The 57,671-nt window shown below is 62.2% G+C and carries 51 protein-coding genes, 1 tRNA gene and 2 pseudogenes (2 of these 54 only partly in view); 21 read left to right on the forward strand and 33 right to left on the reverse strand.

Going from position 1 to position 57,671, the window contains the following annotated elements; translation table 11 throughout:
* The 4 genes from gltX to NP503_RS18020 all read right to left on the reverse strand — a co-directional run.
* Positions 1-474: the start of a glutamate--tRNA ligase gene (gltX, locus tag NP503_RS18005; protein WP_127272346.1), read on the reverse strand. It extends 900 nt beyond the left edge of the window; only the first 474 of its 1,374 coding nucleotides appear in the window; its start codon is at positions 472-474; its stop codon lies beyond the left edge, outside the window.
* A 334-nt stretch (positions 475-808) separates the two neighbouring features.
* The gene (locus NP503_RS18010; RefSeq protein WP_236382810.1) at positions 809-1,996 is read right to left on the reverse strand and encodes a hypothetical protein; all 1,188 of its coding nucleotides are present in this window, start codon (positions 1,994-1,996) and stop codon (positions 809-811) included.
* Between the two features lie 249 nt (positions 1,997-2,245).
* Positions 2,246-4,051, reverse strand: coding sequence for an ABC transporter ATP-binding protein (locus tag NP503_RS18015; RefSeq protein WP_127272158.1), 1,806 nt, complete (start codon positions 4,049-4,051; stop codon positions 2,246-2,248).
* Positions 4,052-4,428: 377 nt separating this feature from the next.
* A complete protein-coding gene (locus NP503_RS18020) occupies positions 4,429-4,839 on the reverse strand; it encodes a GNAT family N-acetyltransferase (protein WP_127268639.1) in 411 nt (136 codons plus the stop codon).
* Between the two features lie 110 nt (positions 4,840-4,949).
* Between NP503_RS18020 and NP503_RS18025 the strand changes: the two genes are divergently transcribed.
* The 4 genes from NP503_RS18025 (at position 4,950) to NP503_RS18040 (ending at position 6,101) form a co-directional block, all read left to right on the forward strand.
* Positions 4,950-5,020, forward strand: a tRNA-Leu gene (locus NP503_RS18025).
* Between the two features lie 67 nt (positions 5,021-5,087).
* Positions 5,088-5,483, forward strand: coding sequence for a hypothetical protein (locus NP503_RS18030; RefSeq protein WP_127268640.1), 396 nt, complete (start codon positions 5,088-5,090; stop codon positions 5,481-5,483).
* On the forward strand, positions 5,480-5,833 hold the full coding sequence (locus tag NP503_RS18035; protein WP_127268641.1) for a hypothetical protein: 354 nt from the start codon (positions 5,480-5,482) through the stop codon (positions 5,831-5,833). The genes NP503_RS18030 and NP503_RS18035 overlap by 4 nt, the downstream gene beginning before the upstream one ends.
* On the forward strand, positions 5,820-6,101 hold the full coding sequence (locus NP503_RS18040; protein WP_164748895.1) for a DUF2283 domain-containing protein: 282 nt from the start codon (positions 5,820-5,822) through the stop codon (positions 6,099-6,101). Before NP503_RS18035 ends, NP503_RS18040 begins: the two co-directional genes overlap by 14 nt.
* Positions 6,102-6,163: 62 nt before the next feature.
* On the opposite strand, the gene NP503_RS18045 is transcribed toward NP503_RS18040, so the two are convergent.
* Together NP503_RS18045 and NP503_RS18050 are read right to left on the reverse strand one after the other, a co-directional pair.
* Positions 6,164-7,840, reverse strand: a complete 1,677-nt coding sequence (locus NP503_RS18045) for an NAD+ synthase (protein ID WP_127268643.1) — start codon at positions 7,838-7,840, stop codon at positions 6,164-6,166.
* 129 nt (positions 7,841-7,969) lie between these two features.
* Positions 7,970-8,686 carry a DNA-3-methyladenine glycosylase I gene (locus NP503_RS18050; RefSeq protein ID WP_127268644.1) on the reverse strand — a complete coding sequence of 239 codons (717 nt, stop codon included), beginning with the start codon at positions 8,684-8,686 and terminating at the stop codon, positions 7,970-7,972.
* A gap of 92 nt (positions 8,687-8,778) precedes the next feature.
* Between NP503_RS18050 and NP503_RS18055 the strand changes: the two genes are divergently transcribed.
* A complete protein-coding gene (locus tag NP503_RS18055) occupies positions 8,779-9,342 on the forward strand; it encodes a DUF1003 domain-containing protein (protein ID WP_127268645.1) in 564 nt (187 codons plus the stop codon).
* Positions 9,339-9,926, forward strand: a complete 588-nt coding sequence (locus NP503_RS18060) for a DedA family protein (protein WP_127268646.1) — start codon at positions 9,339-9,341, stop codon at positions 9,924-9,926. The genes NP503_RS18055 and NP503_RS18060 overlap by 4 nt, the downstream gene beginning before the upstream one ends.
* Before the next feature lie 3 nt (positions 9,927-9,929).
* On the opposite strand, the gene NP503_RS18065 is transcribed toward NP503_RS18060, so the two are convergent.
* The 4 genes and pseudogenes from NP503_RS18065 to NP503_RS33405 form a co-directional block, all read right to left on the reverse strand.
* Positions 9,930-10,517: a hemerythrin domain-containing protein gene (locus NP503_RS18065; RefSeq protein WP_127268647.1), complete on the reverse strand. Its 588-nt coding sequence runs from the start codon at positions 10,515-10,517 to the stop codon at positions 9,930-9,932.
* A 40-nt stretch (positions 10,518-10,557) separates the two neighbouring features.
* Complete coding sequence (locus NP503_RS18070) at positions 10,558-10,917, reverse strand: diacylglycerol kinase (protein ID WP_023810560.1); 360 nt, start codon at positions 10,915-10,917, stop codon at positions 10,558-10,560.
* A gap of 81 nt (positions 10,918-10,998) precedes the next feature.
* Entirely contained in the window at positions 10,999-11,415 is a 417-nt protein-coding gene (locus NP503_RS18075) for a GFA family protein (RefSeq protein ID WP_027036778.1), read from the reverse strand.
* Positions 11,416-11,963: 548 nt separating this feature from the next.
* Positions 11,964-12,041: pseudogene (locus tag NP503_RS33405) on the reverse strand (hypothetical protein); the annotation flags it as partial.
* A gap of 191 nt (positions 12,042-12,232) precedes the next feature.
* Between NP503_RS33405 and NP503_RS33410 the strand changes: the two are divergent.
* Complete coding sequence (locus NP503_RS33410; RefSeq protein ID WP_363279917.1) at positions 12,233-12,892, forward strand: GGDEF domain-containing protein; 660 nt, start codon at positions 12,233-12,235, stop codon at positions 12,890-12,892.
* Between the two features lie 104 nt (positions 12,893-12,996).
* On the opposite strand, the gene NP503_RS18085 is transcribed toward NP503_RS33410, so the two are convergent.
* The 3 genes from NP503_RS18085 to NP503_RS18095 all read right to left on the reverse strand — a co-directional run bounded on the left by NP503_RS18085 (position 12,997) and on the right by NP503_RS18095 (position 18,363).
* A complete protein-coding gene (locus NP503_RS18085; protein ID WP_127272015.1) occupies positions 12,997-14,370 on the reverse strand; it encodes a class II 3-deoxy-7-phosphoheptulonate synthase in 1,374 nt (457 codons plus the stop codon).
* A gap of 136 nt (positions 14,371-14,506) precedes the next feature.
* Positions 14,507-18,004 (reverse strand): transcription-repair coupling factor, encoded by a 3,498-nt coding sequence (mfd, locus tag NP503_RS18090; protein WP_127272017.1) that lies wholly within the window; start codon positions 18,002-18,004, stop codon positions 14,507-14,509.
* 71 nt (positions 18,005-18,075) lie between these two features.
* Complete coding sequence (locus tag NP503_RS18095) at positions 18,076-18,363, reverse strand: succinate dehydrogenase assembly factor 2 (RefSeq protein WP_027036782.1); 288 nt, start codon at positions 18,361-18,363, stop codon at positions 18,076-18,078.
* Positions 18,364-18,455: 92 nt separating this feature from the next.
* Between NP503_RS18095 and recG the strand changes: the two genes are divergently transcribed.
* On the forward strand, positions 18,456-20,564 hold the full coding sequence (recG, locus tag NP503_RS18100) for an ATP-dependent DNA helicase RecG (RefSeq protein ID WP_127272019.1): 2,109 nt from the start codon (positions 18,456-18,458) through the stop codon (positions 20,562-20,564).
* Here recG and NP503_RS18105 read toward each other — a convergent pair.
* Positions 20,516-21,271 (reverse strand): DUF502 domain-containing protein, encoded by a 756-nt coding sequence (locus NP503_RS18105; RefSeq protein WP_027036784.1) that lies wholly within the window; start codon positions 21,269-21,271, stop codon positions 20,516-20,518. The genes recG and NP503_RS18105 overlap by 49 nt on opposite strands.
* A gap of 286 nt (positions 21,272-21,557) precedes the next feature.
* Between NP503_RS18105 and NP503_RS18110 the strand changes: the two are divergent.
* A pseudogene (locus NP503_RS18110) lies at positions 21,558-21,843 on the forward strand (GIY-YIG nuclease family protein).
* Positions 21,844-21,951: 108 nt separating this feature from the next.
* Here the strand turns inward: NP503_RS18110 and glmS are convergent.
* The 5 genes from glmS to NP503_RS18135 all read right to left on the reverse strand — a co-directional run bounded on the left by glmS (position 21,952) and on the right by NP503_RS18135 (position 26,722).
* Complete coding sequence (gene glmS / locus NP503_RS18115; protein WP_127272024.1) at positions 21,952-23,775, reverse strand: glutamine--fructose-6-phosphate transaminase (isomerizing); 1,824 nt, start codon at positions 23,773-23,775, stop codon at positions 21,952-21,954.
* A gap of 177 nt (positions 23,776-23,952) precedes the next feature.
* Positions 23,953-25,311 carry a bifunctional UDP-N-acetylglucosamine diphosphorylase/glucosamine-1-phosphate N-acetyltransferase GlmU gene (gene glmU, locus NP503_RS18120; RefSeq protein WP_127268353.1) on the reverse strand — a complete coding sequence of 453 codons (1,359 nt, stop codon included), beginning with the start codon at positions 25,309-25,311 and terminating at the stop codon, positions 23,953-23,955.
* Between the two features lie 149 nt (positions 25,312-25,460).
* Entirely contained in the window at positions 25,461-25,628 is a 168-nt protein-coding gene (locus tag NP503_RS18125) for a hypothetical protein (RefSeq protein ID WP_236382807.1), read from the reverse strand.
* Positions 25,621-25,896: a hypothetical protein gene (locus tag NP503_RS18130; protein WP_236382805.1), complete on the reverse strand. Its 276-nt coding sequence runs from the start codon at positions 25,894-25,896 to the stop codon at positions 25,621-25,623. Before NP503_RS18130 ends, NP503_RS18125 begins: the two co-directional genes overlap by 8 nt.
* A gap of 79 nt (positions 25,897-25,975) precedes the next feature.
* Positions 25,976-26,722: a cytochrome c biogenesis CcdA family protein gene (locus NP503_RS18135; RefSeq protein WP_127268355.1), complete on the reverse strand. Its 747-nt coding sequence runs from the start codon at positions 26,720-26,722 to the stop codon at positions 25,976-25,978.
* A gap of 173 nt (positions 26,723-26,895) precedes the next feature.
* Between NP503_RS18135 and NP503_RS18140 the strand changes: the two genes are divergently transcribed.
* The 8 genes from NP503_RS18140 to rpmG all read left to right on the forward strand — a co-directional run bounded on the left by NP503_RS18140 (position 26,896) and on the right by rpmG (position 36,033).
* Entirely contained in the window at positions 26,896-27,273 is a 378-nt protein-coding gene (locus tag NP503_RS18140; RefSeq protein ID WP_127268352.1) for a hypothetical protein, read from the forward strand.
* A gap of 368 nt (positions 27,274-27,641) precedes the next feature.
* Positions 27,642-30,278: a type I DNA topoisomerase gene (topA, locus tag NP503_RS18145; RefSeq protein ID WP_127273649.1), complete on the forward strand. Its 2,637-nt coding sequence runs from the start codon at positions 27,642-27,644 to the stop codon at positions 30,276-30,278.
* A gap of 6 nt (positions 30,279-30,284) precedes the next feature.
* Positions 30,285-32,603, forward strand: a complete 2,319-nt coding sequence (gene rnr, locus NP503_RS18150; protein ID WP_127272297.1) for a ribonuclease R — start codon at positions 30,285-30,287, stop codon at positions 32,601-32,603.
* Between the two features lie 11 nt (positions 32,604-32,614).
* Entirely contained in the window at positions 32,615-33,049 is a 435-nt protein-coding gene (locus NP503_RS18155) for a DUF983 domain-containing protein (RefSeq protein WP_174800363.1), read from the forward strand.
* Positions 33,050-33,135: 86 nt separating this feature from the next.
* Positions 33,136-33,876 carry an NUDIX domain-containing protein gene (locus tag NP503_RS18160; RefSeq protein WP_127271326.1) on the forward strand — a complete coding sequence of 247 codons (741 nt, stop codon included), beginning with the start codon at positions 33,136-33,138 and terminating at the stop codon, positions 33,874-33,876.
* Positions 33,877-33,964: 88 nt separating this feature from the next.
* A complete protein-coding gene (locus tag NP503_RS18165) occupies positions 33,965-35,143 on the forward strand; it encodes an MFS transporter (protein ID WP_023810543.1) in 1,179 nt (392 codons plus the stop codon).
* A 110-nt stretch (positions 35,144-35,253) separates the two neighbouring features.
* A complete protein-coding gene (locus NP503_RS18170; protein WP_127271458.1) occupies positions 35,254-35,712 on the forward strand; it encodes a hypothetical protein in 459 nt (152 codons plus the stop codon).
* 153 nt (positions 35,713-35,865) lie between these two features.
* A complete protein-coding gene (gene rpmG, locus NP503_RS18175; protein WP_006201775.1) occupies positions 35,866-36,033 on the forward strand; it encodes a 50S ribosomal protein L33 in 168 nt (55 codons plus the stop codon).
* Positions 36,034-37,140: 1,107 nt separating this feature from the next.
* Here the strand turns inward: rpmG and NP503_RS18180 are convergent.
* The 9 genes from NP503_RS18180 to NP503_RS18220 form a co-directional block, all read right to left on the reverse strand.
* The gene (locus tag NP503_RS18180; protein WP_127271561.1) at positions 37,141-38,208 is read right to left on the reverse strand and encodes an ABC transporter ATP-binding protein; all 1,068 of its coding nucleotides are present in this window, start codon (positions 38,206-38,208) and stop codon (positions 37,141-37,143) included.
* A gap of 4 nt (positions 38,209-38,212) precedes the next feature.
* Positions 38,213-39,061: a carbohydrate ABC transporter permease gene (locus NP503_RS18185; RefSeq protein ID WP_027036797.1), complete on the reverse strand. Its 849-nt coding sequence runs from the start codon at positions 39,059-39,061 to the stop codon at positions 38,213-38,215.
* Entirely contained in the window at positions 39,061-39,984 is a 924-nt protein-coding gene (locus tag NP503_RS18190) for a carbohydrate ABC transporter permease (protein ID WP_127270752.1), read from the reverse strand. Before NP503_RS18190 ends, NP503_RS18185 begins: the two co-directional genes overlap by 1 nt.
* A gap of 185 nt (positions 39,985-40,169) precedes the next feature.
* Positions 40,170-41,447, reverse strand: coding sequence for a sugar ABC transporter substrate-binding protein (locus tag NP503_RS18195; RefSeq protein ID WP_127270754.1), 1,278 nt, complete (start codon positions 41,445-41,447; stop codon positions 40,170-40,172).
* Positions 41,448-41,476: 29 nt separating this feature from the next.
* A complete protein-coding gene (locus NP503_RS18200; RefSeq protein WP_127272295.1) occupies positions 41,477-42,664 on the reverse strand; it encodes a PLP-dependent transferase in 1,188 nt (395 codons plus the stop codon).
* Positions 42,661-43,395, reverse strand: coding sequence for a FadR/GntR family transcriptional regulator (locus NP503_RS18205; protein ID WP_027036801.1), 735 nt, complete (start codon positions 43,393-43,395; stop codon positions 42,661-42,663). The genes NP503_RS18200 and NP503_RS18205 overlap by 4 nt, the downstream gene beginning before the upstream one ends.
* Positions 43,396-43,534: 139 nt before the next feature.
* Entirely contained in the window at positions 43,535-45,007 is a 1,473-nt protein-coding gene (locus NP503_RS18210; protein WP_127270063.1) for an FAD-dependent monooxygenase, read from the reverse strand.
* 519 nt (positions 45,008-45,526) lie between these two features.
* A complete protein-coding gene (locus NP503_RS18215; RefSeq protein WP_023810534.1) occupies positions 45,527-46,900 on the reverse strand; it encodes a PleD family two-component system response regulator in 1,374 nt (457 codons plus the stop codon).
* 33 nt (positions 46,901-46,933) lie between these two features.
* The gene (locus NP503_RS18220) at positions 46,934-47,305 is read right to left on the reverse strand and encodes a response regulator (protein ID WP_127271107.1); all 372 of its coding nucleotides are present in this window, start codon (positions 47,303-47,305) and stop codon (positions 46,934-46,936) included.
* Between the two features lie 246 nt (positions 47,306-47,551).
* Here NP503_RS18220 and NP503_RS18225 point away from each other — a divergent pair, with 246 nt between their 5' ends.
* Complete coding sequence (locus NP503_RS18225) at positions 47,552-47,851, forward strand: DUF3572 domain-containing protein (protein WP_024503583.1); 300 nt, start codon at positions 47,552-47,554, stop codon at positions 47,849-47,851.
* On the forward strand, positions 47,848-48,501 hold the full coding sequence (locus NP503_RS18230; protein ID WP_127271109.1) for a hypothetical protein: 654 nt from the start codon (positions 47,848-47,850) through the stop codon (positions 48,499-48,501). Before NP503_RS18225 ends, NP503_RS18230 begins: the two co-directional genes overlap by 4 nt.
* A gap of 16 nt (positions 48,502-48,517) precedes the next feature.
* Here NP503_RS18230 and NP503_RS18235 read toward each other — a convergent pair whose 3' ends face one another.
* Positions 48,518-50,041, reverse strand: coding sequence for a hypothetical protein (locus tag NP503_RS18235; RefSeq protein ID WP_127272774.1), 1,524 nt, complete (start codon positions 50,039-50,041; stop codon positions 48,518-48,520).
* 171 nt (positions 50,042-50,212) lie between these two features.
* Complete coding sequence (locus tag NP503_RS18240; RefSeq protein WP_127269141.1) at positions 50,213-50,788, reverse strand: GNAT family N-acetyltransferase; 576 nt, start codon at positions 50,786-50,788, stop codon at positions 50,213-50,215.
* Between the two features lie 65 nt (positions 50,789-50,853).
* On the opposite strand from NP503_RS18240, the gene NP503_RS18245 reads away from it, so the two are divergent.
* The gene (locus NP503_RS18245) at positions 50,854-52,182 is read left to right on the forward strand and encodes a DNA polymerase IV (RefSeq protein ID WP_127269140.1); all 1,329 of its coding nucleotides are present in this window, start codon (positions 50,854-50,856) and stop codon (positions 52,180-52,182) included.
* Here the strand turns inward: NP503_RS18245 and NP503_RS18250 are convergent.
* On the reverse strand, positions 52,179-52,685 hold the full coding sequence (locus NP503_RS18250) for a hypothetical protein (protein ID WP_127269139.1): 507 nt from the start codon (positions 52,683-52,685) through the stop codon (positions 52,179-52,181). The genes NP503_RS18245 and NP503_RS18250 overlap by 4 nt on opposite strands.
* A 197-nt stretch (positions 52,686-52,882) precedes the next feature.
* On the opposite strand from NP503_RS18250, the gene NP503_RS18255 reads away from it, so the two are divergent.
* The gene (locus tag NP503_RS18255) at positions 52,883-53,764 is read left to right on the forward strand and encodes a DMT family transporter (RefSeq protein WP_127269138.1); all 882 of its coding nucleotides are present in this window, start codon (positions 52,883-52,885) and stop codon (positions 53,762-53,764) included.
* An 11-nt stretch (positions 53,765-53,775) separates the two neighbouring features.
* Here NP503_RS18255 and NP503_RS18260 read toward each other — a convergent pair whose 3' ends face one another.
* Together NP503_RS18260 and dnaE are read right to left on the reverse strand one after the other, a co-directional pair.
* Entirely contained in the window at positions 53,776-54,579 is an 804-nt protein-coding gene (locus NP503_RS18260) for a potassium channel family protein (protein ID WP_127270750.1), read from the reverse strand.
* 67 nt (positions 54,580-54,646) lie between these two features.
* On the reverse strand, positions 54,647-57,671 hold the 3' portion of the coding sequence (gene dnaE / locus NP503_RS18265) for a DNA polymerase III subunit alpha (protein WP_127270747.1). The gene runs 503 nt beyond the window's last position; the window shows 3,025 of its 3,528 coding nt (coding positions 504-3,528); its start codon lies beyond the right edge, outside the window; it ends in the stop codon at positions 54,647-54,649.

A 57,671-nucleotide genomic window follows, 5' to 3' on the forward strand; every position in this document is an offset into this window, starting at 1 on the left:
CGGCTGTTGTGGATCGCCTGAGAAATTGGGGAGGAGAAAACGCCAGTGCGGCTGGCGGCCATCGGCCTGGTACTCGGCGATCTGCTCGTGCGTCAGCGTCAGCGCCTCCCGGCCATAGACCGGCGGCAGGCCGCGCGTGCGGCGCACCTTGCGCCTGAGATCGAGTTCCTCCGGCGTTTCATAGCAGGCATAGAGAACGCCTGCCGCCTTCAACCTCTCGACCGCCGCGTCATAGATATCGAAGCGCCGCGACTGGTACTCGGTGGCGTCGGGAAAAATGCCCAACCAATGCAGGTCGTAGAGGATGGCGTCGGAAAACTCCTGCTTCGAGCGCGCAATGTCGGTGTCGTCGAAGCGCTGGATGAATCGGCCCTTGTTGTTCATGGCAAACAGCCAGTTGAACAGAGCCGTGCGCGCATTGCCGATATGAATGCGGCCGGTCGGCGACGGGGCGAAACGAACGGTAACTGTCATGAACGGGGCGTACCGGATGCTTTTGTGGTTGACAAGACGCGCCCCCGCGCTGGCCGGCAGACATAGAACATGGCGGCTGGAATGAAAAGACCGGACGGTGGACGCCTCCGACTGCGCCCAGGCCGGCGGTGCCCATTTGTGCCGGCAGCTTTTCACGATAGGAATTTTTTCTTGACTCGGTGCCCTCAGCTATGGTACATATTTGGCTATGGTGCTGATTTGCGCCAGCGACCCGCCGCACAGGCGGGTTTTTCGTTTGATGCTCCGTCAGCCAACGCGTCGGCGAAGGCTCCGAAGGAACCCATTAACCCAAGTTTGTAGCGCTTGAAGGCGATCAGCGGCCGAAATCATCGGAACTGAGGCGGGTCCAGCGGTCGCCCACCAATCCACCGATAAAGATGTCGCCGGAGCGGACCGCTTCCGTGACCTCGGCGATCCGCGAGCGGACCATTGTTCCCCCGGCATAGCGGAAGAAGACATTCTTGTAGCCAAAGAGTTGAGGTATGAATTTGGTCTGCGTCTGTCCGGTGATGCCCACACAGCCCATCTCCCATGCGGCGGCGACAAGCGCATCCAGCGTCGCGCCCCAGTGCAATCCGGATGCCTGGATCTGCAACAGGTTCGCCACGCCGCCGGCTTGACCATAGAAGGCATAACAACCGAGCATTTTGCCCGTTTCGTCGTAGGTCCCACCGAAATGAAGGGGGCCGTCGGCCCGCTTCTCGGCCGCCAGCGCAAGCAGCCGTGCAAGTTCCCCATCCTTCCAACTCGGCCGAAGAGCGTAACCAGACAGGAGGGTCGGCAGCTTCTCGGCAAATTGAACGGCATCGATCGGCTCACGATGGGTGCGATGCGACGATGAATGGAGGACCGGTGGCTCGAACCTTTTCTTGGCGAGAGCATCGAATGCTCTTGCGCATGGATCGAGTACAAGGCGAGGCAGGCCAGGCCATTTACGGTGCAGTGCGGCGGCGGCCATCGCCGCCGGCCGGAAAACATATGTCCATCCCAGACAATGCACCGGGAGGAGTTGGTACTTCATCGGGCGCGCGAAGGCCAAGGATGTCCGGTTGGCCGAATCGGTCAGCTGCAGATCGAATTCGCCTTGATGCAAGGCACGCAGCAATTGGGGTCCGGCCGAGCCGTCATCGGTGCCGGGGTCGGCCATGAGCGGCCCGATGATCGCCGCATTCAATGGCGCTCCATTGAGCTCGTAGCGGGCTTTCAGAACGCCGAGGAATCCACCCAGACGACCGTGCCGGTTGATCTGGACAAGAGCGTTGCTTTCCCCGGACTGGCCGGCAGGGTCGAGGTAAATCTCTCTCATATACGCGGCCGTTTCCGCGATCGCGCGATCGAGGAGGTGACGCCGGCGCCGGCGAAACTTCGTCAGGAAGAGTGCGGCGACGCGCTCAAGATCTTCGGCAGCCAGCGGCCGAACCGAGCCATGCTGAGATTCCAGCACTGACGGCGCAGCCAACTTCTCCTCGGCATTTGCAGAAAGATGCATCGTGAAGAACATCCGTGGGTTGCCCTCCATCGGATATATATCAACCAATGGTAGAAACAACGTATCTCGGTCAGTATGATGAACAGAGGTCTCAAGACTTACTATCCGGACAGGGCTTCACAGGCAAATCAAGTCGGCCAGCATCGCTGCGCTGATCGGCGGGTTGGCCGCGGCCTTGCGATCGCATGCCCTGCTCCAGCCCGCTGGGCTGACCGTGCCGGACAGAGGCGGCCTCCGGCCGAAGCTGAAGGCCGCCTCAACTCAGCTCACAAGTCCCTTGGTCAGTTCCAATGCCTGGCGCTCGAACAGGCGGCGGTAGATGCCGCCTTTCAGCCGGATCAGTTCATTATGCGAGCCTTCCTCGACGATGTTGCCGCGATCGAAGACCAGCAGCCGGTCCAGCGCCCTCACCGTCGAAAGCCGGTGCGCGATGACCAGCGTCGTGCGGCCGACCATCAGCCGCTCCATCGCCTGCTGGATCAGCACCTCCGACTCCGAATCGAGGCTCGATGTCGCCTCGTCGAGGATCAGGATGCGCGCATCGGCAAGGAAGGCGCGCGCGATCGCCACGCGCTGACGTTCGCCGCCCGACAGCTTCACGCCGCGTTCCCCGACCAGCGTGCCATAGCCCTTCGGCAGGCTGGTGATGAAGTCATGCGCACTCGCCAACTTCGCGGCATGCTCGATCTCCTCCTGCGTCGCACTCGGCCTGGCATAGGCGATGTTTTCGGCCAGCGACCGGTGGAACAGGATCGGCTCCTGCTGAACGATGGCGATCTGCCCGCGCAGCGAGGCTTGCGCCACCTGCGAGATGTCCTGGCCGTCGACCAGGATTTTCCCCGCATTCACATCATAGAGCCGCTGGATAAGCTTGACGAAGGTCGTCTTGCCCGATCCCGAATGGCCGACCAGCCCGACGCGCTCACCCGGCGCGATATCGACCGAAAAGTCGCGGTAAAGCGCCGATCGGTGATGGCCATAGTGAAAGGTCACGTTGTCAAAGCTGATCCGTCCTTCGGTGATCCGGATCGGCTTGGCGCCGGGCCGGTCCTCGATGCCGAGCGGTTCGGACTGGAAATCGACCAGCTCTTCCATATCGTTGATGGAGCGCTGCAGATTGCGGATATGCGTGCCGATATCCCTGAGATAGCCCTGCAGCACGAAGAGCGAGGTCAGCACGAAGGCAACGTCGCCGGCGCTCGCCTGCCCCCACGACCACAGCATCAGCGCCAGGCCGATCACCGCGGCGCGCATGACCAGCAGCAGCACCCCTTGCGTGGTGCCGTTGATGGTGCCGCGCACCCAGGTGCGCCGTGTGCGCGCACGCCATTTGGCGACGACCTTGGCCAGTCGGCGTTCTTCGCGCTCCTCGGCGCCAAAGCCCTTGACCACGGCGTTGCAGCTGACCGCGTCGGCCAGCGAGCCGCCGAGGCGGGTATCCCACGTGTTGGCGAGCCTTGCCGCCGGCGCGACATAGCCAAGCGACAGCAGCGCCGTCACCGTGATGAACAGCACCGAACCGGCAGCAACGACCGCCCCCATCAACGGCCAGAACCAGCCAAGCAGCAATGTCGAGCCGACCAGCATGACGATTGACGGCAGCAGCGCGATGAGGATGGTGTCGTTGAGCAGGTCGAGCGCCCACATGCCGCGCGTCACCTTGCGCACGGTCGAGCCGGCAAAGCTGTTGGCATGCCAGTCGGTGGAAAAGCGCTGGACGCGATGGAAAGCATCGGCGGCGATGTCGGCCATCATCTTCAAAGTCAGCTCGACGATCCCCATGAACGCCAGGTTGCGCAACACGGCGCCGGCCAGCGCGAGCGCCATCAACATCGAGAACGCCGTCATCGCGGCATTCCAGGCAATCGCGTCGGCGCCGGCGCTGCTGGCGACGGCGTCGACCAGCCGGCCGGAATAGAGCGGCGTCAGCACATCGGCCAGCGTCGACAGCAGGAAGCTGCCCATGATGAGCGAGAGCCGCCAAGGCTGGCGCCGCCAATGGGTAAGCGTGAAGCCAAGAACGCTGCGAAAGGCGCTCGCGCGCAAATCGATCTTAAAACGAGCCATGATGTCATTCGGGCACAAACGAGCCCGATCCCAGTAAGTCGAAAATTGAAGAAGCCGCGCAAGGAGCCAATGAGTGCCCGGAAGCGGAGTGGCATATTTGGCGTATCGCCCAAATCGGGCGGCGATCGGCATCGGCATAAGCCTGTGCTCGGTCCGGCATCGGCACGAAGGGGAACCTTCGCGGAGCGCCGGATGAGACCTAGGCTTCGCGGCCTCGCATTACCATGTGAAATACTGCCATTCGGACCTCCCGCAAGACAATTGCGGAGGTGTCCTTATAGAGACGCTCCGATGCATCGCCAAGACGAGTTCACGCCAAAAGTGTATCTGGTCCAACCACTGCGATTATTTTGCAACAACGGAGCAAGCCGCGCGCCTCATTCAGGAATGCGATCCAAGCGCATGTAGCGGCCATCGGTCGATGGCTTGAACCCAAGCTTCTCATAGACGCCGTGTGCGTCGCTGGTCGACAGGCTCCAGTGGAAAACAGTCCTGACTTCAGGATGATCGATAAGGGCCTGGACGAGCCGGCTACCGATGCCTTGCCCGCGATGCCCGGGCCAGATGATGATGTCGGCGAGATAGGCGAACACCGTGCGGTCGGTGATCGCGCGGCCGAAGCCGACTTGCCTGCCGTCGACATAGGCGCCGACGCAAAGCGAATTGGCAAAGGCGCGGCGATGGACTTCATCAGTGCGTCCGGCGCCCCAATAGCTTGCCATCAACAGGTCCGATGTCGCGCGGAAATCGATCCGTGACATGTCGAAGCTGATTTCACAGTCGGGCATGGCTTTACCGTCCAAATGACATTTGTTTCGCGACTATCCCCTTCGAACATGTGACTTGAAAGTGGTCGAGTCGATCCCCATTTCCGCGCTGGACGGGAAACCGTCTATCAGGGTGTAGCGCAGTTGGTAGCGCACTCGTCTAAGAAGCGAGGGGTCGTCGGTTCGAGCCCGACCATCCCCGCCTCTTGCTTGGCAATTCCAATAAGATAAGGTGACTGCCTAAGAACAAAGGGGCGGGGCAAAGTAAAATGGCAAAAGCAGCAAGTGCGACAAGGCCGGCAAAGCCGCCGACAAGGCCGGCAAAGGCGACCAGACTATCGGATGAGATAGAGGGGGCCGTTGAAGTTGCGGCAGCAGACGTTACGCACCTCAATACACCGGAGTTCTACGGCGCCAGCGTCCAGCTTTTTGTCAGTAGCACCGACATCAGCGTTATCTTTGCTAGGCAGGTGCCCGTCATCGCAAAAAATACACATGCAGGGATGATGCTGCCAGCGGCCGTCGTTCATCTAAGCCCCGGAACGGCGAAAGACCTGCAGACAATCCTTGCTCGGCAACTTGCCGAATACGAAGCGGAATGGGGCGAGATTCAGACCGCCTATACACGGCGGATCGCCGCCGAGGGTGCGAGAAAAAAGAAGTGACCGGCTACAAGGTCATCTCGACCGATGCAGTGCCGGGACTGAAGGAAGTCAGACTTTACGAAAGCACCATCGAACATGTTAAGACCGAGCACCCTGAAGTGCCGGTCGAACTGCCTTCTATCGAGATCGCAGTGGGTTCAGCGATCAGCAATCCAACCCATGTCGAAAAAAGTTACGGAAATTCAGTGGTTTTCGTTGATACAGAGAGCACCAATGCCACAGGCGACCCTCTTAGGTTGCCTGTGAAATTGGTAGGTGATGGAACATCAGGTCGTGTTAAAACATTCTACTTCGCAGAGACGACCGGCGACCGAGAGTTGGTGTATCGGAGGCCAGATGAGCAGGATTAGCGCTTTCGAGGTCGTTTATGATGCCGATTCCGACGTGCTCTACATAAGCCGTCGGAGGGACGTTGCCGCTCGCGGCATCGAGGACAAGTCAGGTATCGTTTGGCGCTACGACCGCAGTGGTGAGTTAATCGGCGCTACTGTCGTAGACTTCCATGATCTGTGGGCGTCGCGTGGCGACGAACTTGCATCGGAGCTTTCGGAAAAATTCCATGTCCCTACGCCGCAGGCTCAGGTTGTGGTGAACTTTGCCCTCGAACAACGGGACTGATCCCATGTTATCACTCGCGAAAGCCGAGAAAGAGGGAAGCTGGAGTCAATGAAATCAGACTATCAGCCGCGATCCCTGAACCGGTTGGTGATGGGATAGCGGCGGTCGCGACCAAAATTCTTTTTGGTGATCTTCACGCCCGGCGCGGCCTGCCTTCGCTTGTATTCTGCGATGTAGAGCAGATGCTCGATGCGCGTCACCGTCGCCCGGTCATGGCCGCGCGCGACGATGTCGTCGACACCCATCTCATTTTCCACCAGGCATTCGAGGATGTCGTCCAGCACCGGATAGGGCGGCAGCGAATCCTGGTCGGTCTGGTTCTCGCGCAATTCCGCCGATGGCGCCTTGTCGATGATGTTTTTCGGGATCACCTCGCCCGAGGGCCCGAGCGCGCCCGGCGGCACGTGGCTGTTGCGCCAGCGCGACAGCGCGTAGACCTGCATCTTGTAAAGGTCCTTGATCGGATTGAAGCCGCCATTCATGTCGCCATAGAGCGTGGCGTAGCCAACCGACATCTCGCTCTTGTTGCCCGTGGTGACAACCATCGAGCCGAACTTGTTGGAGATCGCCATCAGGATGGTGCCGCGCGCGCGGCTCTGCAAATTCTCCTCGGTGATGCCTTCCTTGGTGCCTTCGAATATCTGCGTCAGCGCGTGCAGAAACCCTTCGACCGGCTCGAAGATCGGCACGATGTCATAGCGGCAGCCGAGCGCCCGGGCGCAATCCTCGGCATCCTTCAGCGAGTCCTTCGAGGTGTAGCGATAGGGCATCATGACGGCGCGCAGGCGTTCCTCGCCGAGCGCATCGACGGCAAGCGCCGCGCAGATCGCCGAATCGATGCCGCCGGACAGACCAAGCACCACATTCTTGAAGCCGTTCTTGTTGACGTAGTCGCGCAGGCCCAACATGCAGGCGCGATAGTCGGCCTCCTCCCGGTCCGGGATTTTCGACATCGGCCCTTCCGAGCAGACCCAGTGATCCCCTTGTCTTTTCCAGGTGGTGATGTCGACCGCTTCCTCGAACTGGCTCATCTGGAAGGCAAGCGTCTTGTCGGCGCCAATGGCAAACGACGCGCCGTCGAAGATCAACTCGTCCTGCCCGCCAAGCTGGTTGGCATAGATCATCGGCAGCCCGCATTCGATGACCTGGCGGATGACGACCTGGTGGCGGACATCGATCTTGGCGCGATAATAGGGCGAGCCGTTCGGCACCAGCAGGATTTCCGCCCCGCTTTCGGCCAGCGACTCGCAGATATCGACGTCGCCCCAGATGTCCTCGCAGATCGGAACTCCGATGCGCACGCCGCGGAAATTGACCGGCCCCTGGATCTCGGGTCCGGCCTGGAAGACGCGCTTCTCGTCGAACTCGCCGTAGTTCGGCAGATCGAGCTTGTAGCGTTCGGCGATGATCTTGCCGCCATCGGCGAAGACGATCGAATTGTGCGTGCCGCTCTTGCGCTTCAACGGCGTGCCGATGATGACGCCGGGACCGCCATCCGCGGTGTCGGCGGCAAAGTCCTGTGCCGTCTTTTCGCAGGCTTTCAAAAAGGCCGGCTTCAGCACCAGATCCTCCGGCGGGTAGCCGGCGAGGAAAAGCTCGGTATAGAGCACGAGATCGGCGCCTTGGCGTGCGGCATCCGCCCTCGCCTCGCGGGCCTTGGCGAGATTGCCTGATATGTCGCCGACAGTCGGATTGAGCTGGGCGACGGCGATGCGCAGGATGTCGAGCTTCTTGGTCATGCCTGCTGACTTAGCGCGGCAAAATTGCCCGGGCAATGGCGTTCGTTTGGACCAATTCGGACCGATTGACATACGTCAATCGTGTGCGGACCGATCGACGTGCTTCAATCGTGGCGAGACGACCAGGTATCAATCGTCGCCCATATATTCGCGCAACGCTTGCGGCGAATGATTCTCGCCGATCGACATCGCCAAGATGCGTGAAATATGCCGGCGCGGCAGGCCTGTCTGCACCACCCACTGGTTGATCTGTGCCTGGATCTTGTCGAGGTCCCTCTTCGAGGTCGGGCTTTCGGCGATGTCGAGGCCGGCGTCGCGCAACGCCGCGGCCATATCGCCCGAGATGACGAACGCATCCCAACCCAGCCAGCGCAGGAAATACTGGCCCGTATTGCCGCCCAACCGGCTGCCATGCTTGCCGAGCCAGGCCATCAGCCCGACCTGGTCGTCCGCCGGCCAGTTTGCGAGGAATTGGCCGAAGCCGCCATATTCCTTCGACACGCGCTCGACGAAGGCGGCGTTGTCGCGCACGGATCTGATCTTCTGCGGGTTGCGCACGATGCGCTGGTCGGCCGTCAGATCGTGCCAGAAATCATCGGGCTGGAACAGCAGCCGCTTCGGCTCGAAGCGCAGAAACGCCTCCTCGAAGCCCGGCCATTTCTGCTCGATGACGCGCCAGACGAAACCGGCGGCGAAGACGCGTTCGGCCATAACAGAGAGAATGCGGTCATCGGCGATGTCAGCCACGGCGGCATTGTCAGGCGCCGGACCCAGCAGCGACGTCAGTTCCTCTTCGCCGCCCTTGCGTTTTGCGGCGCGTGCGCGAATTTTCTTGAAATCGGCCATTGGTCCCTCGGCAACTGGAATCAATCTAACACTTCCCGTGTGAGCCGGCAGCCTCTACCTCTTACGGCAAGCCAAAGACCCTGGAGATGTCCATGAACAAGACGATCGACGACCTGGCGAACCGCTGGCTCAAGCGGCGGCCGGACGGCCTCAGCCAGCTCGAAAGCCGGGTGCTGCAATCGACGCTCGAACGCACCACCATCTCGCGCGACACCAACAAGACCGTCGCCTTCCACCAGACCTTCGGCGACCGGCTCGCCGACACGATCGCCCGCATCGGTGGGTCATGGTCCTTCATCCTGACCTTCATCGCCTTTCTGATCCTGTGGACATCAGCCAATGTCTGGCTGCTGTCGCGTGACGCCTTCGATCCCTACCCGTTCATCTTCCTCAATCTCGTTCTGTCGATGGTCGCCGCCTTGCAGGCGCCGGTGATCATGATGGCGCAGAACCGCCAGACCGAACGCGACCGCATCGACGCCGCCCACGACTACGAGGTCAACCTGAAAGCCGAGATCGAGATCATGGCGCTGCATGAAAAGCTGGATGAACTGCGCCACGGCCAGATTCTCGGTATGCGCGACGAGATCGTGCAACTGACCGAAATGATCAAGCGGATCGACGAAAGGCTGTCTTCGCAGCAGTCGGCTTCATGACCGACGCGATCCATCATTTCATCGAACAATACGGGCTGCTCGCGGTCTTTATCGGTTGCGTCGCGGAGGGCGAAAGTGCCGCCATTCTTGGCGGTTTCTTCGCCCACCAGCAGGTCTTCGTCCTGTGGCACGCGGTTCTTGCGGCGGCGCTCGGCGCCTTCGTCGGCGATACTTTCTTCTTCATCCTCGGACGAAGCTTCGCCGACCATCCCTATGTCGTCAGATTGCGCAAACGGCCCGGCTTCCGCCGCGCCTTTCGGCTGCTCAACACCCATCCCGACATTTTCGTGCTGTCCAACCGCTATATCTACGGCATGCGCCTCGTCGGCGGCATTGCAGCCGGGCTTTCCAACATCGCTGCGCCGCGCTTCGTCATCCTCAACGCGCTTTCATCGGCGGTCTGGGCGGTGCTGTTCGGCACGATCGGTTATGTCTTTGGACTTGGCGCCGAGCACGTCATCGGCCAGGCGTTGATGCATCACGAACGGTTGCTGATCGGGCTTGGCATCGGCTTGACCGTGGCCGTTCTGGCATGGCTCGTCGCCCGTCACATCGCCAGCAAGGAACGCGCCAGGGAGGGCTGATCGTCAATCCACGCCGAGCGCCTGGTCCCCCCGATCGAGGATAAGCGGGATGATCAGGTCTTCCTCGTCGGCAAGATGCCTTGTCAGCATGGCGATCAGCCGGCTGTTTTCGTCGGCATAGGCGTCGGCGGCGAAGCGCTGTCTGTCTTCGCTCTCCTGAAGCGTCTTGATGAACGCATTGGCCGCCTCGGCATTACGCTCCAGCCCTTCATGGATGGTGTGATGGTCGGCATCGAGTATCTCGAAGCCGTGCTTCAAACGGGGCTCGGCCTTGGCGAAGACCGGGAAATATTGATAATCCTCGACGTTGTGGTGACCGTCGAGGTTGCCTAGAAAATGATTGAGGCGGGGCGCGAACCAGCGCGCGAAATCAGGCGCCGTCAGCCGTCCCTCACGGTAGTCGCCGATGCCGTTGGCCAGCATGCCGCCAAGTTCGCGGAACATGTCGTGCCGCTGCAGCCACATATTGGCGATGCCGTGGATATTGGCATGATCCTGCCAGTTTTCACGCGGATATTTCTCGGCCAGCCAGCGCAGATCATCCGGCAGGCCCACGCGTTCGAGAAGCAGAAAATTGGCGGCCCCGGCCATGACAGTCTCCTTTGGTGACTGGCATATAGGCATCGAAAGGCTAGATCGGTAGCCCGGTGATCCGCTCGATAATGGCAATGCCCCAGACGCCGGCGACGATGAGTACCGAAATCAGCACCGCCAGCGAACCGCAATCCTTGGCCAACTGGATATCGACATTGAACTCGCGGCTGAAAGCGTCGCATGCCGCCTCGATGCCGGTGTTAAGCACTTCGACCATGATCAAGAGCAACACGGCGCCGATCAGCAAGGCATAACCGCGCCACGAGATCGAAACGAACCAGCCGAGCGGCAAGGCAAGCGCCAGCAGCATCAGCTCCTGCTGGAAAGCCTTCTCGCTGGTGGCCAGCTTGCGAAACGCCCGCACCGAATTGAAATAAGCATCGATCAGCCGCTGCATGCCAAACCCCTTTGCGAATCACCGGCACGGGATAATGCAATGGCTGGCCAGATCAATGGAATAAGGTGACTTGTCCAAGATTCATTCAGCAACCGGTATGGACGGTGTCGACTTTTCAAACTGTGGCAGCCCGTCGTCGATCGAATAATAGTCGCCCTTGTCACCGACGAAGATATGGCATTCGCCCTCAAGACCTGTCGGCTTGTCGAACGATCCCGCCATGACCGAAACGTAGTCCTGGTCCCGCGGCTTCCAGAACAGCACCGATCCGCATGCCTTGCAGAACCCACGCCTGGCGAAGGTAGAGGCTTCGTACCAGGTGATACTTTCCGTGCCCTCGATCACGATGTCGGCGTTGGCAACATTGGTCGCGGCATAGAAATGTCCGCTCTGCTTGCGGCATTGCGAGCAATGGCAATAGACGACGCCACGCAGCGCCCCGTTCGTTCTGAAGCGGACGGCTCCGCACAGACACGATCCCTGGTGACCATCACTCACGTCGATCCTCCTTGAAGAAAAGTGCCGGGCATGGCTTAGGATTCCAGCTTTGCCGCGCAAGCACGCAAGCAAATGCGACATGTGCTGGCGTGGAGAATCCGAAATTCGGTTTCATTTTCAAGAGTGCGATGCGCGAATCGCGAATTCAAGCCGCCGCACCGGCGTTGTTTCCAACTGTTGGACGCACGGACTAAGGCTTTTACAGCCCGCAGACAGAGAAAACCCGCTGAACCTCTGCCAGTTAAGGAAACTTTAGCGACGGCGCATTTATGGTCACCTGCAAGCGAAGGCCGTGGGTGGGGACGCATCCCTTCGCAAGTTGTTCGAAGCGTCGGTCGCATTCCCCAGGGCTCGGCGACAAAGGGAAACCGCGAATTCCGCGGAGGATCCGAGGGGAAGAACCAAGATGCAGCCGGCAGCTGTCCCGACCGAACGAAGCACCGACATCGCAGCCACTGTTGTCGCGACAATGCGCCAATTGGGCGTGCTCGGCCTGCCGCGCAATTACGAGATCTTCTATGAGGCCCTGAGCGGCACCAATCGCGAACTCAGCCTGGCCGTCGTTTCGCTGGCCAGCCGGCCGACACAGGATGAACTGGACCAGATCGGGCGCACTTTCTTTGCCCACAACCATGGCCCTGGCATCGTAGAGCATGCCAGAGACGTCATTGCCAGGGAGCTCGAGGAGGTTGCTTCGCTGCTGCGGAGCGAGCGCAGCCACATCGAGAAATACGGCAGGATCCTCGATGAGACATCGAGCGGCCTCAGCGGACGCAGCCTTCTCTCTCAGGATCTCCTGCAGAAGATCGCCAACGCCATGGCGGTTGCCACCAATTCGACGATCGATCACGGCCGGCAGGTGGCCTCGACGCTCAGCGACAAGACGGCCGAACTCGAAAGCGTCAAGTCGAAGCTTGAGGAGTACAAGCGCCTGGCTGACACCGATCCCTTGACGCATATCTGGAATCGGCGCGCCTTCGACAAGGAGATCACCAGGATCTACAACAGCAACAGGGGTATCCTGTTCAACGCCCTGGTTCTTGTCGACATCGACCGCTTCAAGGATATCAACGACCGCTATGGCCACCCGGTCGGCGACAAGATCATCCAGAGCATCGCCGATATTTTCCAGACCAGCATTCGCGGCGACATGTTCGTCGCCCGCACCGGCGGCGAGGAGTTCGCGCTGATCATCGAGGGCGCCAGCGAGGACGCCACCTATGACGTTGCGGAGCGCATTCGCGCCCTGATCGAGCAGACGCCGTTCACCAGCAGCCAGACCGGCACGAATTACGGCACCGTCACCGTCTCGATGGGTATCTGCATGGCGTCCGAAGCCGAAGGACCCGAAGATCTCTACACCAAGGCCGACCGGGCGCTCTATCGCTCCAAGGTCAGCGGCCGCAACCGGGTCACCAAGCACTCGACGATGGCAGGCCGGGCCGGCAAGAGCTGGCTGCTCTACAAGAAGGACTGACAGTCCCTGCCCGCTGGTGCCGGGAACACTGGACTAGCGCAGACATGAAAGGCGCCCGATTTCTCGGACGCCCTTTCGTGGATCTTATTCGGACTGCGCGAAAATCAGCCGTTGACCGCCTGCTTGTGCTGCACCGGGTGGCTCTTCTTCAACAGATCCGAGACCAGGAAGGCCAGTTCGATCGCCTGGTCGGCGTTAAGGCGCGGATCGCAATGGGTGTGGTAGCGGTCCTGCAATTCCTCGGCGGTGATGGCGCGCGCGCCACCGGTGCATTCGGTGACGTTCTTGCCGGTCATTTCGACATGGATGCCGCCCGGATGCGTGCCTTCGGCGCGGTGCACCTCGAAGAAGGTCTGGACCTCCTTGAGAATGCGGTCGAACGGCCGCGTCTTGTAGCCGGCGGCCTCGATCGTGTTGCCGTGCATCGGGTCCGACGACCACACCACGGAGCGGCCTTCCTTCTGCACCGCGCGCACCAGCTTCGGCAGATGGTCGGCGACCTTGTCGGAACCGAAGCGGGCGATCAGCGTCAGCCGGCCGGGCTCGTTCTCGGGATTGAGCAGGTCGATCAGCTCCAGCAAGCCGTCCGGCGTCAGCGAAGGACCGCATTTCAGCCCGAGCGGGTTCTTGATCCCACGGCAATATTCGACATGCGCATGATCGGGCTGGCGGGTGCGGTCGCCGATCCAGATCATGTGGCCTGACGTGGCGTACCAGTCGCCGGAGGTCGAATCGACGCGCGTCAGTGCCTCCTCGTAGCCGAGCAGCAGCGCCTCATGGCTGGTGTAGAAATCCGTCTCGCGCAGCGCGTAGTTGGTTTCCGAAGTGATGCCGACGGCCTTCATGAAGTCCATCGTCTCGGTGATACGGTTGGCAAGAGACTCATATTTCTCGCCCTGCGGACTGTCGGAGACGAAGCCGAGCATCCAGCGGTGCACATTCTCCAGGCTGGCATAGCCGCCTTGCGCGAAGGCGCGCAAAAGGTTGAGCGTCGCCGCCGACTGGCGGTACGCCATTTCCTGGCGAGCGGGATCCGGAATGCGCGACTTCGGGTCGAATTCGATGCCGTTGATGATGTCGCCGCGATAGCTGGGCAGCGTCACCTCGCCCTTGGTCTCGTTGTCGGACGAACGCGGCTTGGCGAACTGGCCGGCAACGCGGCCAACCTTCACCACCGGCTGCGCGCCGGCGAAGGTGAGCACCACGGACATCTGCAGGAAGACGCGGAAGAAGTCGCGGATGTTGTCCGCGCCATGCTCGGCGAAGCTCTCGGCGCAATCGCCGCCCTGCAGGAGGAATGCGTCACCGGCGGCGACAGAAGCGAGCTGCTTCTTCAGCTTGCGCGCCTCACCGGCAAAAACCAGCGGCGGAAAGGTTGCGAGCTGGGCCTCCGTGTTCTTCAGCGCGGCAAGGTCCGGATAGGCAGGAACCTGCTTGATCGGCTTTGCTCTCCACGAATTCGGCGACCATTTCGTCATCGCTGCACCCAACGCTCTTTCCGGCAAGCACCCTCGCCTGCCATTTCCCGCCCCTATATGGGATGGCGGCTCCATACACGAAGCCGATTTCCTATTCTAGACCGGAATTCAAGCGCTGGCGAATGGCCTGGGCCGGCTACGCCGCCTTCTCCACCAGCCGCGCCAACTGGGTCATGACGACCGCCGAGCCCGCCAATCGCTTCTCGGGGGTTGGCCAATCGCGCACGAAGACGACGCTGTGGTCCGGCCGGATCTTGGCCAGCGAGCCCTGCTCGCCGATGAACCGGACGAGCCCGACCGGGTTGGAGAATTCGCGCTTGCGGAAATGGATGACGACGCCCTTCGGCCCGGCGTCGAGCTTCTCGACATTGGCCTTGCGGCAGAGCGCCTTGATGAAGACGATCTTGAGCAGATGCTTGACCTCGTCCGGCAGCGGGCCGAAGCGGTCGATCAGCTCGGCGCCGAAAGCGTCGATTTCCTCGGTGTTTTCGAGATCGCCAAGCCTGCGGTAGAGCGCCAGCCGGAGCTGCAGGTCCGGAACATAGCTTTCCGGGATCATCACCGCCGTGCCGACGGCAATCTGCGGCGACCAGCCGCCATCCTGCACTTCGCCGGAATCCTTCACCTCGGCGACGGCCTCTTCCAGCATCTGCTGGTAGAGCTCGAAGCCGACCTCCTTGATGTGGCCGGACTGCTCTTCGCCAAGAAGATTGCCGGCGCCCCTGATATCGAGGTCGTGGCTGGCGAGCTGGAAGCCGGCGCCCAACGTATCCAGCGATTGCAGCACCTTCAGCCGGCGCTCGGCGGTGTCGGTCAGCTTGCGGTTGGCCGGCAGCGTGAACAGCGCATAGGCGCGCACCTTGGAACGCCCGACGCGGCCGCGCAGCTGATAAAGCTGCGACAGGCCGAACATGTCGGCGCGGTGGATGATCAGCGTGTTGGCGGTGGGGATGTCGAGACCGGATTCGACGATGGTCGTCGACAACAGCACGTCGTACTGGCCGTCATAGAAGGCATTCATGATATCGTCGAGTTCGCCCGGCGGCATCTGGCCATGTGCCACCGCCACCTTCAACTCCGGCACGGATTCCTTCAGGAAATCATGGATTTCCGAAAGATCGCTGATGCGCGGCACCACATAGAAGGAATGGCCGCCGCGATAACGCTCGCGCAGCAGCGTCTCGCGGATGACCAGGGGATCGAACGGCGAGATGAAGGTGCGCACCGCCATGCGGTCGACCGGTGGCGTGGCGATCAGCGACAGCTCGCGCACCCCGGTCAACGCCAGTTGCAGCGTGCGCGGGATCGGTGTCGCCGAGAGCGTCAGCACGTGCACGTCGGTTTTCAAATCCTTCAGCCGCTCCTTGTGCTTGACGCCAAAGTGCTGCTCCTCGTCGATGATCAGCAGGCCAAGGTTCTTGAACGAGATCGCGGAACCAAGCAGCGCGTGCGTACCGATGACAATGTCGACCTGGCCCTCGGCGATGCCTTTCTTGGTCTCGGCCAGTTCCTTGGCGCCGACCAGCCGCGACGCCTGGCCGACACGGATCGGCAGGCCGGAGAAACGCTGCGAAAAGGTCTTGAAATGCTGGCGCGACAACAATGTCGTCGGCACCACAACTGCCACCTGAAAGCCTTCCATCGCCGCGATGAAGGCGGCACGCAGCGCCACTTCGGTCTTGCCGAAGCCGACATCGCCGCAAATCAGCCGGTCCATCGGCTTGCCGGCAGCAAGATCGTCGCGCACCGAATCGATGGCCGTCTGCTGGTCGTCGGTCTCTTCATAGGGGAAGCGGGCCGCGAACTCGCCATAGAGGCCTTCTGCCGGCACCAGTGGCGGTGCGGAGCGCATCTGCCGTTCGGCGGCGATGCGGATCAGCTGCCCGGCCATGTCGAGCAGGCGCTTCTTCAGTCGCGCCTTGCGCGACTGCCAGGCGCCGCCGCCAAGCTTGTCCAGCGTCGCCTCGGCTGTGTCAGAACCGTAGCGCGACAGAAGCTCGATGTTTTCCACCGGCAGGAACAGCCGGTCGTCACCCGCATAGTGGATTTCAAGGCAGTCATGCGGTGCGCCGACCGCTTCGATGGTACGCAGGCCGATGAAACGGCCAATGCCATGATCGGCATGGACGACAATGTCGCCGGCCGACAGCGCCGAGGCCTCGGCAATGAAGTCCGAGGGACGCTTCTTGCGTTTCGAACGCCGGATCAGCCGGTCGCCCAAAATGTCCTGTTCGGCGACGACGACCAGTTTTTCGGTCTCGAAGCCGGATTCGAGCGGCAGTACGGCCAGGGCCGCCTGCCCCGGTTCGAGCTTTTCGGCTTCCGCCAGCGTCGCCACCTGCTTGAGATTGCCGAGATGGTGTTCGGCAAGGATCTGGCCAAGCCGGTCGAGCGAGCCTTCGGTCCAGCCGGCAATGACAATGCGGCGGCGCGCCGCGCGCTCATCGGCGATGTGTTTGACGACGACATCGAACACATTGGCGTTCGGATCGGCGCGCTCCTCGACGAAGCTGCGGCCGTGGCGCGAGCCGGCGTGATAGACCTTCTTGGCGCCAACTTCGGGCGCGTCGAATGGCGTGAAGTCGATCGCTTCACGCGGCCCGAGCGAGGCAATCAGGTTTTCCGGGGAGAGATAGAGCAGGTCCGGTGCGACCGGCTTGTAGGGCACGGCGTCCTTCAAGGCACCGTCCGCCTGCTTCTTGCGCGCCTCGTAATGGTCGAGGATCAGCGTGTGGCGTTCGGCCAACGCCTCATGCGCCAGATGGTCGAAGATGACAGGCGTGTCAGGCAGATAGTCGAACACCGTCTCCAGCCGCTCATAGAAAAACGGCAGCCAGTGTTCCATTCCGGCAAACCGCCTGCCTTCGCTGACTGCTGCATAGAGCCCGTCATCGCGCTGTGGAGCGCCAAAGGCTTCGATATAGGAGCGGCGGAAACGGCTGATGGTTTCGGGCGTCAGCGCCACTTCGCTCATCGCCTGCAGCGCCATCGACTTGCGCTGGCCGGTGGTGCGCTGCGTGGCGGCGTCGAAGACGCGGATCGATTCAAGCGTGTCGCCGAAGAAGTCGAGCCTGAGCGCTTCGGTCCAGCCAGGCGCGAACAGGTCGAGAATGCCGCCGCGCACCGCGAACTCGCCGATGCCACGCACGGTCGGCACGCGCTCAAAACCGGACGTTTCCAGCCGCGACACCAGTACGTTCATGTCGATCTGGTTGCCGGGCCTGGCGTGGAACGTCTGTGCCTCGACGAGATCCGCCGGCGGAATGCGCTGCAGCAGCGCATTGGCGGTGGTGAGGATGACGGCGCGGTGCGGCTTCTTCGCCAGAGCGATCATGGCGGTCAGCGCATCGAGGCGCTTGGCGGCAGCATCCGAACCGGGCGAGACGCGGTCGTAGGGCAGACAATCCCACGCCGGCAGTTGCAGCACCGGCAGGCCGGGGGCAGCGAAAGACAGCGCCTCAACGATCGCCGGCAGGCGCTGACCGTCGCGCGCGACGAACAGAACCGGCTTGTCGGGCGCGATCTCGAGTGCCGCCTGCACCAGCGCAAAGGCTTCATAGCCATCAGCGACGCCGTCGACGATGAACTGGCCGGCGCGGTCTTTCGGCAAACCGATGGTGGGAATGAGGCTCATGAAATCACGGTCTTGTTTTATCGCAATTCACTAGGGGAAGCGCTTTGCACTTTTCCTGGAATTGCTTGTGTTCAGAATGTCAGAGAATGGCGGAAAGCCAGGATCTTTTGCAGGACGGCACAATCGATATCGGCCGGCACCGGGCGTTCGCCGGTGACCATGGGCAGGAATTCGGTATCGGGAATGTCGAGGAGCCTCTCATATTGGTCGATTTCCTCGGCCGTCAAGGCGCCGATCTCAGCGTCGGCGAAAGTGCCGAGGATCAGGTCCATCTCGCGCATGCCGCGATGCCAGGAGCGAAACAGAAGCTTGCGGCGGCGGACGTCGAGCCCCTCGCTTGATCTCGTCGTTCCGGTCATCGTGCCGCATCCTTGCTTGCTGCGGCGCATATAGCGTGGATAGAAGGGGCTGTCAGCCTTGCGCTGCCGCCATCGCAACATAAGCTGACATCATGCGCCCGACCATCCTCGATCCCTTGTTTGTACCGATCACGTCGCTTGCAGGCGTCGGACCGAAAGTCGGCGCGCTGATCGAGAAGGTTGTCCCGGCCGATCTGGGTGACCGCCCCGCCCGCGCGGGCGACCTTCTGTTCGTGCTGCCGCACACCGTCATCGACCGGCGCAGCCGCCCGGGCATCGCAGGATCCGCGGAAGGCCAAATCGTGACGCTGGAGGTGCGCATCGACCGCCACCAGCCGCCGCCGCGCGGCAACAGGTCGGTGCCTTACCGCGTCTTCGCCCATGACGACACCGGCGAGATCGCGCTGACCTTCTTCCATGCTCACGCTTCCTATCTCGAAAAGGCGATGCCCGAGGGCGAGCATGTCGTGGTCTCGGGCCGCATGGAATGGTTCAATGGCCGCCCGAGCATGGTCCACCCCGACCATATTGCGCTGGCCAGCGAGGCGGAAAACCTGCCGCTGGTCGAACCGGTCTATCCCCTGACAGCCGGGCTCTCGGGCAAGGTGCTGCGCCGGGCGATCGGCCAGGCGCTGGCGCGTGTGCCTGAATTTCCCGAATGGCAGGACGGCGCCTTCATGCGCCGGCACACCTTTGCGGCCTTTGCCGATGCGCTCGCCCGCATCCACAATCCGGCCGACCCGATCGATGTCTCCATCGATGGCGCTGCCTGGCGGCGCCTGGCCTATGACGAGCTGCTGGCGGGCCAGGTCTCGCTGGCGCTGGTGCGGGCGAAAGTCCGCCGCCTGTCCGGCCGTCCCCTGGTCGGCGACGGCCGCATCGTCGAAAAACTGAGGGCCGCACTGCCCTACTCGCTGACATCGAGCCAGGAGTTCGCGCTGGCCGAAATCAATGCCGACCTTGCCGATCCCGAGCGCATGCTGCGGCTCCTGCAGGGCGATGTCGGCTCCGGCAAGACGGTCGTCGCGCTGCTGGCCATGGCGCGCGCCGTCGAGGCCGGCGGCCAGGCAGCACTGATGGCGCCGACCGAAATCCTGGCGCGCCAGCATCTGGCGACCATCACGCCGCTTGCCGCCAAGGTCGGGCTGCGCATTGCCATCCTCACCGGCCGCGAAAAGGGCCGCGAACGCGCGGATACGCTGGCCGGCCTGGCAAGCGGCGAGATCGACATCGTGGTCGGCACCCATGCGCTGTTCCAGGAGACGGTCATGTTCCACGACCTGGTCTTCGCCGTGATCGACGAGCAGCACCGTTTCGGCGTCCATCAGCGGCTTGCCATCACCGCCAAGGGCGACGCGCCCGACATGCTGGTGATGACGGCCACTCCCATCCCCCGCACGCTGGTGCTGACCGCTTTCGGCGACATGGACGTGTCGAAACTGACGGAAAAACCGGCCGGCCGCCAGCCGATCCGTACCGTTACACTGCCGCTCGAGCGGCTCGACGAACTGGTCGACCGCATGGTGGACGCCGTCGCCGGCGGCCAGAAGATCTACTGGATCTGTCCGCTGGTCGAGGAATCCGAAGAAATCAAGCTGATGTCGGCCGAGGACCGCTTCGCCTCGCTGAAACCATTGTTCGGCGAACGTATCGGGCTCGTTCACGGCCGCATGAAGGGTGCCGAGAAGGACGAGGCGATGCGTGCCTTCAAGCAGGGCGAGACACGCATCCTGATCGCCACCACCGTCATTGAGGTCGGCGTCGACGTGCCGGACGCCACCGTCATGGTCATCGAGCACGCCGAGCGCTTCGGCCTGGCCCAGCTGCACCAACTGCGCGGCCGGGTCGGGCGTGGCGACAAGCCCTCCTCCTGCGTGCTGCTCTACAAGGACCCGCTCGGCGAGACCGCAAAACGCCGGCTGTCGGTGATGCGCGAGACCGAGGACGGGTTCCTGATCGCCGAAGAAGACCTGAAGCTGCGCGGCGAAGGCGAATTGCTGGGCACCCGCCAGTCCGGCACGCCGGGTTTCCAGGTTGCGCGCATCGAGGCGCATGCCGACCTTCTGGAGGCCGCCCGCGACGATGCCAGGCTGATCCTGTCGCGCGACCCGGAGCTGCAATCGCAGCGTGGCGAGGCGTTGCGCCTGCTGCTTTATTTGTTCGGCCGCGACGAGGCCGTGCGGCTCCTGCGCGCCGGCTGAGCCAGGGCGGCAACCGACGGGTTGGCGAGCATCCCTTCGATCGGCTCGCCATTCACGACAACCATTTGCTTGACCTCGGGCGCCACCAGCCCGGCCGACACAATCAGCTTGGCGCCGTCCTCAATCGTCATGTCGAGCAGCACGATGTCCGACTTCGGCACATACATCAGGAATCCGGTGGTCGGGTTTGGCGTGCACGGCATGAATACGGCAATCAGCGGATCGCCTTCCTGGTCGAGCTTCTGGTTGATCTCGGTTTCCTTCTCGCTGGCGACGAACACCAGCGACCACACACCCTTGCGCGGATATTCGACCAGTCCGACCTGGCGGAACATGTCGCCCTTGTTGGACAGCACGGTCTCGAAAATCTGTTTCAGCGAGCCATAGATGCCGCGCACCAACGGCATGCGGCCAAGCAGGCGCTCGCCGAAATTGACGATGGCGCGGCCGACGATGTTGGCCGTAAGGAAGCCGATCAGCGTGATCAGGATGAGCGCCACGATCAGCCCGAATCCCGGCACAGGAAACGACAAATAGGTGTCAGGGCTGTAGCGGGCCGGAATATAGGGTTTCACCCAGGAATCGACCCAACCGATGAATGACCAGGCGATGTAGGCGGTGATCGCCAGCGGCGCGCAGACGATGAAGCCCGTGAGGAAGTAGTTCCTCAGCCGGGTCACGCCGGAAGTCTTGGGAGCGTCGGACATGATTCACCGGAGGCGCGGGTTGCAGCGCAACATTAGTGAACCGCCGTCCAGTTTGGAACTGCGAAGTTTTTAAAGAGCCGATTATGCCGCCACTTTCAACGAAACAATCCAAACGGAAGCAGCATACGTTCGCGATTAGCCGAAACACCCCTCCCCTTCGTCATCCACGGGCGGAGCAAGGAGCGAAGCGACGCGGCGCAGACCCGAGGATCCATTCCGTGGCGTCGGCCGAAGAATGCAACCCCTCAAGATGGTCGGCGGATCGTTCGGTCGCTATACTTCGTTCATGACGGGCTATGTCTATTTAACTGCGAGCCGGAAACGCGGCACCATCTATATTGGCGTCACAAACGATCTCGGCCGCCGAATGCCCGAGCACAAGTCTGGTGGGGTTCGCGCTTTACTGGGCGGTATGGCGTAGAACGCTTGGTTTGGTACGAACAGTATTTCGACATCCGCGATGCAATCCAGCGCGAGAAGTCGCTGAAACGTTGGCCGCGTCATGGAAGATTGAATTGATCGAAAAGGCCAATCCGGAGTGGTTCGAGCTTTTCCGCGGGACTGGGTGGTAGCGCCAAGTTCTGCACTGCTTTGATCCGCCATACCGTCACGGAATGGATCCTCGGGTCTGCGCAGGAGCTTCGCTCCCGCTACGCCCGTGGATGACGAAAGGATGAGGCCTATTCCACCGTCACCGATTTCGCCAGATTGCGCGGCTGGTCGACGTCGGTGCCCATGAAGACGGCGGTAAAATAGGCCAGCATCTGGATCGGCAGCGCGTAGATGATCGGCGAGATGATTTCCGGCACGTCCGGCAGGATGATCGTCTCCATCGTCTTGACGCTCGTCAGCGCCGCACCCTTGCTGTCGGTGATCAGGATGATCTTGCCGCCGCGCGCCGCCACTTCCTGCATGTTCGACACGGTTTTTTCGAAAATGTGGTCGTGCGGCGCAATGACGATGACCGGCATGTTCTCATCGATCAGCGCGATCGGTCCATGCTTCAGCTCGCCGGCCGCATAGCCCTCGGCGTGGATATAGGAGATTTCCTTGAGTTTCAGCGCGCCTTCCATGGCCAGCGGAAAGTTGGTGTCGCGGCCGAGATAGAGCACGTCCTTGTAGCGTGAGAGTTCACGCGCGATCCGTTCGATCTGCTCTTCAAGCTTGAGCACCTGATTGGCATAGCGCGGCGCTTCCGATAGCGCGCGCACCAGGGTCTTCTCTTGTTCTTTCGAGATTGTCCCGCGCGCCACGCCGGCCCGCACGGCAAGCGATGCCAGCACGGACAGCTGGCAGGTGAACGCCTTGGTCGAGGCAACGCCGATCTCCGGCCCGGCGAGCGTCGGCAGCACGACATCGGATTCGCGCGCCATGGTCGATTCGCGCACATTGACGATCGCGCCGATCTTCATGCCGGCCTTGCGGCAATAACGCAGCGAGGCCAGCGTGTCGGCAGTCTCACCGGACTGCGAAATGAAGAACGCCGCGTCGTTCTTCGACAATGGCATTTCGCGGTAACGGAATTCGGAGGCGACATCGATGTCGACGGGCAGGCGCGCGTAGCGCTCGAACCAGTATTTGCCGATCAGGCCGGCAAGATAGGCGGTACCGCAGGCCGAAATCGCCAGCCGGTTGATCTCTGCGAAATTGAACGGCAGATCCAGCGGCTTGGAGACGCCGCCGACAAAATCGAGATAATTCGCCAAGGTATGCGAGATCACTTCGGGCTGCTCATGGATCTCCTTCTCCATGAAATGGCGCCGATTGCCCTTGTCGACCATGAAGCTGGTCGAAAGCGACTGCTGGCGCTTGCGGTCGACCTTTGTGCCGTCGATGTCGAAGATGGTGACGCCGTCGCGGCGCACCACCGCCCAGTCGCCATCTTCGAGATAGGTGATCGAATTGGTGAACGGTGCGAGCGCGATGGCGTCGGAGCCCAAAAACATCTCGCCATCGCCATGGCCGACAGCCAAAGGCGGACCATTGCGCGCGCCGACGATCAGGTCCTCGTCGCCCTTGAACATGATTGCCAGCGCAAAGGCGCCTTCCAGCCGCTTCAGCGCCTGGTGCGCGGCCTCGACCGGCTTCAGGCCTTTGGCGAGTTCGCGCGCCACCAGATGGGCGACGACCTCGGTGTCGGTCTGCGAGGAGAAAGAATAGCCATCGCGGATCAGTTCTTCGCGCAATTCGGCGAAATTCTCGATGATGCCGTTATGGACGATGGCGACACCGTCGGAAAAATGCGGATGCGCATTGGTCTCGTTGGGCACGCCGTGTGTCGCCCAGCGTGTGTGACCGATGCCGATCGTACCGTCGAGCGGCTCGTCCTTGAGCCGGCGCTCGAGGTTGATCAGCTTGCCTTCGGCGCGGCGGCGAGCAAGCTGGCCGTGCTCGATGGTGGCGACGCCGGCCGAGTCATAGCCGCGATATTCCAACCGCTTCAGCGCGTCGACGATGAGCGGCGCAACCTGCGAGTGGCCGACGATTCCAACGATACCGCACATGCAGACAGCCCCCGAGTCCCCGTGGAAAACCAGCGCTATTTAGGGATGGCCGGCCTGCCGCGAAAGTCACATTGCATTTCGTCCCGTGTAACGGAACGCTCATTCTTGTCGATGCACCATGACAGACCGCTCTTGCAATCCGGTTACTGCAATCGTTCGGTTTTTTGCGGGCTGGTCTTACTTTTTCTTCGCAGCCGCGGCCGAAGCAAAGCGTTCGCGCAATTCCTTGCCCTTGCCCGGGATCGTCTTCTGGCGAGCACGGCCGAAGGCCAGCGCATCGTCGGGCACGCTTTCGGTGATCACGCTGCCCGAGGCAATGTAGCCGCCCTTGCCGATGGTGACAGGTGCCACCAGCGACGAATTAGAGCCAATGAACGCGCCCTCGCCGATGTCCGTGAAGAATTTCGAATAGCCGTCATAATTGCAGGTGATGGTGCCGGCGCCGATATTGGCTCCCGCGCCGACGCGGGCATCGCCGATATAGGTCAAATGGTTGACCTTGGCGCCCTCTTCGATAACCGCCTGCTTGACCTCGCAGAAATTGCCGACCTTGGCCTTGTCCCGGAGATCAGCACCCGGCCGCAGTCGCGCGTATGGCCCGACATCGCAATTGGACGCAATGGTGGCGCCTTCGATGTGGCTGAACGCATGTATCTTGGCGCCCGTCGCAATCTTCACACCCGGACCGAACCAGACATTGGGCTCGACGATCGTGTCAGTGCCGATCTCGGTGTCGTGCGAGAAATACACGGTCTCCGGCGCGATCAGCGTCACGCCCGACAGCATCGCTTCATGCCGCCGGCGCGCCTGCCATATGCCCTCGGCTTGCGCAAGTTCGGCGCGGTTGTTGATACCGAGTGCGCTTTCGAAGCTGGCTTCGGTGGCGACGACATCGAGGCCTCGCGCACTGGCGATCTCGACAATGTCGGTGAGATAATATTCGCCTTTGGCATTCTTATTGCCAACCTGATCGAGCAGCGTCAGCACGTGGGCGCCGGCCACCGCCATCATGCCGGCATTGCAGAAGCCGATCTTTCTTTCCTCCTCGGAACAGTCCTTCTCCTCGCGGATGGCCACCAATTTGCCGTCCTTCTCGATCAGCCTGCCATAGCCGGTCGGGCTGGGCGGGCGGAAGCCGATCACGACGACGGCGGCGCCCTCGGCCAACTTCAGCCGCGCCACGGTCAGCGCATCGGCGTCGATCAGCGGCGTGTCGCCAAACATCACCAGGACGTCGTCATAACCCTTTGATATCGCATCGCGTGCGGCCAGCACGGCGTGCGCGGTGCCAAGGCGCTTCTCCTGCACGAAAGTCTCGGCCTTCGGCGCGAACTTTGCCGCAGCCTTGCGCATCTCGTCGGCGCCATGGCCGATCACCAGCGCCTGGCTGCCGGCGCCGGCGGCTTCGGCTGCCTTCACCACATGGGCGACCATCGGCAGGCCGGCGATCTGGTGCAGCACCTTCGGCAGCACGCTCTTCATGCGCGTGCCTTCGCCGGCGGCGAGAATGACGGACAGGCAGGATCTCTGGCTCATGGAAGGGACAACCATATGAAAAGGGTTGGGAATCAAAGCATGCTAGCAGTGGCGCCTTGCTTCACCAATGCGGTTAAATTTCGGTGAGATGGCGGAGCAGCTGACTCTTAATCAGCGGGTCTTAAAACGGAATTCGGCAGTCAGCACACCTACAACAGGCCGTGTTTCCTGAATTCCGCCTGCTCGTCACCTGATATCCAGCCAAACACCTTCAGCTTGCCGTCGCGCTTTTCGACGAGATAGTTGACCGCAAAGTCGATGGTCACGGGACTCCCATCCTTGCGTTCATAGTCACCGGCCCAGTTTACCTCAGCCACGCAATGGTCCTGGTCGACAGGTGTCACAGAGACCTCCTTGCAGGTCATCCTCTTGCTGCCGAGGGCACGATAGGCCAAAACCCTTTGTCATGATGGCCTTCAACTGCTCGCCATTCTCGCCAACCATGACCGCTGCCGGCGTCACCGAGACAAAACCGGCCGAATACATGTCCGCGACGTCGTTGAGATCGACGGTGTCGGCGATCGCGTCATTGTAGATTTTCTCATAGACCTTGAAGAATTTTCGCACATCCGCCTTGGCTACCATTCTCGCCTCCCGGCTCGAAAAAGTGTTGATCAACGGTACTGCAAATGCGGGCTGCCGTGCATCGTTCCGCCGACGCGACCTACCCCAGCCGCCCCAGCACCGGGAAATTTTCCAGCAGCCAGTAAGACACCGTCTGCACGCCGCCGGTGAGGAAAAACACGCCGGCGACCACCAGCAGCGCGCCGATCGCTTTTTCGACGCGGCCGAGATGGACGCGGAATTTGCCAAGGAAGCGCATGAAGGCGCCGGAAAACAGGGCGGCGATCAGGAACGGGATACCCAGCCCGAGCGAATAGGCGGCGAGCAGCAGCGCGCCCTCGCCCACCGTCTCGCGGCCGCCGGCCAGCGTCAGGATCGGACCGAGCACCGGACCGATGCAGGGCGTCCAGCCGAAGGCGAAGGCCAACCCCATGACATAGGCGGCGACGGCGCTTGCCGGCTTGCCCTGCGACTGGAAGCGCGCCTCGCGTGAAAGCAGCGGAATGCGCAGGATACCGAGGAAATTCAGGCCCATGAGGATGATCAGCACACCGGCGCCCATCGCCAGCGGCTCCTGCCAGATACGCAGCAGCCGGCCGATGGTCGAGGCCCCGGCGCCAAGCGCGACAAAGACGGTCGAGAAGCCGAGCACGAAGGCGATCGAGGAATAAAGCAGCGCGCCGCGCGCGCCTTCCCTCGCCGTAGTTCCCGCATTGCCACGGAAATCGTCGACCGACACGCCGGCCATATAGCAGAGATAGGGCGGCACCAGCGGCAGCACGCAAGGCGACAGGAACGAGATGGCTCCCGCCCCGACCGCGCTGACATAGCCGATGTCCAATGCCATTTCCAGGAACTCCACTGTCGTGCCGCTGATATAGCGACGCGCAGCCTTGTCCACCAATCACCATTGTGTTGGCAAGATCATGCTTGCCGGGGAAGAAACGGCAGCCCCTGGGCGTTGACACAGCGAGGCCGCGATTTCCCGCGCGTCTCCAGATACCAGTCAGGGAGATTTCCATGAAAACCATAACCGCAGGACTGGCAGCGCTTCTGCTCAGCACCGCCGCATCCTTCGCCGCCGACGCGTGGAAGGAAGCCGAGGTCAATGGCACCAAGATCTACACCGACGCCAATGGCATGACGCTCTACACCTATGACAAGGACGAGAAGGGCAAGAGCAATTGCTACGACAAATGCGCCACCAACTGGCCGCCGCTGAAAGCCGAAGCCGGCGCCAAGGCGGACGACGAATGGACCGTTGTCGACCGCACCGACGGCACCAAGATGTGGGCCTATGACGGCAAGCCGGTCTACACCTTCATCAAGGACGAGAAGCCCGGCGATGTGACCGGCGACGGCGTCGGCGAAGTCTGGCATATCGTCAAGGCCGACTAAGATACTCAATACATTCACGCCTGATGGCGGAACAAGGCTGGTCGCCAGGCATCGCTCTATGCAGCCGGCGGCCAGCGTCGATCAATTTGCCACTGGCGTCGCCCCGATGCCACTGCTCCAGCAGCTTTCCGCGACTCGGCGAAAATGAAAACCAGTCGTTTCCGCTGACTTGAGACCACCATCTCCCTTTCCCAAATTCTGTGATTTTCTCCATACACTCTAAGAGTGTATTGCCGCGGGCCGGCCCGCAATTTGGGCGCTTCCCCTTGACCGGATGCAAAAGCGCGGCCATGTGAGCGACAAATAGAACGAGATTTCGTCGCGCGCAGCGGAATTCTTCTGCCGCACCACAGCTGATATGAGACCTCATGGACGTCGTCGTCGTCGAATCGCCGGCCAAGGCGAAGACAATCAACAAATATCTCGGCAAGAACTACAAGGTTCTGGCCTCGTTCGGCCATATCAGGGATTTGCCGGCCAAGGACGGCTCGGTGCGTCCGGATGAGGATTTCGCCATGTCCTGGGCGGTCGACACCGCCTCGGGCAAGCGACTCGCCGACATCGCCAAGGCGGTCAAGGATGCCGATGGCCTGATCCTCGCCACCGACCCGGATCGCGAAGGTGAAGCCATCTCCTGGCATGTGCTGGAGGTGCTGAAGCAGAAGCGCGCGCTGAAGGACAAGCCGGTCAGCCGCGTCGTCTTCAACGCCATCACCAAATCGTCGGTGCTGGAGGCGATGGCCAATCCGCGCCAGATCGATGCGCCGCTGGTCGATGCCTATCTCGCCCGCCGGGCGCTGGATTATCTCGTCGGCTTCACGCTGTCGCCGGTGCTGTGGCGCAAGCTGCCGGGCGCCCGCTCGGCCGGCCGCGTCCAGTCGGTTGCGCTGCGTCTCGTCTGCGACCGCGAATCCGAAATAGAGCGCTTCCTCCGCGAGGAATACTGGCAGATCGCTGCACTGCTGGGCACGCCGCGCAACGAGAATTTCGAAGCGCGGCTGACTGCCTTCGATCGCAAGAAGCTGCAAAAGCTCGACATTTCCAACAAGGCGCAGGCCGACGACATCAAGTCGATGCTCGAAGGCGCGACCTTCAAGGCGGTGTCGGTCGAAGCCAAGCCGACCAAGCGCAATCCCGGCCCGCCCTTCACCACTTCGACGCTGCAGCAGGCCGCCTCATCGGGCCTGGGCTTCTCGGCCAGCCGCACCATGCAGGTGGCGCAACGGCTCTATGAAGGCATGGAGATCGGCGGCGAGACCACAGGTCTCATCACCTATATGCGAACCGACGGCGTGCAGATGGCACCCGAGGCGATCGACGCCGCACGCGACGCCATTGCCAAGGAATTCGGCGCAAAATACCTGCCGGAAAAGCCGCGCCAGTATACCGCCAAGGCCAAGAACGCCCAGGAAGCGCACGAAGCGATCCGCCCGACGGATTTCATGCGCACCCCGGCATCGGTCAGGCAATATCTCGATTCCGACCAGATGCGACTCTATGAGCTGATCTGGAAGCGCGCCATCGCCAGCCAGATGCAGCCAGCCGAGATCGAGCGCACCACCGCCGAGATCGAAGCGGTCAACGGATCGCGCACCGCAGAGCTGCGTGCCATCGGTTCGGTCGTTCGGTTCGACGGTTTCATCGCCGCCTACACCGACCAGAAGGACGACGATGCGGAAGACGAGGAAAATCGCCGCCTGCCCGAGATCCGCGCCGGCGAGCAGCTAGCGCGCCAGGCGATCAACGCGACCCAGCACACCACCGAGCCGCCGCCGCGCTATTCCGAAGCCTCGCTGATCAAGAAGCTGGAAGAACTCGGCATCGGCCGGCCCTCCACGTACACGGCGATCCTGAAGACGCTCGAGGACCGTGACTACGTCACCATCGACAAGCGCCGGCTGGTGCCGCAGGCCAAGGGCCGGCTGCTGTCGGCCTTTCTTGAAAGCTTCTTCAAGCGTTATGTCGAATACGACTTCACCGCGTCCCTCGAGGAAAAGCTCGACGAGATTTCCGACGGCAAGCTCGCCTGGAAGGACGTGCTGCGCGATTTCTGGAAGGATTTTTCCGGCGCCGTCGCCGACATCAAGGAACTGCGCGTCACCGACGTGCTCGACGCGCTCAATGAGGAACTGGCGCCGCTGGTGTTCCCGACGCGGGAGGACGGCTCCAATCCGCGCATCTGCCCGAAATGCGGCACCGGCAATCTGTCGCTGAAGCTCGGCAAGTTCGGCGCCTTTGTCGGCTGCTCGAACTATCCGGAATGCTCCTTCACCCGCCAGCTCGGCGATGCCGCCAATCCCAATGGCGAAAATGGCGGCGGCGAGGACGGCACCAAGGTCATCGGCAAGGACCCCTACACGTCAGAGGAAATCACGCTGCGCAGCGGTCGCTTCGGCCCCTATCTGCAGCGTGGCGACGGCAAGGAGGCCAAGCGTTCCAGCCTGCCCAAGGGCTGGACGGCCGAGTCGATCGACCACGAAAAGGCGCTGGCGCTGCTGTCGCTGCCGCGCGATGTCGGCCAGCATCCGGAAACCGCCAAGATGATCTCAGCCGGGCTCGGCCGCTACGGCCCGTTCGTGCTGCATGACGGCACCTATGCCAATCTCGAAAGCATCGAGGACGTGTTCTCGATCGGCCTCAACCGCGCCGTATCGGTGATCGCCGAGAAGCAGCTGAAGGGCAAGGGCGGCCGCAATGGCGGTACTGCCGCAGCGCTGAAGGAGCTTGGCGACCATCCCGATGGCGGCGGCAAGATCGTCGTGCGCGACGGCAAATACGGGCCTTACGTGAATTTCGGCAAGGTCAATGCTACGCTGCCCAAGGGCAAGGATCCGCAGTCGGTGACGATCGAGGATGCGCTGGCATTGATTGCCGAGAAAGAGGCCAAGGGCGGCGGCGGCAAGAAGCCGTTCCGAAAGGCAGCCGCGGCCAAGGCCCCGGCGACCAAGAAAGTGGCAGCCAAGAAGCCGGCTGCGAAGAAGCCGGCCGCGAAGAAAAAAGGATAGGACAGCGTGGCGCGCAAGATCACCGGCAGAACCCACGGCGATCCGCGCACCGCCGACACCAGAGCCAAGGTCAAGGACGACTACCGGCCCTCGCGTGACGAAATCCTGCGCTACATCGCCGAAAATCCCGATCGCGCCGGCAAACGCGACATCGCCAAGGCGTTCGCACTGCGCGGCGACGACCGCATCTGGCTGAAGGATATTTTGCGCGACTTGCAGGACGAAGGCGTCCTCACCAAGGAGCGCAAGGGGCTGGCTCGCGTCGGTGCCCTGCCCCATGTCACGGTCCTCGATATTTTCGACCGCGATGCCGATGGCGTGCTCTTGGCCCGTCCTACCGAACACACGGCCAATGGGCCGCCGCCCATCGTCTCCATCCGCCTGTCGCGCAGTGGCAGTGGACCGGCGCCCGGCATTGGCGACCGCGTGCTGGCCAAGACCTTTCCGGCCGACGACACGAACGTCGCCCTGGGCGGCCCCGCCTACACCGGGCGGGTGGTGAAGATTTTCGAAAAACGTACCGATGCCGTGCTCGGTGTCTTTCGCATCTTGCAGGACGGCACCTTCCGCATCGAGCCGGTGGAACGGCGCCAGCCCGAACTGATCGTCGACAAGGAATTCCAGAACGGCGCCAAGAACGGTGACCTGGTGGAGGTCGAGCCGGCGCGGGCTTCCCGCTATGGGCTGCCGAGGGCCAAGGTGCTCAACGTGCTGGGCTCTCTGACCAGCGAAAAGGCGGTCTCGATGATCGCCATCCACGCGCACGACATTCCGCATATCTTCCCGGCCGACGTCATCGCAGAATCCGAAGCGGTCAAGCCGGCGACGCTGGATCACCGCGAGGATTGGCGCGACCTGCCGCTGATCACCATCGATCCGGCCGACGCCAAGGACCATGACGACGCCGTCTTCGCCACGCCGGATCTCGACGAGAAGAACCCCGGCGGCGTGGTTGCCACTGTCGCAATCGCCGACGTCGCCGCCTATGTGCGCTACGGCACGGCGCTCGACCGCGAAGCATTGAAGCGCGGCAATTCGGTCTATTTCCCGGATCGCGTCGTGCCGATGCTGCCCGAGCGCATCTCCAACGATCTCTGCTCGCTGCGGGAGGGCCAGGACCGTCCGGCGCTCGCCGTGCGCATGGTTTTTTCAGCCGAGGGCCGCAAGCTCAGGCACTCCTTCCATCGCGTCATGATGAAGTCGGCGGCAAAGCTCGCCTACCAACAGGCTCAGGCGGCAATCGACGGCGCGCCGGACGACAAGACAGGTCCGATCCTCAAAACCGTGCTGAAGCCACTGTGGGACGCCTATGCGATCCTCAAGCGCGGCCGCGACGGCCGCCAGCCGCTCGAACTCGACCTGCCGGAGCGCAAGATCGTGCTCAAGGCGGACGGCACCGTCGATCGCGTCATCGTGCCGGACCGGCTCGATGCCCATAAGCTCATCGAAGAATTCATGATCCAGGCCAATGTCGCGGCGGCCGAAACGCTCGAGGCGAAGAAACAGGAACTGGTCTATCGCGTCCATGACGCGCCATCACTGGCCAAACAGGAATCGCTGCGCGAGTTCCTGCAGACATTGGGCCTGTCACTTGCGCGCGGCGCGCAGATGCAGCCAAGCCAGTTCAACGGCATTTTGGAGCGCGTGCGCGGCGCCGACAATGAAGGCCTGGTCAACGAAGTGGTTCTGCGCTCGCAGAGCCAAGCCGAATACTCGCCAAAGAACATCGGCCATTTCGGTCTCAACCTCCGCCGCTACGCCCATTTCACCTCGCCGATCCGCCGCTATGCCGATTTAATCGTGCATCGCGGACTTATTGCCGCACTCGGATTGGGTCCCGGCGGGCTGACGCAGGACGAAGCGGTACGGCTCGAAGATGTCGCGGTGCTGATCTCCGGCACGGAACGCCGCGCAATGGCGGCCGAGCGGGACACGGTCGACCGTCTGATCGCCGCCTACCTTGCCGAACGCGTCGACGACCGGTTCGATGCCCGCATCTCCGGCGTCACCAAGTCAGGACTATTTGTCCAATTGCCGCAGTACGGCGCGGATGGTTTCATCCCGGTGTCAACATTGAACGGCGATTACTATATATACGACGAAACGGCCCGCTCCCTGTTCGGAGAACGCTCGGGCAAAGGCTACCAACTCGCGGACCGCGTCGAGGTCCGTCTCCTCGAGGTGGCGCCGATGGCCGGGGCGATGCGCTTCGAGATGTTGACCGACCCAAAGCCTCTGCCGGGCTCCAAGCGGTCGTTTCACAAGGCCAAGGGCCGCGCCCGCGCGTCGCAATCGCGACCGGGTTCGCGCGGCAGGAGACGATGATGACAACAGCCATGGAAGAACAGGTTTTCGGCGGAGAACATCACTCGGGCCGGACCGCGCGCCCGCTGTGGACGGCGATGAAGCGCGGCCTGCTCGGCCGCTGCCCGCATTGCGGCGAAGGCAAGCTGTTTCGCGCTTTCACCAAGACCGTCGACACATGCAGTGTCTGCGGCGAGGAATTGCATCACCACCGGGCCGACGACCTGCCCGCCTATCTGGTCATCGTCATCGTCGGCCATGTCGTGCTGGGCGCCTTCATGGGCGTTGAGGCCACGTCGACGCTGTCCACATGGCAGCACATCGCCATCTGGGTTCCGCTGACCATCCTTTTGTCGGTTGCGTTGCTGCAGCCGATCAAGGGTGCCGTCATCGGACTGCAATGGGCCTTCTATATGCACGGCTTCGGCGGCGAGCACGACGTGATCGAGCCGCATCCCGGAGCCTAGGCCGCAGCCAAGAATGCTGCCTGGCGCAACATACCGACCGTGAAAGGCCACTTTCGCTTGCCAGAAGTTTCCGCTAGGTCCTGCGCATGGACGGTATGACCAAGGCGGAAGTCGACAGGATCGAGCGGAGCATGATCGCTCATAGCGACCGGCCAATTCGCCCGCGCGACGCGGCAACCCTCATCCTGCTCGACCGCAAGGACGATGACGTGCTGGTTCTGATGGGTCGCCGTCATGCCGGCCACGCCTTCATGCCGGGCAAGTTCGTCTTTCCCGGCGGCCGCACCGATCCGGCCGACAGCCGCATACCGGTCGTCGCCGCATTGCACCCGGAGCAGGAAGCCAGGCTGATCGCCGGACCGGGCCGCACAAGCGCCGCACGAGCCCGCGCCATCGCCCTGTCCGCCATCCGCGAAACCTATGAGGAAGCCGGGCTGCTGATCGGCCGCAAGGGTGCTTTCGCAACCCCCAGGCCCGATTGGCAAGGCTTTGCCGAACACGGCGTGCAACCCTCTCTCGACATGCTGCGCTTCGTTGCGCGCGCCATCACGCCGCCCAACCGGGTGCGCCGCTTCGACACCCGCTTTTTCAGCGCCTGGCGTGACGACGTCGCCGTCGAACTGCCCGGTGGCAGTCCCACCAACGAGCTCGAAGAACTGGTCTGGCTGCCGCTCGCCAAGGCCAGGGAAGCCGACATACCCGACATCACCCGAATGATCCTGGACGAGCTGGAAAAGCGCCTCGCCCATGATCCACTGTTGCGTCCAGGCGGACCCGTGCCCTTCTACCGGCTTGTCCGCAGACGCTTCACCCGCGAACTTCTCTAGAGCAATTCCAGGAAAAGTGTGACGCGGTTTTCCCGGAAAAGCGCTCAGCACTTTCCTTAGATCAAACAGGCAGAGTATTCAGCATCCCATGACGGTCGATACCCAACCACAGGGCGACGAACGCGTACACTGGCTGCCGATGGTGGCGGCGATCTCGTCGATCAGCGTCGTCGGCATCGCCATCGGCCTCGGCATGCCGCTGCTCAGCGTCATCCTTGAAACGCGCGGCCATTCGGCTTCGATGATCGGCCTCAACACCGCCGTTGCCGGCCTCGCCTCGATCGCCGGTGCGCCGCTGGCTACTCCGCTCGCCATGCGGTTCGGCGTTGCCTGGACCATGATCGCCATGATCGCCGCCGGCGCGCTGGCCTTTGTCGGCTTTCATTTCGCACCCGATTTCTGGATGTGGTTTCCACTGCGCATCGTGCTGCACATCGCGCTGACGGTGCTGTTCATCCTGTCCGAATTCTGGATCAGCACCTCGGCGCCGCCGCACCGACGCGGCCTTGTGCTGGGCATTTACGCCACTGTCCTGTCGCTCGGCTTTGCCGCCGGACCGTGGCTGTTCGCCCATCTCGGCAGTTCCGGCTTCAGGCCGTTCGGCGTCATCATCGCCTTGGTGACGCTGGCGGCGATACCCGTGCTGGCAGCACGCAACGAGAGCCCCTCGATCGCCTCGGATGGCGAAACCAGCAATTTCCTGCGCTACATCTGGCTGGTGCCGTCGGCGACCGCAGCCGTGCTGGTGTTCGGCGCGGTGGAAACCGGCGGCTTTGCGCTCTTCCCGATCTATGGCAGCCGCATCGGCTATTCCGAGGCCGATGCGGCCCTTCTGCTGACCATGATCGGCCTCGGCAATGTGTTGTTGCAGATCCCGATCGGCATGATCAGCGATCGCGTCAGCGATCGCCGCTACCTGCTGATTGCCTGCGCCACGGTCGGTCTTATCGGCACCGTCTTCATGCCCTTCTTCGCCCAGAATTGGCATTTGATGGCCGCGCTTCTGTTCGTCTGGGGCGGCGTCGTCGCTGCCATGTACACGATCGGCCTTGCCCATCTCGGCTCGCAGCTTTCCGGCCATGAACTGGCGTCGGCCAACGCCGCCTTCGTGCTGTGCTACGGTGTCGGCATGGTGCTCGGCCCGCAGGCGATCGGCATCGGCATGGATGCGTTCGGCCCGTCCGGCTTCGGCTGGTCGCTCGGCCTGTTCTTCGCCGCCTATATCGCTTTGGTCGCCGTCAGGTTGGTTCGCAAGATCCTGCTGTAGCGCAACTGCCGCCAGCCCTGCATTTGGCGCGCACGGTGGCAGGCTGCTGACAGAACCGTGTCAGGAGCACAGGGCTAAAAGAGTGTCCCAAAACACTTGAGGACACTTCCATGATCGACAGCGGCTTTGAAACCACATCGCTACGAATGACACTGCTTCTGCTCGTGACCTTCCAGGCTCCGGCCGCCGACGTCGACCGCATCATGGATGCTGTGGTGGCGATTGCGCCGCTGGCCATGGGCAAATATGACCGCAATGCCTATCAGTCGGCGCACGGCATCGAACGCTACAGGCCGCTTGACGGTGCGGCCGCCGGTGCCGAAACCGAATTGCGGCGGCGGCCCGGCACGGTCGAGGTTTCCTTCGAACTGCCGGACGATCAGGTGCTGGCCGCCCGCGTCGTCGAGGCGATTTTCCAGGCCCATTCCTACCAGGAACCGGTGATCCGCATTCAACCGATTCTCGCCAGCCGTTCCAAGGGACTGGACGACCGCGCCAATCCGAATCGCTGGTGGAACACGACCGGAGACTGGAAGAAGGTTGCGTCACCGGCGACAGAAACCGCATGATTTCCGTTCACCAGCAGGCTCAGGCGGGTCGCACCAGGCTTGCCGGGCTTGACTTTCCGGGCGCGTTCTTTATGTGTCGCGCCAAGTTTCCCGCGTCCGGGTGTTTCCCCGTGCTCCAGCGGCCAAAACCCCACGAACAAACGGACTGATATCATGGCCAAAGCCGCAAACATCAAGATCAAGCTTCTGTCGACCGCCGACACCGGTTTCTTCTACGTGACCAGCAAGAACAGCCGCACCAAGACCGACAAGCTGTCGTTCCGCAAGTACGACCCGGTCGCCAAGAAGCACGTCGAATTCAAGGAAACCAAGATCAAGTAATCTGAGTTTCCCGCTGCAATGCCGAAACGCCGCCCAATGGGCGGCGTTTTTCGTTTGTAACCAGTTGATTTCGTTGCACGTGAGCAGAGACTGCAGCCAAAAGGATTGACCCTTCGCCAAGGTTGCGGCACCCTTCGCCGTGGGTTGGGTGTCATGAACAAGGCGCCTATGGATGTCGAAGAAGGTGAAAGCTGCAATCATTGCAGCCCTTGTCGCTCTGGTTGCTGGCTTCGCCGTCAGCAACGGGCTGATAAGCCAGCAGACGGCCGATGAGATCAAGGCCAGGACTGACCAGGTTCTGAGTGAGGAAGAGGCCGCACCGCCTGCACCTCAGCCTGACAGTCCCGCCGCGCCTTCCACAGAACCCCCACCGCAGGCTCCGACCCCTCCCGCCGCCGCACCCCCGCAAGGCTCACAACAGGGTCAATGAAGGAGCCCCGCCAGTATTGGCTCCTCTCGTGCGATCGTGCCACCTTGAGTGTATCGTTTTAATACAATCGGCGATTGGTAGACTTGCACCACGGATAGGCAGTTAGTTTCAGCGTCAGGCAAAAAGGGGGGAAATGCCTCGCACTGGGAGAAAACGATGTCCGTACAAAAAGGCGACTTTCGAACCAACAGAGCCGACTACGTGATTGCCGCGATGCATGGCGGAGTGACCGCCGACGACAGCGTTCGAGACGAGAACCTAGCAAGGAGAAAGAAGTCCCTGTGGCTGAAGGAGCGGCGATCGGCCAAGTCGGCTGAGAACCCGTTGGACAGTTCGCCGCTGTCCAAAAGAAGCCCTCGCGGTTAGCGGTCTACAATCCACTTCCGCGATCACACCATATCCGCACACAACCCACTCGCCCATATTGCAGGCGCCGCCGTCGGTGTTGACTAACTCCGACGGCGGCCCAATTCGTGGCGAAACGACCTCCGTTCTCTTGAGAAGACGGCGGGACTAAGGTCTTGCGCTGTAGACGCAAAGGTCCGAGTGGTCCTGTTAGGTTCCGGAAATGTCTGTTGGACGTTCCGCTATTTTATCCAATTGAAATGTAGCGTTACCTGTATTTCCCGCCCGACATCGGCGCCCGATACTGCTGCCCGACGCTCGGCTGTGTCCCCTCAGCCGATGCGATCACCGCTTTTCGGATCGAACAGATGCAATTGGTCTGGTTCGACAACCAACCTCACCTCGTCGCCTGGCTTCACGCCGGCACGGCCCATGGCAAAGACGCAAAGCTGCTGACTGGCCAGCTTGACGTAGAACTGCGTCGAAAGCCCGAGAGGCTCGACCACACCCACCTCGCCCTTCAACGCGCCCTCATCCGCCAACTTGATATGCTCGGGCCGCAGACCGACGGTGATGGCGTCACCGTCCGTCAGCGGCAGGCCTTCCGGCAGCCGCAGCGCCTGGCCATCGGTCAGTACAGCCTCCGGGGTACCACCCTTGCAAACAATCGCCGGCAGGAAATTCATGCCGGGGGAACCGATGAAACCGGCGACGAACATGTTGGCCGGCCGATCATAGAGATCGAGCGGTGCGCCGACCTGCTGGATCAACCCGTCATGCATGACGACGATCCGGTCGGCCATGGTCATCGCCTCGATCTGGTCATGCGTGACATAAACCGATGTCGTCTTCAGCTGCTGATGCAGCGCCTTGATCTCGGCGCGCATATGGACGCGCAGCTTGGCGTCGAGGTTCGACAGCGGCTCGTCGAACAGGAAAACCTTGGGATCGCGCACGATGGCACGCCCCATGGCGACGCGCTGGCGCTGGCCGCCGGACAGTTGCCGCGGCAGGCGTTGCAGGAACGTGTCGAGCCCGAGCCGCTTGGCGGCGCCGTCCACCCTGGCGTCGATCGTCGTTTTCTCCGCCTTCTTCAGGAGCAGGCTGAAGCCCATGTTCTTCGACACGTCCATATGCGGATAGAGCGCGTAGGACTGGAAAACCATGGCGATGTCGCGGTCCTTGGGTGCCACGTCATTGACCAGCCGCTCGCCGATGCGGATCTCGCCGCCGGAAGCCTCCTCCAGCCCGGCGATCATGCGCAAGAGCGTGGACTTGCCGCAGCCTGACGGCCCAACCAGGACGACGAACTCGCCATCGGCGATTTCAAGGTCGACCGCGTGCAGGACGCGGACGGCGCCATAGTCCTTGCGGACGTTTTCGAGCGTAACAGAGGCCATCGATCTATCCTTTGACGGCGCCGGCGGTAAGGCCGGTGACGAGATAGCGTTGCAGGAAGGCGAAGAAGATACAGACCGGGATCAGCGCCAGGATGGACGCCGCCATCATCTGTCCCCAGTCGACGGCGAACTTGCCGATGAAGGTGAGCAAGCCGACGGCAAAGGTCTTCTGGTCGTCGCTGGAAATCAGCATCAGCGCGAACAGAAGCTCGCTCCAGGCGGCGGTGAAGACGAAGCCGAGCGTGGCGCCCATGCCGGGCAGCGTCAGCGGCACGATCACCTTGCGCATGGCCTGCGCGCGGGTGCAGCCGTCGATCATCGCGGCCTCTTCCAAATCCTTGGGGATGCCGTCGAAGAACGACTGCATCAGGAAGGTGGCAAAGGCCGTGTTGAAGGCGGTGTAGATGATGATCAGCCCGGTCAGGCTGTTGATCAGGCCGATCTGCCCCATCACGCGGTAGATCGGCGGAATGACCATCACCAGCGGAAAAGTCTGGGTGAGCAGCAACATCAGCGCCAGGGCTGCCTTGCCGCGAAAGGTGAAGCGCGACATGGCATAGCCGGCGAGCGTGGCGATGATCGTCACCAGTGCCGCCGTCGAGACCGAGACGATGACGCTGTTGAGGAAATAGCGCGGGAAATCGGTGGCCTCGAGCACGGTAACGAAGTTTTGCAGTGTCATGTGCGACGGCCAGAAGGTGATGCCTTCGGAATAGAGCAGCCGCTCCGGCGTGACCGAGATCTTCAGCGTCCAGTAGATCGGGAACAGGGCAAACAGCACGTAAGCCGCGATTGCCGCGTAGAGGCCGATGCCGCCGAAGAAGCGCTGCGAGGTTGAACGTCCTGCTATCATCAGACGTGCCTCACCAACGTGCGGCGGATGCCGATCAGCGCAATCGCATAGGCGATGAGCAGAACGAGCAGCAGCACCGCCACCGCCGAGGCATAGCCCTTGTCCAGCGATTTGAAGGCGCTGACATAGATGTAGACCGGCACCGTGTTGGTCGAGCCGGCCGGTCCGCCCTCCGTCATGACGAAGATCAGGTCGGCGAAGGTGACGATCCAGATGGTGCGCAACATCACAGTGATGGCGATGGTCGGCGCCAGGAACGGCAGCGTCACCTTGGTGAAGCGCTGCCATGGCGAAGCGCCGTCGATGGCCGCTGCCTCATGCAGTTCCGACGGAATGGATTTCAGCGCCGCCAAAAGCGTGATGGCGAAGAACGGAATGCCGAACCAGATATTGGCGACGATCGGCCCCCACATGGCGGTGGCGGGATCGGAAAGCACATTGGTCGGTTCGGCCTTCAGCCCCAGTGCAAACAGCCAGTGCGGCAACGGGCCGATGATCGGATTGAACAGCCAGGCCCAGGTCAGGCCCGACAGGAAGGACGGCACAGCCCAGGGCAGGAACACCAGGGCTTGCACAGCCTTGCGGCCGCGAAACGGCTTGTCGAGCAGCAGCGCCAGGCCAAGGCCGAGGAAGAACTGGAAGAACAGGCTGGCGACCGTCCACCACAACGTGTTGACCAGTGCCTGCCCCAGCACCTGATCCGACAGCATCGCCTGATACTGTCCAAGCCCGACATATTCCGATTTGAACGCCGAGAACTTACGGAAGGAGTAGCTGATGCCGATGACCAGCGGCACCAGCAGCACCACGACCAGAAGGATGATCGCCGGGCTGAGATACAGCCATGGTTCGATAGCGGCATGCGACAGCCGCTTCTTTCGCGGCTGGCCTGCGGATCGGATTTCAGACACGGCATAAGTCATTGGGTGCTAAATCGTCTCCTGGAGGAGCGCCGGAATTGGCGACAAGCGTCCTTCTCCCCGTTCACGGGGAGAAGATGCCGGCAGGCAGATGAGGGGCAGCGCGAACCTATCGAGGCATAGCGCCGCCCCTCATCCGGCCCTATCGGGCCACCTTCTCCCCGTAAACGGGGAGAAGGGAAGAAAAACTACTTCTTGTTCTTCGCCAGCCAGTCCTGCTGTTCCTTGGTCAGGAAGGCAGCCCATTGGTCGGCGACGTCCTTGGCCGTCTTCTGGCCAAGCAGCACTTCCTGGAAATTCTTGATCGCCACCTGGTCGACGAAATTGCCGAGGTTCTCCAGATGCGTCGGCGGGGTGACCATTTCATATTTGGAGCTGTCGCTGAGCTCCGTGAACCAGCCCTTGAACTGCTCCGTCTTGAAATGGGGATCCTGGTCGGCGCCGTTGTGGATCGGAACGACGCCGACTTCCTTGGCCCATTCCAGATTGTCCTTCGGCGACAGAAGCGTCGCCATCAGCTTCCAGGCGTCGTCCTTGTGCTGCGAGTTGGCAAACATCGCCCAGCCGGCATAGCCCAGCGTCGGATAGGATTTGCCGCTCGGCCCGACCGGCAAAGGCGCCACGGCGAAATCGTCGGCGCTCATCTTGTCGGCGATGCCGAGCAGCGCGTCCGGATCCTGGTTGAGCATGGCACAGGTGCCGGAATAGAAGCCGGTGACCGTTTCATTGAAACCCCAACTCACGGCATCCTTCGGCGCCAGTCCGTCCTTGTACATGTCGGCCAGCATCTGCAGGCCCTTGACCGAGCCTTCTTCGTTGATCGTCGAAGTGCCGTCCTCGTTGAAGTAGCCGCCCTTGCCGGCAGCAATGTTCATGAACATGTGCATGCCGTTGAAGGCGCCCGGCCCGCCGCGCAGGCAGTAGCCGTACTTCCCCGGGAGCGCGGAAATCTTCTTGGAATCGGCGATGAAATCGTCGAGCGTCGCCGGCGGTCCGTCGAGGCCGGCCTCCTTGAACAGCTTCTTGTTCCAGAACAGCGCGTTCACATAGTAGCCGTAGGGGATCATGAACTGGGTGTTGTTGACGGTCGAGCCGAACTGCTTGGCGCGGTCGCCCAGCGTCTTGGCATCATCCCATTTGGCCATATACGGTCCGAGATCCTCGAGCTGGGCATTGTTGGCATAGAGGCCCATCCAGCGTTCCGGCATTTCGACGATGTCAGGCGTATCGCCGGCCTGCACCATGGTCAGGAATTTCTCGAACGCCTGGCCCCAGGGCAGCGAGATAAGCTCGACCTTGATGCCCGGATTGGCGGTTTCGAACTCGGCGATCTGCTTCTTCAGGAATTCGGTGCGCGGCGGGCTGGTGATGACTTCGACCATTTTCAGTGTCGAGTCGGCCACGGCATTTCCGGCGGAAATCGCCAGCCCCGCAACGGTGGCCAGCATGACGGTCAGTTTTTTCATGTTCAAGACTCCCATTTTGAACCCGCTTGTTATTTTCTGGCTTTTTCGAAGGCCTGGGCGACGTCAGCCCACAGGTCTTCGACACTCTCCAATCCGACATTGAAGCGGATGGTTCGGGGGCTGACGCCGAAGCGCGCCATCGAATTCAGGCCCGGCGTCTGCTCCAGCGACGCCTTGGCCGGTACGACCAGGCTTTCATGCCCGCCCCAGCTGACGCCGATGCGGAAATATTTCAGCGCGTCGACGAAGACGGGGATGTCGATATCGTCCGTCACCTCGAAGGAGAACAGACCGGCATAGCCGGCCAGCGTCGCCTTGCCCGGGTGGTTCGAATAGATGGGGTGGTTGACCCGCTCGACACTGGCATGCGCCTTCAGCCGTTCGGCGATGGTCAGGCCGCTCTTCATGTGGTGCGGCAGGCGCAGCGGCAGCGTGCGCAGGCCGCGCAGCAACAGCCACGCCTCGAACGGTGACAGCTTGCCGCCGAGATAGGAATAGGTCTGCTCGTTGATGTGCTTGATATGAGCGGCCGAACCCGCCACGACGCCCGCGACGGTGTCGCTGTGGCCGCCAAGGTATTTCGAGGCCGAATGCAGCACCAGGTCGACACCATGCGTGATCGGCTTCTGGAAGACCGGCGTCGCCCAGGAATTGTCGATGGTGGTGACGATGCCCTGTTCCTTGGCCAACCGTGTCAGATGCGCGATGTCCTGCAACTCGAACATCATCGAGGTCGGGCTTTCCAGATACAGCAGCTTGGCGCCGGGAAGTGCCGCCGCCACCGCATCCGGGTCGGAGCCGTCGACATAATCAACCTTGATGTTGAGCCGCGGCAACAGCCGCTCGAACAAACGGTAGGCATCGCCATAGCAATTGCGCACCGCCACGATGCGCTCGCCTGCCCCAACGAACGCAAGCACCGTGGCGCTGATCGCCGCCATGCCGCTGGAAAAGCCGCGCGCGGCTTCTGCGCCCTCAAGCGCTGCCACGCGCGCCTCGAACTCCATCACCGTCGGATTGTCGCCGCGCGAATAGATCGGCTGCTTTCGTTTGCCAGCAAAGGTATCGGCCATCTCGGCATAGCTGGCGAAGGTGAACAGCGAGGTCTGGTAGATCGGCGGCACCACCGCACCGCCAGGGAACGGTTCGTCATGCGCCAAGAGTGTCGCCGCCTCGGCGAGATAGTCGTGATCGAAACCGGATGGATGCTCGTTCATGTCTGGCTCGAAAGTTTGAGTTTGGCCGCACCGCGCTTGAGATCGTCCTCGACGGTGGCGATCAGCTTGAGCGCTTCGGCGCGGGCGCCCTGCGGGTCACGGGCTGCGATGCATTCGTAGATGGTGCGGTGATAGGGAAAGCTGGCATGGCCGAAATCGCGAACGCCGAGCGGATGCTCCCAGAAGCGGTGGAACAATTCGTACATGGCGGCGATGATCTGCTCGAACAGCGGATTACCCGAGGCCCGGTAGATCGCCTGGTGGAACTCCCAATCCTCTTCCGACGACATGCCGTCGCGCGTGCGGAACGCCTGCTCCATGATGTCGAGCTTGCGTGCAATTTCGGCGATGTCGGCCTGGCTGGCGCGTTCGGCGCAAAGGGCTGCGGCCTCCGCCTCCAGCGCGCGGCGGATCTCCATCGTCTGCATCAGGCTGGTGAAATCATTGCCGCCCGCCAGCGTCAGCGGCATGTGCAGCATATCGTGTGAAACAGCCGCCTTGAGATAGGTGCCGCTGCCCTGCCGGCGCTCGACGAGGCCGAGCCCTTCCCAGCGTGTCAGTGCCTCGCGCACGGTGTTGCGGCTGACCTTCAGCCGCTCGGCCAGAATGCGTTCGGTTGGAAGCCGCTCGCCCGGCTGCAAGGCCTCGGCGCGAACAAAGCCCACCAACGCCTTCAGCACGGCGTCGTCGCGCGCCGTGGTCTGAATGGGGGGCAGGCTGTTCTGGTCCACATTTCCTCCAAGTGGTCCAATGGTCCAACCAATTTCTGCACAGAAGGAAGCTCCTGTCAACCAACTGTCAGGAGCACTGTCGGAGGGAGGGACGCGATACTCTCAAGGCGATCGCGCGGTCGCGCTTCGATCGTGGCTGCTAACCTGCGGTGGCAGGCGGCCCGAACCAGGTGGTCAGCGCGTCCACCAGGCCCTGTTGGGTTCCCGCCCCGGCCCAAGCCACATAACCATCGGGCCGGATCAAGACCGCGTCGGGCGAAACGACCGTCCCGAGAGCCGGGAGGTCCCAGATACCGGCGTAACCGGCGTCGATCTGCCGGACCCGATCAGCCCAGGACGCGATGTCCAGCCTGCCGGGCTCACCGAGGTTGAGCAGCACGGGCCGCGCGTCGTGCAGCAAGGTGAAGACCCGCAACCGTCCGCCGGCGGTGGTCAGATCGAGATCGGGCATTCGCCGCCCAAGCAGTGGATGCCCCTCGCCAAGGTCGTAATGAACACCCAGACCAGACACCTCCGCGGCGATTTTCTTGCGGGGTTCATCCATGCCGAGCAACTCGGCAACGGTGTCGGCCAAGGCCTTGCTGCGGTCATCCGTGCGGCGAAGCGCAACCTGCGCCATCGTGTTGCGCAACACGCGGGCGGCGACCGGATGGCGCTCGGCGTGATAGCTTTCGAGCAGGCTTTGCGGCGATGTCCCCTTGATGATTTGGGCCAGCTTCCATCCAAGGTTCACCGCATCCTGCACGCCGATGTTGAGGCCCTGTCCGCCCATCGGCGGATGGATGTGCGCGGCATCACCCGCCAGCAGCACGCGCCGGTCGCGATATGCGGCAGCCTGGCGCGTCATGTCGGTGAAGCGGGAGAGCCAGGTCGGGCTGTGAACCCCGAAGTCGGTGCCGTAGATGGCAGTCAGCGCCTCGCTGAGCTCGCGCAGGGTCGGTTCGCCGCGCGCCTCCAGGCGGGGCTCCGTCAGCACGACGCCAACCTTCTTGCCGCCCTCGATCTTACCCAGAGCATGAATTCCGGAGGCGTTGCTGCGGAAGCCCCATGCCGGTTCTTCCGACATTTCGACCTCGGCAATCATCCAGCTCATCGTCGGATCCCATCCGGCGAACTCGATACCGGTCGCCTTGCGAATGGTGCTGCGGCCTCCGTCGCACCCGACCAGATATGCGGCCCTCAGGCGGTGACCGGTGGACAGTTCGACATCGACGCCGCTGTCGTCCTGGGCAAACCCCGCAACCTCGTGTCCGCGATAGATCGGTACCTTCAACTCGCCGACCCAGTCGGCCAGGATGCGCTCGATGTGGTTTTGCCGCAGTGCCAGCAGATAATTGTGGCGCGTGGGAAAATCGCTGATGCCTAACCGGATCATGTGGAAGCCCACGGACGGCGATATCTGTCCCTGTGAAAGAAACCGATCCACAATTCCGCGCTGGTCGAGCACCTCAAGAGTGCGCGCATGCAGGCCGCCTGCGCGCAATCCTGCCAATTTCTGATCCGGTCGCCTTTCGAAAATGGCAACGTCCACGCCTGCCAGCGCCAGTTCGCCTGCCAGCATCAATCCCGTCGGACCACCCCCGGCGATCACAACCGCATGATCTGAAATCATTATCATAACTCCCGTTTTCCGCACCCTGGCTTGGGTCGCGGTTTTACGGGAGGAGCCGGGTCTTGCCGCAAGCCCCTTGTGCGCCATATCTATGAAATGGAAGGGGTGCTCTTCCCCTCGTCGTTGGCTGCCCTCACAGCGAAACTGTGTAGGAACCAAAACGGGTATCCTGATTTCACATGCAAAAACGCAGATTCCTCCGTGCTTTGGCACGGAGTTCTGATGTTCTTTTGGAGAGAAGGGGGCCGGTCGGCGTTTGGCAGCGGTACGAGGAGGCCACTATGTGCCAGCGCCGGCCGGCCGACCCCACGGACCCAGGAGATGCGGCGGACCTGAGCATCATGGGGTATTCCCAGGATCGGAGCCGGTTTTCTATCCTCGTGCCGGCTTCGTCTTGGCCTGCACAGTTGCGCAAGAGCTTATGAAAATCAACAGTTTCTTAACCAAGGCTCGCGAATCGCTTGGATTAAGGTAAACGGGTAACCCTGTCGGGTTGACAGGATAATCGGGGCTGGATCGCTACGCCGCCTTGGCGACGACGCGATTTCGGCCGCCGCTTTTGGCTTCGTAGAGCGCGAGATCGGCACGCTTCATCAGCGCCGCCACCGTGTCCACGCCCTTCAGCACCGACGACACGCCGACGCTGACCGTGACTTCGATCGCCTTGCCGTCCTGCCCGATGGCGAAAGCCGCCTGGGCGATTTCGGCGCGAATGCGTTCGGCTACCTTCTCGGCCACCGCGCCCTCGGTGTCCGGCATCACCACGACGAACTCCTCGCCGCCAAAGCGGCAGGCAAGGTCGATACCCCTGACATTCTTGCGCAGCCGTCGTGCGAATTCCCGCAGAACCTCGTCGCCGCCGTCATGACCGTGCGCATCGTTGATCGCCTTGAAGCGGTCGAGGTCGGTGATCATCACCGACAGCGGCCGGCGCCGCGCTACGGCGCGATCGAACAGCGTCTGCAGGTGGCTGTCCAGATAGCGGCGGTTGTGCAGCCCGGTCAGTCCATCGGTCACCGCCATTTCGATGGTCTGGGTGACGCTGGCGCGCAGCTGGTCGTTGTAACGCTTGCGGCGCACCTGGGTGCGCAGCCGCGCCGTCAACTCCTGCTGGTCGATCGGCCGCATCAGATAATCATTGATGCCGAGTTCGAGGCCGCGGATGATGCGTTCCTCCTCGCCCTCCTCCGCCAGCAGGATGATCGGCACGAAACGGGTGCGATCGAGCGAGCGCAACTGCGAACAGAGCCTCAGCGGATCGAAATCGGCGAACGCGGTCGAGATCATCACGCATTCATAGGACGTCTCGGCGGCCTGGAAGAAACCGGCATGCGGATCATGTGTGACGTCGAGGTCGGCCCGGTCGCGCAGCATCTTCTGGATGCGCTCAACGGATGATTTGCGCTCGTCGATCAAAAGCACTTTAGGCGTCGTGTCCTCGGATGCGAAATTGCGGCTGAGCAACTCCTCGATGCCGATGTTGCGCGTCGTCGAGGCGCGCAGCCGCAACTCGTCGGTCAGCGACTTCAGGCGAACCAGGCTCTTGACGCGCGTCATAAGCTGCAGGTCGTTGACCGGCTTGGTCAGGAAGTCGTCGGCACCGGCCTCGAGCCCGCGGACGCGGTCGGAGACCTGATCGAGCGCGGTGATCATCACCACCGGAATGTGCGATGTCGCCGGATCGCTCTTCAGCCGCCGACAGACCTCGAAGCCGTCCATATCAGGCATCATCACGTCGAGCAGCACGACATCGACCTTGCCGTTCTCGCAGGTCTCTATCGCATCCGGCCCGTTGGTGGCGGTCAGCACTTCGAAATATTCGGCCAGCAGCCGCACTTCCAGCAGCCGCACATTGGCAGGGATATCGTCGACGACGAGGATCCGAGCAGTCATTTCACAAGGCTCCGGCTCGGCTGAAGGGGCACATCACGCATCGCCCAGATAGGATTTGATGGTTTCGATGAAACGCGGCACCGAGATCGGCTTAGAAATATAAGCCTCGCAGCCGCCCTGGCGGATACGTTCCTCGTCGCCCTTCATGGCGAAGGCGGTCACCGCAATGACCGGGATGACGTGCAGTTCGTCGTCTTCCTTCAGCCATTTGGTCACTTCAAGCCCCGACACTTCAGGCAATTGGATATCCATCAGGATCAGATCCGGCTTGTGCTGGCGCGCCAAATCGAGCGCTTCCAGACCGTTTCGGGTGCGCACGGTCTCGTAACCGCTTGCCTCGATGAGGTCCCGAAAGAGCTTCATATTGAGCTCATTGTCTTCGACGATCATAACCTTCTTCGGCATCGATTTCCCGTCCCGGCTGCCCTTCCGCTTCGAAGGCAACCGTCATGCGCCCATGTCTGAACGCATCAAACCCTGCTTCACTTTACGGCAATATGATTGACGAAACGGAAATCCGCGGCTGGAAAACAGCGCGAATTCCACCTCGTCCCCTGCGCGTCCAAAGGGCGCGCCACGCTCTAATGGCTTGCCGCAAGCAACTCTTGCCATTACTGCGGGAGAGACTCATTCCACACACCGAAGGTAGTGATGGCAAACGCAGCGTCAATGCGCGAAGAAGCGGAATCGATTGCCGTGAAGGCCCTGGGCTTCGTCGCCTCCGATCCGGAGCTTCTGCCGCGCTTTCTGGCAATCACCGGCATAGAGGTCCATTCGATCCGCAAAGCCGCCAGCGAGCCGGGTTTTCTGGCCGGTGTCCTGCAGTTCATCCTCGCCCACGAGCCGACTCTGATGCGCTTTGCCGAGGAAACCGGCACCCCGCCGGCGGCTGTCGGCAAAGCCTTGCGGTCGCTGCCGCTGGGCGACGACAACCACGAGCATTCCATATGAGCGATGATCCGGAAACCGCGCGCCAGATCGAAGAACTGGCAGCCGACGACCGACCCTTGCTTGTCCTCGATGTCGACGATGTCGTGCTCGAATTCATCCGACCGTTTCCGAATTTCCTCAAGGCGCGCGGCTATGGCCTGACGCTGGCCTCGTTCCGGCTGACCGGCAACATCGCAGAGACCGCCAGCGGCCGCCTGATCGAACAGCCCGAAGTCACGGCACTGCTGGCCGATTTCTTTGACGCGCAAGCCGATTGGCAAAACATTACTGACGGCGCGTCAGAAGCCCTGGCAGGGCTTGGCGATCGCGCGGAAATCATCTTGCTGACGGCCATGCCGCACAAACACCGTGCCGTGCGTCGCGTCCATCTCGACGCGCTTGGGCTGAGCTACCCGCTTCTGACCACTGAAATGGCCAAAGGGCCGGCAGTGGCCAAGCTTCGCGGCAAGGCCGGCCGACCGGTGGTCTTCGTCGACGATCAGCCGCACAATCTGGCGTCGGTACGGGAATCGGTCGCCGACGCCGAACTGTTCCACCTGATGGCCGACAATTCGCTGCGCGCATTCCTGCCGCCGGTGACGGACGATGTGGTCGTCGTCCAGGACTGGCACGAGGCAGCGCCCAAGATCGCAAGCGCGCTGGGGCTCTGAACTCCAGCTTCAGGGTTCAGTTCGCACCTGCGCCGCCGCTGTCGTCTCCGCTGTCATCGGCGCCGTCACCATCATCCAGGCTGTCGTCCACGGCCGGATCGGCGGGCTTCAGCATGACGCCATTGACGGTGACCGAGCCATCGGCCTTGGCATTGACGATCCATTCCAGCCGGCCGTCGGGCAGCGTCTTGCCAAAGCCCTTCGCCATGAGAGCGACTGGCACGTATTGGCCAACCTCCGGTTCCGACTTTGCCGCTTCCTGCAGGCCTTCGACAAGCTTGTCGAAGCCGGCGACATCGACGGTTACGCTTCCTTCGGGCTTTTCGCCTGGGAATGTCATCTCGCCTTCCAGCGCGATCTCCGTGTCCTTGTTCTTCACGGTGCTGTGGCCAAGCACGACCTTCGGCATCTTGGCCATGAAGTCGACTTTAAGCTGCTCGCCGAATTCGGCCGGCAGCGGCGGATTCTTATTGAGATCAAAAGCTTCGATCGCCTTCTTCGCCATGCTGTCGAGATCGATATTGGCGCCGCCAAAGTTCAAATCGACATCGGTGGGCAACAACCCCACGCTCCAGCTCGGCAGAAGCTGGGTCGGCACGGTCAGCCCCGATGCCTTGATGCCGTACGTGATCGTGCCGTTCTGGGCCACGCCATCGGTGCCGAACACGGTGCTGAGCTGGGTGGCGCCGAAATTGCCGACCGGGCTTTCCACCGCGAAATCCTTAAAACCGTAGGTCCCGTCGATACGCTGCCAAAGCGGCAAGGCGGCGAGCAGAAGCGATTTGAGCTGCGCCTGGTTGGCCTTCAGCGTCGCCTCGTCCTCGTTGGCCACCGCAAATGCCAGGAGGTCGAGCAATGGCTTGGTCCGCACGCCCTTGCCGCTGGCTTCGACCGACAGTTCCGGCGACCTGACGGTGACCGGGAATTTCAACCCGCTCTCCGGATCGTCGAAATCGATCGCTTCGACAAAGCTCGACACCTTTTGCGAGGTTGTGAAATCGACGCCCCCGGTCGCCGACTTGGTCGCGGCAACGGTCGCGATGCCGGCGCCCGTGCTGGCTTCCATGTGCTGCTTGGCATCCTTCGATGCCATCGTCATGCCGGCCATCGAGCTGGTGCCGCTGGTGAAGGCCGCCAGATTTGGATCGTAGACGCCCGAACCCTTGCCGTCCTTGATCGAAAACTGAGTGCTTTGCAGCCCTTCGGGTCCGTTGAACTCGAAGGAGGCAGTTTGGGAGAAATCCATGGAGACATCCCAGGACCCGTCGCTGCGCGGCTTGACCATCAGGGCATAGGGCGCGAAGTCGAACTTCAGCAGTTTCTGGTCCGGAAACGATGCCGCAAGTGCCTTGAAATCGAACAGGATCCTGTAGGCGCCACCTTCAAGCGAAACCTTCAAAATGCCTTTGTCGATGGCCTGCTTGCCGACATAGCGGGACAAGTCGTCGGATAATTGCTTCGCACCCTGACTATCGACGGTCTGACCGAACGCAGGCGCGCTCAACGCAAGGAGGAAAACGAATGGCAGGGCACGGTTCACGCGAATTCTCCGTTTGACCTAATGCATGTCGCCCAAAGTGGGTCCTGGTTTGGGAGAACGACATGCATAAACAAAACCCCAAAGCGCATGCGCTTTAGAAGGGACGTCCGTCTGGTATGAAATTACTGCTGCAACCGCAAGGTGAGATCAACAAGCCACGAGCGGACCTCATCAAAGCACCAGCCGCATCAGCGGGCGGCCGGCCTTGCGTTCCACCAGCCGCTCGAAACCCGCCTTCTCGAAGATCCGCGACGAGCCGACGAACAGGCCGATCGAGCGCGAATCGCGAGACAGGTCCATCGGGCACGCCTCGAGCAGCCGGGCTCCATTCTGGCGGGCGAAATTTATGCCGCCTTCGACGAGGCGATGCGTGATGCCCCTGCCGCGCGCCTTGGCGCGGATGAAGAAGCAGGAGATCGCCCAGACGGCCGGATCCGCGGCGTCGGCAGGATCGACCGGTGCCGAGCCCCTGCCCTGATTGTTCCATTCGGGTACGTCGGCGCGCGGTCCGATCTGCATCCAGCCGACCGCCTGGCCATCTTCGAATGCCAGCAGTCCGGGCGGCGGGCCGGCCTCGATACGCGCCTTGATGTGGTCCTTGTTGCGTTCCCGGCTGCTCTCGCGCCGCACCGCCGGCGCCAGCCGGAAATGCGTGCACCAACAGCCGTAGCAGGCGCCTTGCTTGCCGAAGAGGTCCTCGAATTCAGCCCAAAGCTCGGGTGCAAGTGGCGCTATGGTCGTGCTCATGCGTTCTCCCCAGGCCAGCCTTGTCGCTGGCCTTGCACTGTCGTACCATTGCATCTGTTCTCTTTATGTTCGCAGCGATGGCGGCCCCTGTCAACAATCCCGATCACGGTTTTTGCCGCGACTGCCTGACGTTTCAGCGCAGCCAGGCGCGCCGCTGCGAGCGCTGCGGCAGCCCGCGGCTTGCGCGCCATCCAGAGCTTTACCGGCTGCATCTGGCCCATATCGATTGCGACGCCTTCTATGCGGCGATCGAAAAGCGCGACAATCCGGCGCTCAAGGACAAGCCGCTGATCATCGGCGGCGGCAAGCGCGGCGTCGTCTCCACCGCATGCTATATCGCCCGCATCCAAGGCGTGCGCTCGGCCATGCCGATGTTCAAGGCGCTCGAAGCCTGCCCGGAGGCGGTGGTCATCAGCCCCAACATGGAAAAATACGTGCGCGTCGGCCGCGAAGTGCGCGCCATGATGCAAGCGCTGACACCGCTGGTCGAGCCGCTGTCGATCGACGAGGCGTTTCTCGACCTCGCCGGCACCGAACGGCTGCACGGCCTGCCGCCCGCTGTGGTGCTGGCGCGCTTCGCGCAGGCCGTCGAGAAGGAGATCGGCATCACCGTTTCGGCCGGCCTGTCCTATTGCAAGTTCCTCGCCAAGATTGCGTCTGACTTTCGCAAGCCGCGCGGTTTCTCGGTCATCGGCGAGGCCGAGGCAGTCGGCTTCCTCTCGGCGCAGCCGGTGACCATGATCTGGGGTGTCGGAAAGGCATTCAACGCCACGCTGGAGCGTGACGGCATCCGCACCATCGGCCAGTTGCAGCAGATGGATCGCGGCGACCTGATGCGCCGCTACGGCACGATGGGCGACCGGCTCTACCACCTTTCGCGCGGCGAGGACGTCCGCCGCGTCGATCCCGACCAGGATGCCAAGAGCGTATCGGCCGAAACCACCTTCGACACCGATATCGCGTCGCTGGAGGAACTGGTCGCGGTTCTCAGGGGCCTTTCGGAAAAGGTCTCGGCACGGCTGAAAAAGTCAGGCATTGCCGGGCGCACCGTGGTCTTGAAGCTGAAGACCCAGGATTTCAAGCTGCGCACGCGCAATCGCCAGCTCGGCGATCCGACCCGGCTCGCCGACCGCATCTTTCAGACCGGGGTGGAGCTTCTGCGCAAGGAAACCGACGGCACGAAGTATCGGCTGCTCGGCATCGGTGTCAGCGACCTCTCGGACGACGACAAGGCCGACCCGCCCGATCTGGTCGACATCCAATCGCGCAAGCGCGCCATGGCCGAAGGCGCCATTGACGCCCTGCGCGACAAGTTCGGCCGCAAAGCGGTGGAAACCGGCTACACATTCGGCAAGGGCCGCGACGCCCATCCGCCGGAGCCGCTGGAGGATTAGGTGCGCTGCAGATCAATCCTGCTCGTCACCACGCTCTTGCCGGTTTTCGGGTCGGTGTCGATGACGGTCAGCCGCATGCCGTTCTCGCCGCGTTTCTCGACCTTCATCTGCGCCCTTCGGTCGCCATTGACCTCCTTGGCCCAGCGAATGCCCAGGTTGATCGCGTTGCCCGAACGGCTGCCGTTAAGCTGCGCCGGTCCCGTGCGAGAGCCGACATAGGTGCCGCTGTATTTGGCACCGCTGGCCTTCAGGTCCGCGCTGATGGCGCGCGTGACCACGACAAGTCCCCGGCAATTGCCGTCGAGCGACAGGGAGGTCGATGTCGCGTTCGAGCTGAACGTGCAGGACACGTTCACGGTCGGCGCATCGGTGGTGACCTTGACGATACCCTTGCCGGCGAAATTGCCCTTGAACGCCTGGAGAAATTGGGCCTCGTCGGCATGTGCCGCACCTGCCGCAACCAATAAGCCGCCGGTAAGCGCGAATTGCGCGAAGGATCTCATTGAAGCTCTCCTTGTCGATCTTGAAAAAGGCGGGACGGTCCGCGAGCACGGCTGACCACCGGAACTCAACGCCACTTGCGGTTTCAGGTTCCGCCCGCCACACGACTGTTTTACAACATCCAGCCAGTCGCGACTGGCCCAGAAGAATGCCTTGTGTAGCGATTGCGGCAGAAGCCCTCGCCTGCGACATAGCGCGAATGGCACCCACCCCCTCGATCCCCAAGGCCGCGTTCTGGATGGCACTGTCGATCGCTTCCTTCCTTGGGATGACGGTCGCCGGCCGAGCCACGACAGCGGAGCTCAACGTCTTCCAGGTGCTTGAGTTGCGCTCTGTGATCGGCTTCTTCATCCTTCTGCCGCTGGTGATGATGAGTGGCGGTTTTCGAGCCATGCGCACGCAGCGCCCCATTGCCCATATCGCCCGCAACGTCATCCATTACACGGGCCAGGCGGCCTGGCTCTACGCCCTCACTTTGATCCCGCTGGCGGTGCTGATCTCGATCGAATTCACCACGCCGATCTGGACAGCTATCCTGGCGGTGATTTTTCTGGGCGAAAGGCTGAACCGGCCCAAGCTGGCAGCGATCGGGCTGGGGCTGATCGGCGTGGTGATCATCGTGCGCCCCGGTGTCGGCTCGGTCGACCCTGGACATCTCGTCGTGCTGGGTGCCGCGGCCTGCTTCGGCATCTCGGTGGTCACGATCAAATCGCTGACCCGGACTGACAGCGTCGTGCGCATCATCTGCTGGATGCTGATTATCCAGTCGATGGTCGGTCTCATCCCGGCGCTCTATACGTGGCGCAATCCGCCACTGGAGCTATGGCCGTGGATCGTGCTGATCGCTTTCACCGGCATGTCGTCGCATTTCTGTATGGCCCGCGCGCTTGGCTATGCCGATGCGACCATCGTCTCGCCGATGGATTTTCTGCGCGTGCCGCTATCGGCGCTGATTGGCTGGCTGCTCTATAGCGAGCAGATCGATGCCTTCACCGCCGGCGGCGCGCTGCTGATCCTGATGGGCAATCTGCTCAATCTTCAGCGCAGGGCTATAAAGCCGGCCGAAGTGGCGGCGTCGTAGTACGCCGGCCGTCAGTTCCCTTCGTCGGGTATGTTGAGAAGATGACCGCAGGCTTTGCAATGCACGGCGTCCGGCTCGTGCCGCCGCAAGCCGCACTGCGGACAGGGAAACAAAACCTTGGCTGGCCGGAAGATCGCCTGAGCCAGTCTGACAAACAGCGATATGCCGATGATCATGGTGACGATTGCGGTCAGCTTGCCGGCTATGCCCGGCAGCACGATGTCGCCGAAGCCGGTCGTCGTCACCGTGGCGACGGTGAAATAAAGCGCGTCGACATAGTTTTCCAGACCGGCGCCAGTGCGGAAGAAGAACGTGTAGACGAAGCCGGTGATGACGAACAGGAAGGTCAAAAGGTTGATGACCGCGTGGCTGGCCTCGCGCCACGGCCTCAGGCCGCGCATCTCCAGATGCCGCCAGAGCGAACCGCTGCGCGACAGCGACCACAGCCGCAGGATGCGCAGGAAGGCGAGATTGGCGAACGCCGTCGGCATCAGCAGCGTCAAAAGGATGAAGACATCGACCCACGACGTCGGCTGCTTCATCAGCCGCAGCATGTTTTTGGAGGCAAGCAGCCGGGCGACCAGATCCGCGGCGACAAGCGCGGCCGCCGAATAGTCGAGCCAGAGGAAGGACGGCTTGTCCTGAAGAACCGGCGTCGCGATGAAGAAGGCGATGATGGCGAGGTCGATGACGACGGCCACCAGTTGGAACCGGAAAGCGGCCGGCGTGCGCCCATGATAGAGCCTGCGCAGCCTGTCACGCAGCCGCGCCAAGGCTGAAACCGCCTGCGACCCGTTCCTCTGCGCCGGCTTCATACTGACTGCGCTGGCGTTCGCGGCAGCGACCGCCCGGCTGACCGCCGCGCGCGAGAAAGAGCGGGGGTCACACCAGCTCCACTTCGACCACACCCGGCACCGCGCGCATCGCCGAAGCGATCTGCGGCGAAATCCGGTAGCGGTTCGGCAGCTCGATCTCGATTTCGCCCTCGCCTTCGTCCTTGATCAGCACGAAGCTGACCTGCCCCTCGCCCCTGACAGTCAGTTGGCCGGCCAGCGTGTTGATCGGCGAGGCGTTGCGCACGAAGATGCGAAGTGCCTTCTGGATACGGCTTGCCTCGTCCTCCAGCGACTGCACCGAGTTGATGCGCAGATTGACGCCTTCCGGCCTGTCCTCGGCGGCAACGGTGATGACCACGGAGCGGCCGGCCTCGAGCAGATCGCGATATTGCGCCAGTCCTTCGGAAAACAGCACGGCTTCGTACTGGCCGGATGTGTCGGAAAAGGCGATAACGCCCATCTTGTTGCCGGTGCGCGTCTTGCGCTCCTGCTTGGACGTCACCGTGCCGGCCAGACGGCCGGCGGCGGCACCGCGTTTGACGGCCGCCGAAAACTCGGCCCAGGTCTGAACCCGCATCTTCTGCAGGGCTGCCTTGTACTCGTCGAGCGGGTGCGCCGAGAGATAGAAGCCGACCACCTGGAATTCACGGTGCAGCCGGTCGGCGGCGAGCCATGGCTCCGTCGCCGGCAGATTAAGTGCCTGCGACTGGGCGCCGAGCGAAGCGCCGAAGATGTCGTGCTGGCCGGAAACCGCGTTCTGCTGCGCCAGCGACGCCAGTCCCATCATGCGTTCCACGCCCGCCATCATCGATGCGCGGTCGTGGCCGAAGCAATCGAGCGCGCCGGCCATGATCAGGCTTTCGAAGACACGCTTGCCGACGATCTTGGGATCGACCCGCTCGCAGAAATCGGCGAGGTTCTTGAACGGCTTTTCGCCACGCTGGGCAACGATGTGCTCGACCGCAGCGTCGCCGACACCCTTGAGCGCTGCCAGCGAATAGTAGATGCGGTTCTCACCGACCTCGAAGGGGCGAAAGCTCGACATCACCGAAGGCGCCAAAACCTCGATACCAAGGCGCAGCGCGTCCTGGCGGAAATCGGCGAGCTTATCGGTGTTGCCCATGTCGAGCGTCATCGACGCCGCCAGGAACTCGACCGGATAATGCGCCTTGAGATAGGCGGTCTGGTACGAAACCACCGCATAGGCGGCGGCGTGCGATTTGTTGAAACCATAGTCGGCGAACTTGGCCAGCAGGTCGAAAATGAAGTCGGCTTGCGGCTTGCCGACGCCACGCTCGACCGCGCCGGAGACGAAGCGCTCGCGCTGCTTGTCCATCTCGGCGCGAATCTTCTTGCCCATGGCGCGGCGCAGCAGATCGGCTTCGCCGAGCGAGTAGCCGGACAGCTCCTGCGCGATCTGCATCACCTGTTCCTGGTAGACAATGACGCCTTGCGTCTCCTTCACCAGATGGTCGATCTTGGGATGGATCGACGCCATCTCCTCCTCGCCATGCTTTCTGGCGTTGTAGGTCGGAATGTTCTCCATCGGACCGGGGCGGTAGAGCGCAACCAGCGCGATGATGTCCTCGATGCAGTCGGGCCGCATGCCGATCAGCGCCTTGCGCATGCCGGCGCTTTCCACCTGGAACACGCCGACCACTTCGCCGCGCGACAGCATGGCGTAGGTCTCGGGATCGTCGAGCGGGATCGTCGCCAGGTCGATCTCGATGCCACGCCGGCGGATCAGCTTGACCGCCGTCTCCAGCACGGTCAGCGTCTTCAGGCCGAGGAAGTCGAACTTCACCAGCCCGGCCTGCTCAACATATTTCATGTTGAACTGGGTGACGGGCATGTCCGAGCGCGGATCGCGGTACATCGGCACCAGTTCCGACAACGGCCGGTCGCCGATGACGATGCCGGCGGCGTGCGTCGAGGCGTGGCGGTAAAGGCCCTCCAGCTTCTGCGCCATGTCGAGCAGCGTCTGGACGATCGGCTCCCTCTCGGCCTCTTCGGCAAAGCGCGGCTCGTTGGCGATGGCGTCGGCGAGCTTGACCGGGTTGGCCGGATTCTGCGGCACCATCTTGGAGAGCTTGTCGACCTGGCCATAGGGCATCTGCAGCACGCGGCCGACGTCGCGCAGCACGGCGCGCGCCTGCAGCGTACCGAAGGTGATGATCTGGCCGACCTGGTCGCGGCCGTATTTCTGCTGGACGTAGCGGATGACCTCCTCGCGCCGATCCTGGCAGAAGTCGATGTCGAAGTCGGGCATCGACACGCGGTCGGGATTGAGGAAGCGCTCGAAAAGCAGCGAGAAGCGCAGCGGATCGATGTCGGTGATGGTCGTCGAATAGGCGACCAGCGAGCCTGCGCCCGAACCGCGGCCTGGCCCGACCGGAATGCCTTGCGCCTTGGCCCATTTGATGAAGTCGGCAACGATCAGGAAGTAGCCGGGAAACTTCATCTTGGTGATGATGCCAAGCTCGAAATTCAACCGCTCGCGGTATTGCTCGACCGAGTAGCCCGCAGTCGGGCCATGCATGGCGAGGCGCGCGTCGAGCCCCTCATGCGCCTGGCGGGCCAGTTCGTCGGCTTCCGCCTGCACCGCGGCGTCATTGTCAGCGACATCGCCGCCGGTGAAGCGCGGCAGGATCGGATTGCGGTTTTTGGGATAATAGGAGCAGCGCAGCGCGATCTCGACAGTGTTGTCGATCGCTTCTGGCAGATCGGCAAAGAGCCTGGCCATATCGGCCTGGCTGCGCAGGAAATTGTCCGGCGACAGCCGGCGACGATTGTCGGCGGCGACGACCGATCCTTCGGCGATGGCGATCAGCGCGTCATGTGCGTCATAGTCGTCACGGGAGGAAAAGAACGCCTCGTTGGTGGCGACCAGGGGCAGTTCATGGGCATAGGCCAGATCGATCGAGGATTTTTCGATCACGCGATCATAACCGGAAACCCGATCCAGCTCGACATAGAGCCGGTCGCCGAACATTGCCTTGAGGGTCAAAAGCCGGGCTTCGGCCAGATCGCGGCGATCTTCCTTGAGCGCGGTGCCGATCGGTCCGCGCGGC

This window comes from Mesorhizobium sp. SEMIA396 (assembly GCF_024518615.1).
Taxonomy (GTDB): Bacteria; Pseudomonadota; Alphaproteobacteria; order Rhizobiales; family Rhizobiaceae; genus Mesorhizobium.

Excerpts from the sequence above, each read along its gene's own strand:
- glmU (WP_127268353.1), bottom strand. The coding sequence starts at position 25,311 with ATGAGCCAGAGATCCTGCCTGTCCGTCATTCTCGCCGCCGGCGAAGGC.
- NP503_RS18180 (WP_127271561.1), bottom strand. The coding sequence starts at position 38,208 with ATGGCCTCTGTTACGCTCGAAAACGTCCGCAAGGACTATGGCGCCGTC.
- NP503_RS18085 (WP_127272015.1), bottom strand. The coding sequence starts at position 14,370 with ATGACGAAATGGTCGCCGAATTCGTGGAGAGCAAAGCCGATCAAGCAG.
- mfd (WP_127272017.1), bottom strand. The coding sequence starts at position 18,004 with ATGAGCCTCATTCCCACCATCGGTTTGCCGAAAGACCGCGCCGGCCAG.
- NP503_RS18210 (WP_127270063.1), bottom strand. The coding sequence starts at position 45,007 with ATGATTTCAGATCATGCGGTTGTGATCGCCGGGGGTGGTCCGACGGGA.
- NP503_RS18045 (WP_127268643.1), bottom strand. The coding sequence starts at position 7,840 with ATGACCAAGAAGCTCGACATCCTGCGCATCGCCGTCGCCCAGCTCAAT.
- NP503_RS18020 (WP_127268639.1), bottom strand. The coding sequence starts at position 4,839 with ATGCCCGACTGTGAAATCAGCTTCGACATGTCACGGATCGATTTCCGC.
- NP503_RS18060 (WP_127268646.1), top strand. The coding sequence starts at position 9,339 with ATGACCGACGCGATCCATCATTTCATCGAACAATACGGGCTGCTCGCG.
- NP503_RS18040 (WP_164748895.1), top strand. The coding sequence starts at position 5,820 with ATGAGCAGGATTAGCGCTTTCGAGGTCGTTTATGATGCCGATTCCGAC.
- NP503_RS18220 (WP_127271107.1), bottom strand. The coding sequence starts at position 47,305 with ATGCCGAAGAAGGTTATGATCGTCGAAGACAATGAGCTCAATATGAAG.
- NP503_RS18165 (WP_023810543.1), top strand. The coding sequence starts at position 33,965 with ATGACGGTCGATACCCAACCACAGGGCGACGAACGCGTACACTGGCTG.
- NP503_RS18195 (WP_127270754.1), bottom strand. The coding sequence starts at position 41,447 with ATGAAAAAACTGACCGTCATGCTGGCCACCGTTGCGGGGCTGGCGATT.
- topA (WP_127273649.1), top strand. The coding sequence starts at position 27,642 with ATGGACGTCGTCGTCGTCGAATCGCCGGCCAAGGCGAAGACAATCAAC.
- NP503_RS18055 (WP_127268645.1), top strand. The coding sequence starts at position 8,779 with ATGAACAAGACGATCGACGACCTGGCGAACCGCTGGCTCAAGCGGCGG.
- NP503_RS18250 (WP_127269139.1), bottom strand. The coding sequence starts at position 52,685 with ATGAGATCCTTCGCGCAATTCGCGCTTACCGGCGGCTTATTGGTTGCG.
- NP503_RS18155 (WP_174800363.1), top strand. The coding sequence starts at position 32,615 with ATGGAAGAACAGGTTTTCGGCGGAGAACATCACTCGGGCCGGACCGCG.
- NP503_RS18200 (WP_127272295.1), bottom strand. The coding sequence starts at position 42,664 with ATGAACGAGCATCCATCCGGTTTCGATCACGACTATCTCGCCGAGGCG.
- NP503_RS18015 (WP_127272158.1), bottom strand. The coding sequence starts at position 4,051 with ATGGCTCGTTTTAAGATCGATTTGCGCGCGAGCGCCTTTCGCAGCGTT.
- NP503_RS18135 (WP_127268355.1), bottom strand. The coding sequence starts at position 26,722 with ATGGCATTGGACATCGGCTATGTCAGCGCGGTCGGGGCGGGAGCCATC.
- NP503_RS18010 (WP_236382810.1), bottom strand. The coding sequence starts at position 1,996 with ATGTTCTTCACGATGCATCTTTCTGCAAATGCCGAGGAGAAGTTGGCT.
- NP503_RS18050 (WP_127268644.1), bottom strand. The coding sequence starts at position 8,686 with ATGGCCGATTTCAAGAAAATTCGCGCACGCGCCGCAAAACGCAAGGGC.
- NP503_RS18185 (WP_027036797.1), bottom strand. The coding sequence starts at position 39,061 with ATGATAGCAGGACGTTCAACCTCGCAGCGCTTCTTCGGCGGCATCGGC.
- NP503_RS18065 (WP_127268647.1), bottom strand. The coding sequence starts at position 10,517 with ATGGCCGGGGCCGCCAATTTTCTGCTTCTCGAACGCGTGGGCCTGCCG.
- NP503_RS18170 (WP_127271458.1), top strand. The coding sequence starts at position 35,254 with ATGATCGACAGCGGCTTTGAAACCACATCGCTACGAATGACACTGCTT.
- NP503_RS18245 (WP_127269140.1), top strand. The coding sequence starts at position 50,854 with ATGTTCGCAGCGATGGCGGCCCCTGTCAACAATCCCGATCACGGTTTT.
- NP503_RS18070 (WP_023810560.1), bottom strand. The coding sequence starts at position 10,917 with ATGCAGCGGCTGATCGATGCTTATTTCAATTCGGTGCGGGCGTTTCGC.
- NP503_RS18230 (WP_127271109.1), top strand. The coding sequence starts at position 47,848 with ATGAGCGATGATCCGGAAACCGCGCGCCAGATCGAAGAACTGGCAGCC.
- glmS (WP_127272024.1), bottom strand. The coding sequence starts at position 23,775 with ATGTGCGGTATCGTTGGAATCGTCGGCCACTCGCAGGTTGCGCCGCTC.
- NP503_RS18190 (WP_127270752.1), bottom strand. The coding sequence starts at position 39,984 with ATGACTTATGCCGTGTCTGAAATCCGATCCGCAGGCCAGCCGCGAAAG.
- NP503_RS18030 (WP_127268640.1), top strand. The coding sequence starts at position 5,088 with ATGGCAAAAGCAGCAAGTGCGACAAGGCCGGCAAAGCCGCCGACAAGG.
- NP503_RS18225 (WP_024503583.1), top strand. The coding sequence starts at position 47,552 with ATGGCAAACGCAGCGTCAATGCGCGAAGAAGCGGAATCGATTGCCGTG.
- rpmG (WP_006201775.1), top strand. The coding sequence starts at position 35,866 with ATGGCCAAAGCCGCAAACATCAAGATCAAGCTTCTGTCGACCGCCGAC.
- NP503_RS18130 (WP_236382805.1), bottom strand. The coding sequence starts at position 25,896 with ATGGTAGCCAAGGCGGATGTGCGAAAATTCTTCAAGGTCTATGAGAAA.
- NP503_RS18140 (WP_127268352.1), top strand. The coding sequence starts at position 26,896 with ATGAAAACCATAACCGCAGGACTGGCAGCGCTTCTGCTCAGCACCGCC.
- NP503_RS18255 (WP_127269138.1), top strand. The coding sequence starts at position 52,883 with ATGGCACCCACCCCCTCGATCCCCAAGGCCGCGTTCTGGATGGCACTG.
- NP503_RS18240 (WP_127269141.1), bottom strand. The coding sequence starts at position 50,788 with ATGAGCACGACCATAGCGCCACTTGCACCCGAGCTTTGGGCTGAATTC.
- recG (WP_127272019.1), top strand. The coding sequence starts at position 18,456 with ATGCGCCCGACCATCCTCGATCCCTTGTTTGTACCGATCACGTCGCTT.
- NP503_RS18160 (WP_127271326.1), top strand. The coding sequence starts at position 33,136 with ATGGACGGTATGACCAAGGCGGAAGTCGACAGGATCGAGCGGAGCATG.
- NP503_RS18215 (WP_023810534.1), bottom strand. The coding sequence starts at position 46,900 with ATGACTGCTCGGATCCTCGTCGTCGACGATATCCCTGCCAATGTGCGG.
- NP503_RS18260 (WP_127270750.1), bottom strand. The coding sequence starts at position 54,579 with ATGAAGCCGGCGCAGAGGAACGGGTCGCAGGCGGTTTCAGCCTTGGCG.
- NP503_RS33410 (WP_363279917.1), top strand. The coding sequence starts at position 12,233 with ATGGCGGTTGCCACCAATTCGACGATCGATCACGGCCGGCAGGTGGCC.
- NP503_RS18105 (WP_027036784.1), bottom strand. The coding sequence starts at position 21,271 with ATGTCCGACGCTCCCAAGACTTCCGGCGTGACCCGGCTGAGGAACTAC.
- NP503_RS18095 (WP_027036782.1), bottom strand. The coding sequence starts at position 18,363 with ATGACCGGAACGACGAGATCAAGCGAGGGGCTCGACGTCCGCCGCCGC.